Below are 56,190 nucleotides of genomic sequence, written 5' to 3' on the forward strand. Positions count from 1 at the left end.
GGGGTCGCTGGCCGAGGAGTCAAGCGACGGAGCGCCGGCCTTCGACCGCGGTGCGCGAACGGTCAGCACGCGTGCCTTCTGCCTGGCGAGCCCGACATCGACCCGCTCGAAGTGCCTGCCGAACACTTCGTTCATGGCCCGTGTCATGTGCTTCTGCATGCCACCAGCAAAGACGGTTACACCCGGATCGGCGTCCGCGGCGAGCATTCCGGCCACTTCGTCGAGAGCGTCGAGGCTCTTCGGCAGGCGTAGCAGCACAACGCGTGCCCTGCGGATGAGTCGGGCATCGAGCGGGTGCGACACGTAAGCATCCTCGAGGCCGAACCGCACCGCGTTGGCGTCGAGAGCGCGCTCGGCGACGACCGGATCCTGGTGCACCCGGATGCCATCACCCTCCGCGCCCCGCTCCCCGCCGCCTCGGGAGAGCAGCTGGGCCGCGGCCAGCGTCAGGCTGCCGAAGGCATCCCCGATCACGACGACGTCCGCGGGCCGGGAGCGAGCGAGTTCGTCTGCGGCGGTGTCGAGAATCAGCCGATCCGCGGCATCCGAGGCGAAGAGGTTGTTGGCCTCATGATCGGGCCAGCGGCGCAGTCGCTCCCATTCGAACTCGGCCATCCGTTCAGCCTAGGTCGGGCTGCACCACAGAGCCCCCGTGGGTACCTCGCCCTACGCCTGCTGCTGCAGCGCGGCCACCCGGTACTTCGCTCCCCGGTGGTCGTCGGGAACGCGGTCGCCCGCGCCGTGCAGCTTGTGGCGCAGCGTTCCCTCTGCATACTCCGTCGGATACGCACCGCGCTCCTGCAGCACCGGGATCACATGCTCGACGATGTCCTCGAACGTGCCAGGCGTGATGACGTAGGCAAGGTTGAAACCGTCGACGTCGGTTTCATCGACCCAGTCCTGCAGGAGATCCGCGATGGTCTCGCCTGAGCCCACGACGAACGGGCCGAGGCCGCCGATCGCGCCGTGCCTCGCGATGTCGCCCACGGTCCACTCGCGACCGTCCGCGTTGTTCTGCTGGAAGCTCGCGACCACCGACTGGATAGCGTTCGACTTCACGTTGCCGATGGGCTCGTCGAGCGCGTACTGCGACAGGTCGATGCCCATCCAGCCGGACATGAAGACGAGCGCGCCCTCCTCGCTCGCATAGCTGAGGTACTCCTCGTACTTCGCCTGTGCCTTCTCGTCGGTCTCGTCGGTGATGACCGTGAGCAGCGTGTAGATCTTGGCGGCGTAACGGTCGCGGCCGGCGGCCTCGAGGGCATCCCTGATCTTCTTCACCGTGGATGACACGATCTGCTTGGTCGGGCCGGCGATGAAGATCGCCTCGGCGTTCTCCGCCGCGAAGCGCACGCCCCGAGAGGATGCGCCCGCCTGGTAGATCACGGGCGTGCGCTGGGGCGACGGCTCCGCGATGTGGATGCCCGGAACGCTGTAGTGCTTGCCCTTGTGCCCGATCGCGTGCACCTTCGCGGGATCCGTGAATATGCCGTTCTCGACATCCTTCACGACCGCGTCGTCTTCCCACGATCCTTCCCACAGCTTGTAGAGCACCTCGAGGTACTCGTCGGCGTGGTCGTACCGGTCGTCGTGCTCCAGCTGATCGTCATGCCCCATGTTGCGGGCGGCCGACGGCAGGTATCCCGTCACGACGTTCCAGCCGATGCGGCCCTTGGTCAGATGGTCGAGCGTCGACATGCGGCGCGCGAACGGATACGGATGCTCGTAAGCGGTGCCCGCGGTGACCCCGAAGCCGAGGTGCTGCGTGACGTATGCCATAGCGGGAATGACCAGCAGCGGGTCGTTGACGGGCACCTGTGCGCCATTGCGGATCGCGGCCTCGTTCGTTCCGCCGTACACGTCGTAGGTGCCGAGCACGTCTGCGATGAAGATGCCGTCGAACCGGCCGCGCTCGAGCAGCTTCGCCAGCTCGGTCCAGTATTCGAGTTCTTTGTAGTGGTCGGCGCGATCTTCCGGGTGCTTCCACAGTCCGGACGTCTGGTGTGCGACGCAGTTCATGTCGAAGGCGTTGAAGCGGATCTGTCGTGGCATCCGTCCATGGTCGCGGACGACGATGTGCTCACCGTCCAGGGCTGCAACATTGCGTCATATGACGTCGGCGGGCCCGTCGGGCCTGCCTGCGGAGGTGCTCGGATGCTTACCGGGCGATCGCGTCGAGCTTCCCCTGCAGCTCCTTGTCGGTGGGCTCGACGAAGTGCGTGCCGTCGGGAAAGACGACGACGGGGATGTTCGTGCGTCCGCTGATCGCGTGCGCCTTGTCGGCCTGCTCCGGGTCAGCCTCGAGGTCGATGTACTCGTAGTCGGCGCCGACCCGGTCGAGCAGAGCCTTCGACCGGCGGCAGTCGCCGCACCAGGCGGCGCCGTACATGGTGACGCGATCGACGGGGGCTTCGGTGAGGTTCTGCGGCATGCTTCCAGCGTAGATCGGCTGCCTCAGCGATGAGTGAGAGCCGCCATCACGCCAGCCGCGCCCTGGCGAGCCCCGCCTCGACAGCAGAGGCGACGACGACCTGACCCGCCGCGGTGGGATGAACGTCGCCGCCCTGCATCAGGTCCGGTCTGCCCGCGAGTGGATTGCCGATGTCGAGGTAGGTGCCGCCGACGGCCGAGACCGCGGAGTCCAGGTCCGTGCCCATCTGATCGAGCTGCGCGGGCAGCCCGTGCTCGTTCCACACGGCGCTCACTCCGACGATCTCAGCGTGCGGCAGCGCACTATGCAGTTCTTCGGCGGCCTCGACCATGGCGACCTTCACCTCGGCCTCGGAAACACCGAGGTCGTTGCTGCTCGCCGAGAGCACGACGACGCCCGGATGCAGCGCGATAGCTTCGCGCACCTGCTCGAGGAATGTGGTGCCGTCGTCGCCCGCGCGTGCGAATCCGTCGCCGTCGGCGGCCAGATTAGTCAACGACCAGCCGTTGTCTTCGGCGATGAGCACCGGCCAGGCCTCATCGGCCTGCAGCCCGTGCCCGTCCATGATCGAGTCCCCGATCGCGACCGCGGTCGAGCGCCCGGTTGGTGCAGCAGCCGCCGGAGCGCCAGCCGAGAGGTAGCCGCCGACGGTCAACGCCACGGTCGCCAGCCCAAGCGCGGGAACGATCATCCGCTTCAGGTTCATAACGGTGAGGTTACGAATCGCAGTGAAGTGGGCCCATTGATTCGGCTATCCGGTTCCTATGACGCGCGCCGTGCGGCCGCCGCAGGCATCCGCTCCTAGACGAGCCGGTGCTTCTCCAGCCGCTCCTCCACCGCCGAGGCGATGACCAGCTGGCCGTCCACATTCGGATGCACGTCGTCGGACTGCATGTAGCCCGGCTTGCCGAGCAAGGGCTTACCGATCTGGATGTAGACGCCGCCGACCGACTTCACCGCCGCTTCCATGTCGTCATCGATCTCGTCGAGTTGCGCGGGCCGCTCGTTCTCGTTCCACACCGGGCTCACGGCGACGATCTTGGCCTTGGGGAGATCGTGCCGAAGAGTGTGCATCGCGGCGATCATCGATTCCTGCACATCGGATTCCGATACGCCCAGGTCGTTGCTACTGCCCGAGATGATGACCACGGACGGGTCGAACTCGACCGCTTCGGCGACCTGGTCGGCGAAGATCGATCCGTCGTCGCCGTGCGTGACGAATCCTGCCCCGTCGGTGGCAAGGTTCGCCAGATGCCACCCGTTGTATCCGGCGAGTACTGCAGGCCACGCCTGACCGGGCTCGAGCCCATGGCCGTCCATGATGGAGTCTCCGATCGCGACGACCGTGGTCGCGTTCCCGCTGGCAACCGGAACCACCGGCTGCGTGTGCACGCCGGCGGCCGCGAACACCGCGATGGCGACCGCGATGCCGCCAAGCACCAAGGCGGCCGCACATGCCGCGAGGGCGGTGGCGGCTGCGGGCATCGGTTTCATGAGCGGGAGGCTACGAGGCAAACTTCTCGGCGCGCTGGATGGCTACGGTCACCGCGGTCACCGATCGAGCGGCCGCCACACGACGACCTGGTTGCTGCGCCGCACGCGCGTGCCTGCCCGCAGCGAGACGACCTCGCCCTCCGATCCGGCGGCGAACACCCGGCGCCCCGGGCGGTTGAGCATCTCGTCGGCGAGCGCCGCCTCGAGTTCGCGCACGCGTTCGCTCAGATGAGTCACCTGGTTTTCGAGCTCGAGCACGCGGCGGATGCCTTCCAGGCTCACGCCCTCCGACCCGAGACGGGCGACCTCGCGCAGCTGCACTACGTCTCGCATGGAGTAGCGTCGCGACCGCCCCGCCGTGCGCCGGGGGCTGACAAGCCCGAGCCGGTCGTACTGCCTCAGCGTCTGCGGATGCATGCCGGCGAGCTCGGCGGCCGCGGTGATCGCGAAGACCGGCGTCGTCTCATCCAGTTCGACCATCATCACGCAACTCCCTCTCCAGCTCTTCTACCCCTTCACGGGCTCGGAGCCGGCATCAGCGCGCCGCGGCCCTTGCCTTCGCGAGCAACTCTTCGCGCGGATTCTCGTTCGGCAGGGTGCCCTCGAACGCCTTCAGGGCATCCTCGCTCTGCTTGCTCAGGTGCGAAGGAACCACCACCTGCACCACCGCGAGCAGGTCGCCGGTCGCCTTCTTCGTGGCGACGCCGCGGCCCTTCACACGAAGCACGCGCCCGCTCGGGGTACCCGGTGCCACCTTGAGCCTCACGATCTCGCCGTTCAGGGTCGGCACCTCGATGGTTGCGCCGAGCGTCGCCTCGGCGAAAGTGACAGGCACGTTGACGCGCAGGTTCACCCCGTCGCGTTCGAACACCGGATGCTTGCGCACCGTCACCGTGAGATACAGGTCTCCGCGCTCACCGCCGTCGGGCGACGGGCGCCCCTTGCCCGGAACGCGGATGCGCTGCTTGTCGCTCACACCTGCCGGGATGCGCACTTTCACCGTCTCGCCATCCACGGTCAGGTGCACCGTCTCACCGGTGACCGCGGTCTGGAAGTCGATCGTGGTGGACGCCGAGACATCCTGTCCCCGGGTCGGGCCGCCGTAGCCCCGGAAGCCGCCGCTGGTCTGGCCGAATCGGCCACTGCCGAACAGGCCGCCGAGCAGATCGTCGTACTCGCCCTGCTGGAACGTGTAGGACTGCCCGCGGTTGCCCTGTCCGAACATGCTGCCGAAGACATCCTCGAAGCCGCCTGCCCCTGCGCCGCCGCCGGGCGCCGTGAACCGGGCGCCCGATCCCATGGCGCGTATCTGGTCGTACTCCTTGCGCTGCTCCTCGTCGGAGAGCACCGAGTACGCCTCGCTGATCTCCTTGAACTTCGCCTCGGCCTGGGCGTCACCCGGGTTGGAGTCTGGGTGGTACTGGCGGGCGAGCTTGCGATACACCTTCTTCAGCTCGGCCTGCGAGGCGTCTTTGGAGACGCCGAGCACCTTGTAGAAGTCCTTGTCGAACCAGTCCTGACTTGCCACCCGGCACCTCCTTCCACAATTCTGTTGTCTTCGCTCGCGTGTCCGCGCCACGTTGCCGCAACTGCGCCACACAATCCGGCGCAATTGCCACGAAGTGGCGCGGACACGCTGAGGTTCGGTCTACTACTCCGGAACCGCCACGACCACCTTGGCCGCGCGCACCAGCGTCGAACCGAGCGTGTAGCCCACCTCGACAACCTCGACGACGGTCGCCTCCGTCACCTCTGGCGACGTCTTCTGGAAGATCGCCTCGTGCACGTTGTGGTCGAACGGCTCGCCTGGGGCACCGAACGGCTGGAGTCCGAGCTTCTCGGATGCCGCGCGCAGCTTGCCCGCGATGGTCGCGAACGCGGTGTCGGCCTCGAGGTCGCCGTGCTTCTCGGCCCGGTCGAGGTCGTCGAGCACCGGCAGGATGGCCTTCGCCGTGTCGGCGACCGCGCGCTCGCGCTCGGCCTCACGGTTGGCTTCAGTGCGCTTGCGGTAGTTCGCGTACTCCGCTGTCACCCGCTGGAGGTCGGCGAGCCGCTCGGCCGCCAAGTCCTCTGCGCTGGACTGACCGGAGAGGAAGTCGAGGTCGGCGTCGGAGAGGGATGTCTCGACATCCGGTCCCTCGTAACCCTCGCCGGTATCCACGACCTGCTCGTGCTCGAGGCCGGCTTCGCTCCCTGAGCCGGCGGAGCGAGTCGAAGGGTCGGACCCTTCGACTCCGTGCTCCGCACTCCCCTCGGGGACCTGTGGCGCATCGCCATCCGGCCGACGAACCTCGCCCGTTTCGGGGTCGATCCGTCGCTTGTCGCGGATGACCGGCTCCTCCGGCTCTTTCGATTCGTCGTTCTGTGCCATGACTACTTAGCCTGCCCTGAGCTCTTCTCGTCCTCGTCGTCGACGACCTCGGCATCCACCACGTCCTCCTCCGGGTTCGGCACCTCGCCGTTACCCGGGTCGGCCACGTTCGGGTCGCCCTGCTGCCCCTGCGACTGCGCCGACTGGTAGATCGCCTCGCCCAGCTTCTGTTGGCTCGAGGTGAGCTTGTCGTACGCCGTCTTCACGGCCTCGTCGTCCTCGCCCGCCAGAGCGGACTTCAACGCGTCCACGTCGCCCTGAACGTCGGTCTTGACGTCGGCGGGCAGCTTGTCCTCGTTGTCCTTGATGAGCTTCTCGATCGAGTAGACGAGCTGCTCGGCCTGGTTGCGCGTCTCGGCGGACTCGCGGCGCTTCTTGTCTTCGGCGGCGTGCTCCTCCGCCTCGCGAACCATGCGCTCGATGTCGTCCTTCGGCAGGCTCGAGCCGCCGGTGATCGTCATCGACTGCTCCTTGCCAGTGCCCTTGTCCTTGGCGGACACGTGCACGATGCCGTTCGCGTCGATGTCGAACGTGACCTCGATCTGCGGAATGCCGCGCGGAGCCGGCGCGATGCCGGTCAGCTCGAACGTGCCCAGGGGCTTGTTGTCGCGCGTGAACTCGCGCTCACCCTGGAAGACCTGGATCGCCACGGACGGCTGGTTGTCGTCGGCCGTGGTGAAGGTCTCGCTCCGCTTGGTCGGAATGGCCGTGTTGCGCTCGATGAGCTTGGTCATGATGCCGCCCTTGGTCTCGATGCCGAGGCTCAGCGGAGTGACGTCGATGAGCAGCACGTCCTTGCGCTCACCCTTCAGCACACCGGCCTGCAGGGCGGCGCCCACGGCGACGACCTCATCGGGGTTCACGCCCTTGTTGGGCTCCTGGCCGCCGGTCTCCTGCTTCACGAGCTGGGAGACCGCAGGCATACGGGTCGAACCACCGACCAGCACGACATGCGCGATGTCGGAGACCTTGATGCCGGCCTCCTTGATGACGTCCTGGAACGGCTTCTTCGTGCGGTCGAGCAGGTCGCTCGTCATCTGCTCGAACTGGGCACGCGACAGCGTCTCGTCGAGGTTCGCCGGTCCGTTCTCGGTCAGCGAGAGATACGGGAGCTGGATGCTCGTGCTCATCGAGCTCGACAGCTCCTTCTTCGCCTGCTCGGCCGCCTCCTTGAGGCGCTGCAGCGCGATCTTGTCGTTCGAGACATCCACACCCGTGGTGTCCTTGAACTTCTTGATCAGCCACTCGACGACCCGCTGGTCCCAGTCGTCGCCACCGAGCCGGTTGTCACCGGCGGTCGCGCGCACCTGAATGGTGGAGAAGTCGTCGTCCTTGCCCACCTCGAGCAGCGACACGTCGAACGTTCCGCCACCGAGGTCGAAGACCAGGATGAGCTCGTCTTCCTTGCCCTTGTCGAGGCCGTACGCGAGCGCGGCTGCGGTCGGCTCGTTGATGATGCGCAGCACGTTGAGGCCCGCGATCTCACCGGCCTCCTTCGTGGCCTGACGCTCGGCGTCGTTGAAGTATGCGGGAACCGTGATGACGGCATCCGTCACGGAGTCGCCCAGGTACTGCTCCGCGTCGCGCTTGAGCTTCTGCAGGATGCGCGCCGAGATCTCCTGAGGCGTGTACTGCTTGCCGTCGATCTCCTTCTTCCAGTCGGTGCCCATGTGGCGCTTGACCGAGGTGATCGTGCGGTCGACGTTCGTGACGGCCTGGCGCTTTGCGGTCTCACCGACCAGCACCTCGCCGTCCTTTGTGAATGCCACCACCGACGGGGTGGTGCGGAATCCCTCCGCGTTGGCGATGACGACCGGCTCGCCGCCCTCGAGGACGGAGACGACGGAGTTCGTCGTTCCCAGGTCGATACCTACTGCACGTGACATGTGTTCTGTTTCCCTTCCTCGGGCGCACCTCACGTGCACCCTGATGGCCCGGCGCCTTCTGCGCCCGCGGCCGAAGCCAGTGGAGCGAAACCCCTCGAATCGCTCCTGCACCGCACGCTCGGCGGCGAAATCGAAGCGACCCGAGAGTTGAGTCTCGCAGGCTCAACTTATGCCAGCGCTGGATGCCCTGTCAAGCGGCGACCCGTAAAGTTGAGCTCACTCATATCAACTTCGGAGGATCGAGTGCTATTCCCTCCGTCGGCGTCTGCGAGCCTGGGCAAGCGCTACGTCAAACGCTGGACGGGGTGCTCGGCGTGTGCGGATCTGATCGCGCCGCGACGTAAAAACACACGAGATAGCAGCACATCGCCAGTGCCCACAGGGTCGACATGATCATCGAGCTGACGTCGAGGCCATAGATGACGAAGCTCGCGCCGTTGAACCCGGCCCCGAGCACCGCGAGTGCGCCGACGACGGATGCTGTGGCATACAGGGCGCTACGTGGCCTGAGCATCCAGAGCAGGTTCACGAGAGCTCCGGCCGCCAGCACGAGCCCGAGCACCGCGTGAGCCACGAGCCACGGCTCACCGTGCGGAATCAACCACGCGAGCGAAGCCACCACACCGGAGAAGTAGTCTGACGCCTGCGCACCTGGATGATGAGCCGGTACGGTCACGAACAAGTTCGCAATCATGCCCAACACGAACTGCGCCACGAGTGCCAGGCACACTACGAGGTTGACCGCGAGCAACCGCATGGAACCATTGTCGCCGCTCAGTAGGTGACGCCGCCTGGAAGGACGACGGGCGGCCGCGGTGTTCGATTGAAGTCGAAGTCGGCCGCGATGTTCCCGAGTTCGGGGTTCTTCTCTCGAACATCTGGTCGCGGGTCCGGTCTGCCATCGGTCGCGGGGTCGAGGCGTTGCCCGTGCAGAAAGTCGTCTTCGATGAACTTGACGTAGGCATCGTGGCTGAGGGTCTGGTGGTCGATGTATCCGGTTCGGGCGTAGGGGCTGATCACGATTCCCGGTACGCGCAGGCCGTAGCCGTTCTGGTCCACTACCGGAGGATTCACGTGATCGTAGAAGCCGCCCCAGTCATCCCAGGAGAGGAAGATCGCCGTGCTCGACCAGTCCGGACTCTTCATGACGGCATTCACCAATCCGGTCACGTACGCCTGGCCTGTACTGACCTTCGCCGGGGGATGCTCGCTCACCTGACCGCTCGGATCGATCCAGGTCACCGCGGGCAGCGTTCCAGCCTTGGCGGCCGAGTAGAACTTCGTCAGTGACTGGATGTTCCCCAGCTGCCCGTCCTGCTTCACGGTGTCGAAGTAGGGGAGCGGGTTCCAGATCCCGGGCGTCTTGGCGTTCTGCTTGACCGGCGCGCACGTCATGGCCGAGTCATCCTCGCAGTCCGGTTCGGTGCCGTTGAACACGTAGTAGCCCCACGAGACCTTCTGCTTATGCAGAAGATAGGTGAGATCGGTCCACGCGTAATCAGGTGGTGCGAGGGCGTTGGATGCCGCGATCAGTTTCTGCTTGAGTGCGTCGGGCAGCGTCGCCTTGTCCACCGCTGCCTGGCACGCTGACAGCGAGTCGGCGGCCGAGCAGTGCTGCTGGATCAGTGCGTGCAGCTGTGCCGCGACATCGGGGGTGATGCCGATCTTCGTCAACTGAGTCTGGCAGGCAGGCTTCGCCATGCCCCCACGACATGCACCGATCAGGTTCTTCTTCACGGCGCCACCGAAGTCTGGAGGGTTGCCGGGGTTCTGCAGTTCGTTGACGCAGCTCTGCGGGTCGCCGGCCTTGCTGCATTTGGCCGACCACTCGGACACCATGTACAGGTGCGAGGGCAGACTCCACGACGCGTTCGACTCGAAGAGGTGGTCGTCGAGGACGAAGTCCTTCGCGTAGGACCAGTAGTTCGGGATGTCCGCACCCGTCTTGTAACCCATGACGTCCGTCTGTGTCCCGCCTGCGCATGACGGCGCGTTCGGGGCGCATTTCGTCTTGGCCTGCTCTGCTTGACCGACGAAGCCGTCCATCTTGCCGGCGTCGACGTCGGCCGTCGCGTTGGTCGCCCCGTGTGGTCCGCCCGAGTTCACATCCGCCGGGTCGTGGTACGGCTTGTCGCACGAGTTCCTGGCAGGGTCCGGAACACAGACGCTGGGCGATCCGTTCGCCATAGGGATGCCGTCGGCGCCGGGAAATGTTCCGAAGTAGCTGTCGAACGACCGGTTCTCCTGCATGATCACCACGATGTGCTTGATCTTCGAGATACCCGATTCGATACCCGTCCCCGGTGCACCGGATGCGGGCGCACCGGCTGCCTGCCCTGCACCGAGCGCGCGCACTGCGGCCAGATCCGAACGCACTCCGAAGACCACCCCTAAGGTGACCGTCAGCACGACCAGCGCGGTCACGACAACAGCCGCCGTGACCGCCAGGACACGGCGCGACCGCGTCCACTTCTTCAACGACGATCGCCGCGACCGAGACGGATTGGGCATGCGCCAACGATGCTCCGGCCACGACATCCCTGGATCAGAGTTGTGTAACGGATCTGTCAAGACTCCCTGAACCTGCTCATGCGCAGGGTGCTCCGTGCGGGCCGCGTGTAGGCATCCGCTCGCGGGGTCGGCCGGGGATACGGTGTTGCGATGAGATGGCGCCGTCTGCTCGCATTCGCCATCGACTGGTGCTGCATGCTCGGCTGGGTTGCGGTCGTTGCAGCAGTGGGCATCCCGCTGTACTCGACGGGGATGCTCGACGTCACCGGCGTGCTGGCCCAGAACCTCGTCGGACTCACTGTGGTGGTGCCGATCGTCGTGGCAGCGGCCTGGTGCGAGTCGCGTTCCCGCGCGGCAACCCCGGGCAAACGCGCGTTCAGGCTCACCGTCGTACATGGCGATGATGTCGGCCGGGGGCGGCCGACCTTCGCGCGAGCCCTACTACGGAACGTCCTCAAGCTCGGGATTCCCTGGGCGATCGCCCACGCTGCCGTGTTCGCTCTCGTCGACACGTCGGCATCCGGACCGATTCCCGGGTGGGCGCTGTGGCTCTTGGCGGCAGCCTACGTTCTGCCCCTGCTTTGGCTGATCTCGCTTTTCACTCCGACCGGGCGCACCGCATACGACCGACTGAGTTCGACGCGGGTGGGTCTCACCCTCGCTCGCGCTCACCAGGGATCTCCTGACCGACAGCCCCTAGCCTGACCGGATGCGCAAACTCGACTGGGGTCATCGCAACATCCGCGATCTCGGCGGGCTGCCTACTCCGCTGTCGCCAACGGGAGCCACGCTTGCCGGCCGTGTCGCCCGTGGCCCCCGGCGCGAACTACTCACCCACGACGGATGGGCGGCGGCCTCCGCATGGGGGCTGCGGTCGATCGTCGACCTCCGCAACGACGATGAGCTCGGCAGACGGCCCGGTGATCCCGTCGCGGAGCCGCCCGTGCACGTCTCCATCGTGCTCAGTCCCACGGAAGACCAGGAGCATCCGGAGTTCCGGTCGGTCTGCATGCCCATCCTCGATTCCCCGGAGTACTGGCAGCACAACGTGCGCATCCTCCCCGGGCTGGTGCGCGACGCCCTTCTGGCAATCGCGTCGTCCGCTCCAGGTGTACTCGTGCACTGCTCGGCCGGCCGCGACCGTACGGGCATGATCAGTTCCCTGCTGCTCGCGAATGCGGGCGTCGACGCCGACGACGTTGTCGCCGACTACGCGGAATCCGTGCGCGCAATGGCGGGAACCGCGGCCCACGGTGGGCCGACGCTCGACCGTCAGGCGTCCTGGACACCTGCGCAGGTGGACACGTGGCTGAGCGACGTCGAGCCGCATGTCCGCGACCTGGTGGCCGACGTCGACGTCGTGTTCGCGCGACTCGAGCTCGAGCCGGATGCCCGTGAGCGGCTTCGAGCCCTGCTCACCGAGCCGGAACTCGGCTAGGCCCACCGCACGCGCGTCGGCACCTCGGGCAGGCCGACGCAAGCAGCCGTTTTCAGGACATGGGCGCGCCCGTCGACACAGTGTGGTCGCCGCCCCGACTGTCCTGAATTGCGGTTGCCGGCCCTCCGGGCCACTTCGCGGATTGCGGGCACACCGGCGCGCTGAGCCCTCCACCGAGCAGGATTCGCCCGCCACAATCCACAGGGCTCACGATCCGCAGGGCGCACGATCCGCAGGGGCTCACGCCACGCGCAGCCTCCTGCGCGCCACTACGCCGCCGAGCACGAGGGCAAGACCCGCGACGCCCCACAGAAGGGCGATCACTCCCGCCTGAACGGCGAGGCCCACGTCGCCGGAGATAGCCGCGCGAAGCACGCCGAGCGCTGGCGAGGTCGGCAGCGCGGCGGCGATTCCGAGCATCGCAGGCGGCACGGAGGATGCAACGCCCACGGCGAGCGCGACCACCGCGATCAGCAGACCGATGGCGCGGCCGGCCGCGCCCAGCGCAGCAGCGAGTCCCTGGTTGACGACGGCGAAGACCGCCCCGAGCACGAGTGACGCGACGACATAACCGGCCCAGACCCCCGGCGCAAGGCCGAGGCCGATCAACACGACGGCCGAGAGCAGCGCCCCTTGACCGGCACCGAGCGCAGCGGTGACACCGGCCGTCTGGAGGGACAAGCGCAACGACGACGCGTTGGTCAGCAGCCGCGACTCCGGAACGGGCTTGCGCACCAAGGTGAGAACGAGCGCGCCGAGCCACAGTGCGAGCACCGTGAAGAGCGGCGCAGCCTGAACGCCGGACGGTGCCGACCGCGGATCGATCACCACGGGCTGCGATGCCGCCTCGGACAGCACCTGAATGTCGGAGTCGGAGTACGACGGAATCTTCGGTACGGCCTGGGCCAACCCGGTAGCGAGCTGGTCGGCGCCCGTGCTCTCCTGCTCTGCACCGCCCACGAGACTGGATGCGCCGCCGGCCAGGGACGACGCGCCTGAGGATGCCTGCCCGATTCCGTCAACGAGCTGCGGCATCCCTGCTGCGAGTTGATCGGCACCGGTCGCCACCTGGTCGGCACCGGATGCCAGCTGAGCGGCCGCCGACGCGGCTCCCTGCAGCTTGGTGAGCGCCGCCGTGACCTGATCGCAGAGCACGCCCGGGTGCTGGCAGATCTGCGTGACGACATCCGCCAGCGATGAGACGGCGTTGTCGAGCGCGCCGGAGAGGGCGTCGTTTCCCGAACTCACCTGGGCAGCACCCGCTGCGAGCTGCGCGGCCTGGCTCGGAAGGCTCGCCGAAGCCGAGGCGAGGGAATCGAGGCCGGACGCGAGCGAGTCGGCGCCCGACGAGACTTGCTGGGCTCCCGAAGACACGGAGTCCGCCCCGCTGGCCACCTGGTCGGCGCCCGTGGATGCCTGTGCGATCTGATCGTGCACCGAATTGAAGCCCTGGTACACGCCCTGCAGGTACTGGTCGATGATCTGCCGGTTCAGCTGGGCCGCCGCGTTCGCCGTGACCGCCTGCACGAGCGCCGGATCCAGTAGGGCAGCCGCCGGGCTCGTCTCGACCTGCACGAGAGTCTGTACAGCGCTCTGCGCGGTGCCCGACAAGGTTCCGATCGACGTGGAGAACGACGAAGGGATGGTCAACACGGCCGCGTAGTGCCCGTCTGCCAGTCCGTCGGCCGCATCCTGATCGTTCGTCAGCACCCAGTCGAAGTTGGAGCCCACGCGGGTCGGCTGCGTCGGAGTACTCGTCGATGGCGCGGTTCCGGCGATGAGGCCTGCCGCGAACTGGCGGCCGAGTGGACTGGTGGTGCCGTTGATGGTGATGGGCACGTCGTCGTTGACGATCGCAGCGCTGACTCTGTCGAGGTGCAGCGCGGGCGTCGCGAGCCCCCACATGAGCAGCAGTCCCATTACGAGAGGCAGCACGACCACCGCAACGAGCAAGGCGATGCCTGGCCGTTCGGAACCCGACCTCGCAGACAACGGATTCGAGGTCATGTCACTCAACTCCCGCCGCGATTGGTTCGATGGCCGGGGCGAGCACCTGGCCGCCGACTGCCACCTCGTATGTTTCGGCCGGTCCGACGATGTCCCACACATCCGCGTCCGGCGCGCAGGAGGCGACCAACGTGACGGTACGGCCGCGGACATCCGTGCCGCTACCAAGGCCGCCCGCAGCCTCGCGTCCGGCCGTGAGTTCGTCCGCGACCGCCGCACGCTCGTGCGCATCGCCCAGGGTGTCGAGGTCGCACAGGCCGATCACTTCGACACCGGAAGCGAGCGCCCTGCGCACATCGCGCGCCGGCGAGTCCGACCCGCCCGTGCGAATCAGGCAGGACAGCCTGCGAACCGCCGCCGTTCGCGTCGGCAGCACCAGCCCCGCGACCTTGAGCGTGCCGGATGCCAGGGGGTAGCGCCCGCAGACGGCCGCGACGAACGCGGCGCTCGCCTCTCGGTCGCTCGAGCGCACGAGCAGCACTCCGCCTCGAGGCACCAGCACGTCCACTCCTTCGACGAGATCCAGACCGCCCCGGGTGAGCGTCACCCCCTCTGCCGCGATCGCCATGGGCTCCCCCTCTGGCCAGCCTGCGAGTGAGAGCTCGAGCGCGATCCCCTCGCCTTCCGCGTCGAAGCGCGGCAGCACGCGCTCCACGCCGCGCGGCATCCACCACGCGTGCCTGCCGAACAGTGTGAGCACGGCGGGAATGAGCGTCATGCGCACGATGAACGCGTCGATGGCCACGCCGACGGCGAGCCCGAGAGCGATCGGCTGGATGGATGCGTCGCCCTCCGGCACGAAGGCCGCGAACACCGCGAACATGATGATCGCCGCGGCCGTGACCACGCGCGCCGAGCCGAGGAAACCCTCTCGGATCGCCTGGTGCGCATCGCCGTGGTGCACGTAGTCCTCGCGCATGCGGCTCACGAGGAAGACCTCGTAGTCCATGGCCAGGCCGAACAGGACTCCCATCAGGATGATGGGCATGAAGCTGATGACGGAGCCGAGGGATGCCACGCCGAGCGGCCCTGCGAGCATTCCGTTCTCGAAGACAAGGCTCGTGACCCCGAACGCCGCGCCGATGGAGAGGAGGTACCCGAGCGCCGCCGTGACGGGCACGACGACGGAGCGGAACACCATGGCCAGCAGCACGAGCGACAGCCCGACGACGAGGATTCCGAACGGCAGCAGGGCTTGCGCCAATCGCGCAGACACGTCGATGCCGGCCGCCGTGTAGCCGGTGACGGAGAGGTCGACCCCATACTCCTTCTGAAACTCGTCGTGCATGCCCCGAAGGCGGGCCACCAGGTTCTGGGTGGCTTCGGAATCCGGGGAACCGTTCGGAATGACCTGCACGATTCCGGTGTCTCCGGCCTGGTTCGGCGTCGACAGCGGAACGGCGACGACGCCCGGCACCTTCGCGATGCTCGCGCCGAGGTCGTTCATGAGGCCGACCGGATCCTTGCTCTGGATGATCGACCCCGTCACGATGAGCGGTCCGTTGTAGCCGGGCCCGAAATGCTCGGCGACGAGATCGTAGGTGACCCGCCCTGGCTCGCCGGCGGGCAGCGAGCCCGCGTCGGGAAGCGCCAGCCGTAGGTGCGCGGCCGGCACGCTGAGCGCTCCGAGCGCCGCGATGACGAGCACGACGGTCACGATCGGCCACTTGGTGGCGGCCCGCACCCAGCCGAAGAAGAAGCCGCGGTGATGGGGTGGAGCGGTCTGGTCTGGCGGCGGCGCGTCAGGCGGTGATGGATTCGGCTCGGGTGCTGCCTTGTCCGTATCGGATGGGGCGGCATCGTGGGGCGGCGCGTCCTCGTCGCTCGCGACGCCGACCGCTTGGTGTAGCGAGGCATCCGTCTCGACGGCACTCTCCTCCACGGCGGGGTGCTCGGCGCTCTTCGTCACGGCCGGGCGCACGGCACCTGGCCGGTACTTGCGCCGCACGATCCGCCAGCCGACGAAACCGAGCAGAGCCGGCGTCAGCGTCATCGACACGAGCACAGCCAGAGCGACCGCGCCGGCCGAGGCGACCCCCATGGTGGTCAGGAACGGTATGCCTGCGACGCTCAGGCCCAGCAGCGCGATCATCACGGTGACGGCGGCGAACACGACGGCCGAGCCGGCCGTGGCGATGGCGCGCGCCGCAGACTCCTCAGGGTCGATGCCGCTGCGCACCTGATCCTGATGTCGGGAGGTGATGAACAGGGCGTAGTCGATCCCCACCGCTAGTCCGAGCATGAGCGCGAGCAGCGGCGTCGTCGACGTGATCGTCGTCACCGACGTCATCGCCAGGATGATCGAGAGCGCGACTCCCACCCCGAGCAGGGCGGTGACGAGGGGCATCGCGGCAGCGAGCAGCGACACGAACGTGAAGGCGAGAACGACGAAAGCGACGGCGATTCCGAGCAGCTCCGTCACGCTGATACCAGCAGGGCTCTGCGCGAAGAGCTGTCCGCCCATCGATGTCTGAGAGCCCTTGGGCAACTGATTCTGCAGGTGGTGCGCCTCCGCCTGGAGGGCATCGGCTGTGGAGGGCAGCACCGCGCTCTGCGCGACGGCCAACTGCACGGGCACGATGACGGCGGAGGCATCCGAGCTGATGTTGGCGCTCGATGACGACGAGTACGGGGAGGTGGCAGAGGTGACCTGAGGGAGGCGCGAGAGCCGGGTCACGCTCTGCTCGACCGCCGACTGGAACGCGGGATCGCGCACGGTGTCACCCTTCGGTGCCGCGGCGATGAGCTGCGCAGACGCGCCGCTCACCTGAGGGAACGTACGCGCGAGCGCGTCGAGCGCCTGCTGCGATTCGGTGCCCGGGATGGCGTACGTGTTCTGCGTGCCGGTTCCCAGCAGCGCGGCGCCGGCGATGGCCAGTGCGATCAGCACCAGCCAGACCGACAGCACGAGCGCCCGGGCGCGAAACGCCCACCGTCCGACGCCGTAGAGAAAGGACGACATGTTTCGCCCCCTGCCAGCGACAGCGGGCCTGCGATACGGGGCCGACGGCCCGGGCCGGAGGCCCTTCGGCGCACCTTAGTCCGTTATGGCGCCCGCCGCTGGCCCCCGAATAGGCGGCCCGGTGTCACAGCAACCCGCGACTCGGGTACCTCGTGGTGGCGGTCGCGGCGTTCGCGAGCGACTCGGTTCCGGCATCCAGATAGCCGAACGTGGTCACGTGGTTGCTGAACTTCTTCGCCAGTTCACTCATGTCGGTGACGCGGGCGTACGCGGCCGAGGTGGGGTCGTTGTTCCAGTTCGAATGCTTGATGGGCTCGTGGTTCGTGACGGGCAGCTTTCCGCCAGAGCCCTCGACGTGCAGGATCGTGGCGCCGAACGACGGCGCTCGCGGATCCCTGCGCGTCAGTCGTCCCCACTGCGCCTGCGTATCGCCGGACGCCTCACCCGCATACACGTGCTCCGTGTGCAGGGAGCGGGCATTCCTGATGTTCTCCTCGATGCCGGCCGAACCGAGCATCACGAAGGCGAAGACGCCAAGGGGAGCGGATGCCAGCGCGTTCGCCGCCGTCGTGGTGCCGTATGAGTGCGCGATGACGCTGAGGTCGACGCCGATCGCGCCATCACGGCTCGCGGTGAAACCCCGCAGCGCCGCCACCAGTCGCGGAGCGCCCCTAGCGGCATACCCTCCCAGGGCGGCGTCGATGCCCGGAGGCGGCGTGACGTATCCGATCCAGGCCACCACCGACCGGCTCGCCGGCGCGCCGGCCTTGCCCTGTTCGTCGTACACGTTCTGGGCGGCCTGTGCCCACAGCTGCATGTCGTCCGAATACGTGCCCATGCCAGGCACATCGAACGTCATCTGCATGGCCGTGTCTGGGTTGCCGACCGCGACGGCGGCCAGCGGCCTAGGCGCGGGCGTGAGTTCGACGAGGTAGCGACGTGCGGAGAGGCCGCTGCGCAGCGACGCCTTGACGGCCTTGAGCGCGCGCAACCGGAACTGCGCAGTGGCATCCTGCGGCTTGGCGGCGACGCGTTTCACGGTGGATGCCATCGCGCGCTTCAGGTAGATGCGGTTCGCGCGGTCGCGGTCGGTGTAGTCGACGCCCTCGAGATTGCCGATCAGCTGCGGCGCGTTCCGTAGTGCCGCGTCGCGCTCTTTCTGCGTGGCGTGATTCCACAGGTCGTCCACGTAGCGGCTGTCGGAGTTCGCGAGGTCGACCGCGGTCGACGGATGCTTGAGCAGATACGCCTCCGCCTGTTTCGGCGGCATGCTCCACAGCTTCTGCAGCCCGTCGTCCACCAGCTGCTTGCCGGCCGGAGGCGCCATCAAGATGCCAGCGACCGCGACGGCGGCCATGACAACGAGACCGATCGCGCGGCCGATCATGTGCCGAGTCTAGATCCGGACAAAAAACCTTACAGTGTCAGATTTCTGCTGTACCATCGTCTCCACGAGAACGAAGGGGTGCCCGGATGAGCCTTGCCGACCATCCGCACCACCCCGCGCTACTCGGCGCCCGGTTCCGATCCACACTGCGCAGCCCCACCCGCCGTGCCAGGCAGGATGCGCTCGAGCAGCTTGAGCGATCGGCCGACGTCGACCGCGTCTGGTTCGAGCAGCCACTGCACCTGCAGGCCGTCGGAGGCGGCGATGACGAGCGCAGCGGCATCCGTCGCGTCGATGTCGGGTGCGATGCGGCCCTCCGCCTGTCCCCTTCGGATCAGTTCGCCGAGCACGCCGCGAAGCTTGTCGAAGCGCTCGCGAATGAAGGCCTCGGAGACCGGATGCCCGTGCTGCACCGCGTCGGTCGAGAGCGTCGCGTACAGGCGAACCAGCCCGGGTATCGAGCGGTTGCGATCGGCGCTCGCCGCAATCGCCTCTACGGCGCCGACCAACCCGCCGTCCCCAGGCGCCTGGTCTACGGTGCTCTCCTCATGCGCGCGGTAGACCTCGACCAGCAACTCGTCGCGGGATGCGAAGTAGTGCCGCAGCGTCGCATGCGAAACCCCGATCTCCTCGCCGAGGGTGCGCAGCGACGTGCCGTCAACACCGTGGTCGGCGAACGAGGCGATCGCACTCTCGATGATCTGCATGCGGCGAGCAACACCCTTGGGGTACGGGCGCCGCTCACGGGCATCCTTCGGCCCGCGGTCGTCGCTCATCCTGACATCGTAGGCCGCGGCATCCCGGCCGCCCGCCGTCTCCAGCCCGCTTGACTTCCAGCCACCACGAAAGGACTCGCGTGACCGACAACACCGCGCCATCGCAGCGCATCGACGGGCTCCTCGCCCGCATGACGACCAAGGAGAAGGTCGGACAGCTGATCCAGTACTTCTACTTCGTGCTCCCTGCGGGAGCCGGGGAGAACGTCGACCCGTTCATCTCTCGCCAGCCCCAGGCCGTCGAGGCAGCGCTCGCCGACGGCGCCGTCGGCTCGCTGCTGTTCGTCACCGATCCCGAGCAGACCAACCGACTGCAGAGGCTCGCGATCGAGGGCAATGCGCAGGGCATCCCCGTGCTCTTCGGGTTCGACGTGATCCACGGCCTGCGAACCATCTTCCCCGTCCCGATCGCGCTCGCGGCCACCTGGGATGCCGACACGATCGAACGTGCGCAGGCCGTTGCGGCGAAGGAGGCGCGCGCCGTGGGCATCCACTGGGCGTTCGCGCCCATGGTCGACATCGCACGCGACCCGCGGTGGGGACGCATCATCGAGGGCGCAGGCGAAGACCCGGTGCTCGGCTCCATGGTCGCCGCGGCGCAGGTGCGCGGGTTCCAGGGCGACGAGCTCGGCGCGCCCGAGCACATCGTCGCCGGCCCCAAGCACTTCGCCGGCTACGGCGCCGCGATCGGTGGACGCGACTACGACGAGGTCGACCTCTCCGACCAAGAGTTCTGGAACACCTATCTCCCGCCCTTCAAGGCCGCCATCGATGCAGGCGCCGGCAACATCATGTCGGCGTACATGGACCTCAACGGGGTTCCCGCCTCTGGCAACCACTGGCTGCTGACCGAGGTGCTGCGCGACGCACTCGGTTTCGAAGGATTCGTCGTCACCGACGCCAACGCCGCCAAAGACCTGCAGACGCATCACTTCGCCGCCGACCAGACGGATGCCGCCGTGCGCGCGCTGGGCGCGGGCGTCGACATGGAGATGGGCATCTTCCAGCCGGCGTTCGAACACCTCGTCGCAGCGGTCGACGACGGCCTCGTCGACGTGGAACGCATCGACCAGGCGGTGCGGCGCATCCTCGCGGTGAAGGAACGGCTCGGCCTGTTCGAGCAGCCGTACGTCGACGTGGCGGATGCCCGTCGCGTGCTCGCCGATCCGGCTCACCGTGACGAAGCCCAGCGTGCGGCCGAGCGCTCGGCGGTGCTGCTGCGCAACGAGGGAGGCATCCTCCCCCTGAACGCGGATGCCGTGAACAGCGTCGCCGTGATCGGCCCACTTGCCGCATCCAGGCGCGACACCATCGGCCCGTGGGTGTTCGACTTCGATCTCGATGAGACCGTGACGATTGTGGACGGCATCCGCGACCGGCTGGCGGGCACGGCATCCGTGACGTTCGAGCAGGGCGTCGCCGAGCCGAAGCGCGTGTTCCCCTCGATGTTCGAGATGTTCGGCGATGGCAGCCCATCGGCGCCCGCAGATTTCGATGCGGACGCCGCGTTCGAACGCGCCGTGCGAGCCGCCACGGATGCCGACGTGGCCGTCGTCGTGCTCGGCGAGCAGCAGGACATGATCGGTGAGAACGCGTCGCGCTCCGACCTCTCGCTGCCAGGCGAGCAGCAGCGCCTGCTGGAGGCCGTTGTTGCAACGGGCACGCCCGTGGTGCTCGTGCTGATGAACGGGCGTCCGCTCGACGTGCGGTGGGCGGCCGAGCACGTGCCGGGCATCCTCGACGTGTGGTACCCAGGTACACGCGGCGGCTCGGCGGTGGCGCGTCTGCTCTTCGGCGACGTATCGCCGGCGGGCAAGCTGCCCTTCACCTGGCCACGCTCGGTCGGGCAGGTGCCGATCCACCATGCGGTCACGCGTTCGCACGCCCCGCAAGACCAGGGCAAGCGCTACTGGGATGAGGAGAGCACGCCGCTGTTCCCGTTCGGCCATGGACTCTCGTACACATCGTTCAGGTACGGCGACGTGCGGGTGAGCTCCGAACGAGTTGCGCTCGACGGCACCGTGACAGTCTCGGTCGACGTGACCAACGACGGCGAGCGCGACGGAGCCGAGGTGGTGCAGCTGTATCTGCACCAGCGCTCGGGCACATCGTCTCGTCCGCTGCGTCAGCTCGCAACGTTCCAGCGGGTGGAGATCAGGGCGAGTGCCACCGAGACCGTCGCCTTCGAGGTGGGGCCTGAGCAGCGCCGCTACTGGAGCGCGGCGACCCGCGACTGGACGCTTGATGCCACCGACTTCGACGTCTGGGTCGGCGGTGACGCGAACGCCGAGGCGCACGCCGAGTTCACCGCGACAACGGATGCCTGACCCCGCAAACCGCCGCAACCTGCCAGGCTGAAGACCCGGGCTGCGACCAGTACGGGCCTTGCCAGCGGTACCGGCTTTGCGAGCGGTTCCGGCCTTTAGAGCAGGACCGGCCTTCCGACGACATTTCCGCAGACTTCCAGAAAAGGAGCACAACGTGTCCAACCCCTCCGTTCAGCTGTACTCGGTGCGCGACGCCATCGACGAGGACCTCGACGGTGCCGTCGCTCGCGTCGCCGAGATCGGCTTCCGCCAGGTCGAGCCATACGCGTTCCACCTGCGTACCGCCGACTACAAGCGAGCGTTCGCCGCGACGGGTGTGACCGCGCCGTCCGGCCACGCCCCCGTCATCGACTCCGATGAGCCGGCCGCCATCCTGGACGCCGCTGCCGAGCTCGGCATGACGACCGTGATCGACCCGTTCATCCCGACCGACAGGTGGCAGACATCCGATGACGTGCACCGCATCGCGGAGCGTGTCAACGAGCTGTCCGAGCTGGCGAAGGCGCGCGGCCTGGAGTTCGGCTACCACAACCACCAGTGGGAGTTCACGAACCGCGTCGAGGGCCGCGTGGCCTACGACCTGTTCGTCGAGCTCCTCGCACCGGATGTCGTTCTCGAGGTCGACACGTTCTGGGCGACCGTCGGCGGCGCAGACACGCCCGCCGTGCTGCGTTCGCTCGGCGACCGCGTGCGTGCGCTCCACATCAAGGACGGCCGCATCACCGGCGACATCGCAACGGTGCTGCCCAGCAGCGAGAGCGCGCTGGTCGTGCCCGAGGCGCTGAAGGCCGCCTTCGAGAACCAGACGCCGGCCGGACAGGGCGACATCGACGTGCTCGCCATCCTGCAGGCTTCACCCAACGCCCTGCGGGTCGTCGAGTTCGACGCCTACCGCGGCGACGTTTTCGAGGGGATCGCGGAGTCGCTCGCCTGGCTCGCCCAGAACGACGCCTGAGCGGCCTTCCCGAAACAGGCAGGAAGGCGCATACCGCTCGAGAACAGGCAGAATCGGCCTGGTCTCGAGCGGTATGCCTGTTTTCGGATGGGCTTCGGGGGCGAGGTTCGCGGCACGTCACCTCAGCGTTCACCTCGGCAGCTAGGGTGAGCGCATGACCGACGTGTCCGGTGCTCGCAGCGACGCGGCATCCTCTGTCGTGGCCCCCGACGGCGCTCCTATCGTGCCGACCAGCACGAGCTTTGGCCGCGTGCTCGCCTGGGGCGCCTGGGACTGGGGGTCGTCGGCCTTCAACGCAGTCGCAACCACATTCGTGTTCACCGTGTATCTCACGAGCAAGTCGTTCGGCGACACGAACGTACTCTCCGGCCAGCTCAGCACCGCCATCACCATCTCGGGGCTCGTCGTGCTCGTGCTCGCCCCGGTGCTCGGACAGCGGACAGACACCAGCGGACGCCGCAAGCTCTGGCTCGGCATCAACAGCGCCGTCGTCGCCGTGTGCCTCGCGCTCATGTTCTTCGTGCGGGCGCAGCCGTCGTTCGCACTGTTCGGCATGGCGCTCGTGGCCATCGGCACGATCTTCTTCGAGATCGCCGCCGTGAACTACAACGGGATGCTGCGCCAGGTCTCCACTCCGAAGAACATCGGCAAGGTGAGCGGCCTTGGCTGGGGCATGGGTTACGTCGGCGGCATCGTGCTGCTGCTCATCGTGTACTTCGGCTTCATCAAGCCGGACGTCGGTCTCTTCGGCGTCACGAGTGCCGGCGGTCTCGACGTTCGCGTCTCGATGCTCATCGCCGCACTGTGGTTCGCCGTGTTCGCCATCCCTGTGCTCATCGCCGTGCCGGAGAACCGGGCACTCGAACAGTTCGGCCGTCCGCGTGTTGGCTTCTTCCGCTCCTACGGCGTGCTCGGGCGCGACATCGGCCGGCTATGGAAGACGAACCGGCACACCCTCTACTTCCTGATCGCGAGCGCCATCTTCCGCGACGGTCTGACGGGTGTGTTCACGTTCGGTGGGATTCTCGCGGCCGGCACGTTCGGCTTCTCGGCAGGAGAAGTGATCATCTTCGCCATCGCGGCCAACGTGGTGGCGGGCGTATCGACCATCGCCATCGGCGCGCTCGACGACAAGCTCGGGCCGAAGCCTGTGATCGTGACCTCCCTCATTGGACTGGTCATCTGCGGCTCGCTCGTCTATGTGCTGCACGATGGCGGCCAGATCGTGTTCTGGACGCTCGGCCTCGCACTCTGCCTGTTCGTCGGGCCGGCGCAGTCCGCGAGCCGGACGTTCCTCGGACGCCTCATCCCGCCGGGTCGCGAGGGCGAGATCTATGGCCTGTACGCGACGACGGGACGTGCGGCCACGTTCCTCGCCCCCGCGATGTTCACGCTGTTCGTCGTGATCGGCGGCAAGCAGTGCTGGGGCATCCTCGGCATCGTCATCGTGCTGGCGCTCGGGCTCGCGCTGCTGCTGCCGGTCAGGTCGAGACAGGACCAGCTGAGCTGACGCGTGCTTCGCGCCGCCCTTGCCAGCGGCAGTCAGCCCACCGGCATCCAGGCGCCGCCGGCGCGCAGCGAGTCGCGAGCGGCAAGCGCAGTGCGCACGGCGAGCACGGCATCCTCGACGGGCGCGATGGGCGATGGGCGCCCGGATGCCACACACTCCAGAAAGTGCGCAGCCTGCCTCGCGTACGGGTCGGCGAAGGACGAGACCTTCTCACTGAGGATGCCTCGCGTCGCCGCTTCGCTGTCGGTGCCGCGCAGCGTGAACTCGTCCACCGGCCGGTCGCCACCGATGTGCCTGGTAGCCACCATCCCGGCATCGCCGGTGACCTGGAGAGCGGTCGCGAACGACGTGGACGCGGGCATCCGAGCATGGCTCAGCACCTGAGCGAGGCCACCGTTCTCGTAGCGCACGGTCGTCTCGATGGGGCCGAGCCCCTGAGCGCCGAGCGCCGAAGCTCCGAGACCCGACGCGTGCTCTTCAGCGGAGACGTAGGCATCCGCTGCGACCGCCCGCACCCCGATCGGATGTCCGAGCAGCAGGTTCGCCTGGTCGAGGTCGTGGATGCCGAGGTCGACGGCCGGCCCTCCCGACTGCTCCTCGTCGAACCACCACTGCGTGCCTGGCGGCGCGATCATCCGCTCGGCGCGCACGTGCAACGGATGCCCCACCCGTCCCGCCGCGACCACCTCGCGCACGCGCAGATACGCGTCGAAGAACCGCACGACGTGCGCCACCATCAGCACGCGCCCGCTTGCCTGCGCTGCCCGCGCGATGGCATCCGCATCGTCCACCGAGAGCGCCATGGGCTTCTCCAGCAGCACGTGCTTTCCAGCTCGCAAGGATGCCTCCGCGAACGCCCTGTGCGTCGGCGTGGGCGTGCAGATGGTCACGATCTGCACCGACGGATCGGCCAGCGCGACATCGAGGTCGGTGACCGTGCGCGCATCAGGTGCGTCCTGCAGCGTGGCGTCTGGAGTGCGGCCGACGAGGTACGAGACCTCGGCGCCCACCTGCCGCCATGCAGAGGTGTGCGCCGCACCGATGGTTCCCGGGCCGATGATCGCGATGGTCATGCTGGAATCCTCGCAGCCACAGCCGCGGGTTGACCACGGCGCCCCACCGCTGGTTGAGAACGCTGCCCCACCGCGGCTTGAGAGGGGCCACGGCGGCGGTGCTACTCAACCAGGGGCGTCACTCTCAGTCCAGGCGCTCGCCTTCGAGGTGCTCCACAAGCCGCCAGGTGGCACCCTCGTCGTCACTCACCCAGCCCTCGAACGTGTAGCTGTGCTCGGACACCCCGTTGAAGTTCCACCGGATCGGACGCTCATCGTTCTGCGTCCCGTCCTGTCGGATTCCGTCGCGCCAGCCTTGCGCAACGAGGTTCGCGTACTGGTTGTTCGCCGGGGAGAAGTAGCTGACCCGCACGATTCCCGCGGCTGGGTCGTACACGCGCACGGCGACCGCGATCGTCTGCTGCTGGTCGCCCGACCCGATGACCTCGAGGTCTTCGATGGCGCGGCCGTCCACGACCCACGACACGAGCCAGGTGAAGTCGCGGTCCTCCCACTCGCCGGTCTCCTGGTCGAGCCGTCGTCCGCGCACGCGCCACGCGCCCACGAGCTGCCCGAACCGCGTCATGCGCTTTGGATGCTCGGGGGAGGGGCCCGAACTGATCAAGGCATCCGCGAACGTGCGGTCTGCTGCGGCGCTGCGTTCCTCGTCCATCAGCTCGCCTTCCTCCTGCGCTTGGCGCGTGTGCTGTTGTGGATGCCGGATCTCCCGAACGCGGCCTACCTGATCGAAGGTGCCTGGGCATCCTCCACGGACTCGCCCTCGGGCGCGCCGCTGACGTCGGTCCGGTGGAAGTTCAGGTACGAACGGGATGCCGTGGGCCCGCGCTGGCCCTGGTATCTGGAACTGTATGCGGCGGAGCCGTATGGCTTCTCCGCGGGCGACGACAACTCGAAGAAGCACATCTGACCGATCTTCATGCCGGGCCAGAGCTTGATCGGCAGGGTTGCGACGTTACTGAGCTCGAGCGTCACGTGACCGGTGAAGCCGGGGTCGATGAATCCCGCCGTAGAGTGCGTGAGCAGGCCGAGACGTCCGAGTGAGCTCTTGCCCTCGAGGCGGGCCGCAATGCCGTCCGGCAGCGTGACGCGCTCGTAGGTGGAGCCCAGTGCGAACTCGCCGGGGTGCAGGATGAATGGCTGGTCGCCGTCCACCTCGACGAGATGTGTGAGCTCCGGTTGATCTTGTGCCGGATCGATGAACGCGTACTTGTGGTTGTCGAACAGCCGGAAGAACCTGTCGAGGCGCACGTCGATGCTCGACGGCTGGATCATCGCCGGATCGTAAGGCTCCAACGCGATGCGCCCGGCGTCCAGTTCGGCCCTGATGTCGCGGTCGGAGAGCAGCACGTGGCCAGACTATCCGGTTGCCATCGTCGTGCTGCCGGCGGCGCTCGAGGCACCGCGGCGGCGCGATTCGATTCTCTAGAAGATAGTTTCGACACAGCGGCGCACCGCTAGCTGAATGAGTAGCGGGCCTGGCAGACCCATTGTTTCCTTCTCGGTCGATTCTGGTACTGCAACTACGGCCATAACAACCTCTCCGTGCTTCTTGAACTCGCTTCGGTCGCGGTCTATAATAGAAGATATGTTCGACTCTAACGCTCTCGCGGCCCGTTCTGCAACCCTGCAGCGCGCCGCGGAACGTGACGTCAGGAACACCCATCAACATCCCGCGGCCCCGTCCGGCCCGACATCCCGGTCCGTGCCCGTGGCCCAGTCCGACCCGACATCCGGGTCCGTCTCGGCGGCCGAGTCCGTCCCCGCAGCATCGGATGCACCCGCCGCCGACACTTGGGACGCCGCAACCTGGGACGTCACGACCTGGGACACCAACGCCTGGGACATCGATACCTGCGACGCCGAAGCGTATGCGCCGGCGAGCCCACGCTCGATCACGGCCCAGGAGCTGATCGACCTCGTTTTCGACGACGCAGTCGCGAATCAGACGCTTGCGAATCAGACCATTGCCCATCAGATCTTCGCCGTGCACGAAGCGTTCGAGATCGCCAGGCAGTATCCGCGTCTCTACGTTCCTGTCGGTGCCCCCGCCGGCTCTCCCGACGTGGACGAGATCGACTTCGCGGTCCGCTCCGTTGCCTTCGACCTGGCACAGCGTCTGGCGGTCAGTGAGAACGTGGTTCGCGATTACGACCGTCAAGCCGCAGTTCTCGCCACTCGGCTGCCGAAGCTGCGTGAACTGTTCCTGTCTGGGCGCATCTCGCAGCAGCACGTGCGGGCGGCGGTGGATTGTGCTGAGTTCCTGCCCGACGAGGCCACGACGGTCGAGTACGACGAGCGGATCGCGAAGATCGCCGAGGGCCTGCGTTGCGGCGAGTTCGCCCGCCGGTGCCGGCTGCTGCGCGACCGCATGTGCGCCGACACGATGCAGGAACGCCACGACCGGGCGCGCGACCAGCGCCGAGTCTCGGTCGAGACGGCCGACGATGGCATGGCGTGGCTCAACGCTTATCTCCCGGTGATGGATGCCGCCGGCATCGAAGCCCGACTGCAGGCCGCGGCACGCGCACAACGACTTCACCCGGGCGAGCATCGCACCCTTGCTCAGCTTCGCGCCGACGCACTCGTCGGGCTCCTGCTCGGGGACGCCGCGGATGCCGCCCACTCGGCAGCTGGGTCGGACGCGGCTCCGCGCATCCCGGCTCTCGGAAGCGCCGGGATCACCGTGCAGCCGTTCCTCCTGATCGACGCCGATGGCAGGTTCGCCGAGCTGCTCGGGTACGGCCCGGTCGACCCCCGCTCGGCCGCGATGGCGCTCCGCGACGCACCATCGTTCCGTCGGGTGTTCGCCGACCCTGTGGATCCCGCGAAGCTCACGCTCGACCGGAGACGGTACCGACCGTCGCCCGACCAGCTTCGGTGGCTCAAGATCCGCTACGGGCTCGACGACTCCGCAGCACCGTTCCTGTGTCCAGGGGCAGAGATCGACCATGTGATCGAGTTTCAGCACGGCGGCGACACCGATGTCGACAACCTCGTGCCCCTCAAGCCGCGGTTGCACCGGCTGAAATCGGTCACGCGTATCCGTCTCGATCCGAAGCCCGATGGCGGCATCCGCGTGCGCACCCCGACCGGGTACGACTCCGATCCGCCGCCGTTCTAGTCGGGCTTCGGCGTGCCACGCCGACGTGGCCGGCGCAGATTCCGCCCTCAGGATGCCGTCGGTTACCATGGTGCATGCCGCCACCGGCGGTCGCGCGGATGTAGTTCAATGGCAGAACCTCAGCTTCCCAAGCTGATAGCGCGGGTTCGATTCCCGTCATCCGCTCCAATGGATCTGGCGCTGCCCGTAAGGGTGGCGCCAGATCCATTTTCGGCAGTTGGGTCGGGAATCGATCAGCAGGCGAAGCCTGCGGCCGCCAGACGCCCGCCGCGCCCCGAGCGCTACCGCTTCGCCTTCCGCGCACCTCGCCGGGGCCCGCGCTCCCGGGGCACCCCGAGCATGCGGTCGAACACTGCCGAAAGCGGCCCCGTGAGCCCGAGCAGAAACAGCGTGAAGTACGACAGCACGGGCACGGCGATCGAGAGCCCGAGGGCGACCAGGAACAACGTTGTCATCGCGAGGTACACAGCCATGCCACGCAGCAACGAGTAGGGCTCGGCCTGGTGGAGCTCCGGATGCCTGTTCAGGAACAGCTCCTGGAAGAACGCCAGCAGGCTGGTCAGCGCCATGGTGCCCATGTACGACGCCTTCACGACTGGGTCGTCGCTATCCATGATGTTCGTCATCGCCGTGGCCACCGGCAGCCACACGATCGTGAGCAACCAGGCCATGTTGAGCCACAGCAGCGGCACGCTGACCTGCACAACCCGGGCGAACATGCGGTGGTGGTTGATCCAGAACATCGCGATGATGACGAAGCTGATCAGAAAGCTCAGCAGCAGGAGCCAGTTCTCGGAGAACCAGGTGGACGCGGGCACCTGCCGGGAGACCCGCGCGAGACCCGTGATGGCATCCAGTAGCGGCAGGATCAACAGCGTCATCGCTATCGCGACCACCGCGTCGATGAAGGCCTTCGCGCGGTCCGCGCTGAAGAACGCCTCGACCTCGACAGAACCGTCAGTTCGCCGTTCGCTCACCCGACGATGGTATGGGTTGGCTGAGCAGTGGCTCCATTAGGCTCGCGTCGTGGGGGCGCTGGCGCCGCCACGGCGTGAACAGGGGAGACGATGACCGACACGGCCGGCGCGACCATCGGCCTCACCTCGGCCGAGGTCGCCGAGCGGGTGACGGACGGGCGCACGAACGCGTATACGGATGCCACCAGCCGCTCCGCGTGGAGCATCATCCGCTCCAACGTGTTCACACTGTTCAACGGCATCATCGTCGCCTGCTTCGCGGTGCTCCTCGCGCTCGGTCGCTGGCAGGATGCATTGTTCGGCCTGAGCGCGATCGCCAACACGATCATCGGTTCCGTCCAGGAGTTCCGGGCCAAAGCGGCCCTCGACAAGCTCGCCCTGATGCATGCACCGCACGCTCGCGTGCTCCGAGACGGCGACGTGCGCGAGGTGACGGTCGCCGACGTGGTGATGGACGACATCCTCGTGCTGCGCGCAGGCGACCAGATCGCGGCAGACGGCGTGGTGCTGCAGTCATCCCGGCTTCAAGTGGACGAGTCGATGCTGACCGGCGAATCAGATGCCGTCGACAAGCAGCCAGACGACGAGGTGCTCAGCGGCTCGATCGTCGTCGGCGGTGAGGGTACCGTTAGCGTCACCCGAGTGGGCGCAGACTCCTTCGCCAACAAGCTGGCCAGCGAGGCGAAGCGGTTCTCGCTCGTGTCGAGCGAACTGCGCCGCTCGGTGAACAAGGTTCTGAAGTTCCAGGCGTGGATCATCGGCCCGATCGCGCTGCTCGTGCTCAACGCGCAGATGTTCGCGTTCGGCGGCTGGCCAGAAGCCATCGCGAGCGGGCAGTGGCGGCAGGCGGCGGTGAACGCTATCGCCTCCGTCATCGCCATGATCCCGCTCGGTCTCGTGCTCATGACGAGCATCGCGTTCGCTGTCGGAGCCGTGAAGCTCGCGTCCCGCCAGGTGCTCGTGCAGGAGCTGGCTGCTGTGGAGGGACTGGCCCGGGTCGACGTGATCTGCCTCGACAAGACGGGCACGCTCACCGAAGGCGAGATCGTGTTCGACGACGCGCATCAGCTCGGCGAATCCGCACCGGCCGGCTGGCAGGAGGTGCTCGCCTGGTACGGAGCCGAGCCCGAGGCGAACGCGACCGCGCGATGCCTGACCGCCGCCTACCCCGCAACCAGAACGCTCGAGCCGGACGCCCGCATCCCCTTCTCCTCCGCGCGCAAGTGGAGCGCGGTGTCGTTCTCCTCGCACGCCCACGGCACCTGGGTACTCGGCGGCCCCGAGATGGTGTTCGAAGGCGGGGCGCACGCAAGCCTGCATGAGCGCTCTGCCGGGCTCGCGGCATCCGGGCGCCGAACACTCGTGCTCGGTCACGCGCCCGAGGTGCTCACGGCGGAGCAGCTCGATGAGGAAGCCCTTCCCGGAGCGCTTTCCCCGATAGCGCTGCTCACGTTCCGGGAGAGCGTGCGGTCGGACGCCCTCGAAACGCTCGGGTACTTCGCTTCCCAGGGCGTCGACGTCAAGATCATCTCCGGCGACAACCCGCAGACCGTCGCGGCCATCGCGCGTGAGGTCGGGCTGGATGCCCCGAGCGGCTTCGACGCCCGCGAGCTGCCTGAGGAGCAGGATGCCCTCGCTGCCGCTCTCGAGCAGCACACCGTATTCGGGCGCGTCAGCCCGACCCAGAAGAAGGGCATCGTCAAGGCGCTGCAGGCGGCGGGCCATACCGTGGCCATGACCGGAGACGGCGTCAACGACGCCTTGGCCATCAAGGAGGCCGACATCGGCATCGCGATGGAATCCGGCTCGGCCGCCACAAAGGCGGTCGCCCGCATCGTGCTGCTCGACGGCAAGTTCGAACACCTTCCCGGTGTCGTGGCCGAGGGGCGGCAGGTGATCGCCAACATCGAACGCGTTTCGATGCTGTTCCTCACGAAGACCTCGTACGCCACGGTGCTCGCCGTCGTGTTCGGCCTCTCGGTGATGCAGTTCCCGTTCCTGCCTCGCCAGCTCTCCGTCATCGACGGGCTCACGATCGGTCTCCCCGCGTTCTTCCTCGCCCTCATGCCCAATGTGCGGCGCTACATCCCGGGCTTCCTGCGCCGATCGCTGAGCTTCGCCATTCCGGCCGGTGTGATCGTCGGCCTCGTCCTGTGGTGGTACTCCTGGGCAGCGCGCGGGGCCGGCATCGAGCAGGACGAGCTGCGCACCGGAGCCACGCTCATCCTCACGATCGTCGGCCTATGGGTGCTCGTCGTGCTCTCCCGGCCCATCGACGGCTGGAAGATCGTCATCATCGGGGCCATGATGGTCGGCCTGATCCTGGTGTACGCGGTGCCGATCGCGCGCACCTTCCTCGGGCTCGTGGATCCGTCGCTCTTCGACACGCTTCTCGTGATCGGTCTGTCGATCGTCTCGATAGCAGGCATCGAAGCCGTGCGGTTCATCCATCGCCGGTACGTGCGCCGGCACGGTGGCAGCGGCGACTACTGAGACCGGTTTGGCGGGCAGCTAGATGCCGGTGTGGCGGCGGGCTGCATCCCGCTCGCTGATCCGCGTGAAGTACCTCCCGCTTCGCCCAACCCACAGAACCACCGCGATGAGCACGGCAACGGCCATGAGCGCGACCTCGAACCAGTACGACGACGCGTCGATCACGAGCGCGACAAGGGCCAGCACGAACTCGACGCCGACCGCAATGGTGGTGAGCACACGCGCGTAGTGCTTGCCCCTGGTGAGAGCCGACGCCAGTGCGATGACGAACAGGCCGAGCAGGATGACGACGGCGCCGATGAGCGTCACGCCGAACGACCCGCCGAACATCCCGTTGTCGACCACGTAGCGCAGCAGGACGAACAGGATACCCACCCCGATGGCGAGGAAACCGGCGACGTAGGTGAGCACCACTACGACGATGAGCTCGGCGGGCGGCCGATGCCGTCGTGGCGACTCAGACCGGTGCACGTGCGCCGGCTCCTTCGCGGGCGTTCCCGTGGTCATGCTCACACCTTAGGTTCCGGGCTCTGGAATGCGGCCGGGAGTGTTCGTGCAACGCGGCCGGCGACCCTCGATCGGGCCGTCATGCTCGTGCCGCCTGGGTTGAGGCGGGCCGGCACACCGTGTATTCGGCCGAATGGGCGGCGTGCCGGCCGGTTTCCGCCGGTGGAATGGGCGGGCGGACCCCGTCAGGTTTCGGGTGGGGTCCAGGATGCGCACGCTCGGGATGGGCGAACACGAAGGTCGTGGCAGCTGTGTGCGTGGCCGGGGTCCCTGGGCGCGGTTGCGGCCCCCGCAGCATCCGCGCCCATGGCATCCCCGTATGAGTTCAGCGCGGAGACCAGCCCCCCGGCACCATGCCTTCCACGCTCAAGACCCATGCGAATATCTTGCCGTGCCCAGGGGCGCCCTCACTAGAGCGCACGCGGGTGAAAGCCGTCGTAATGCTCGTCTGCGCCGCCCCAGTTCGGGTGACCACCGGCCGGTCTACTCGCCGATCTCCGACTGCGAGCCCGTGCCGCGCACGTCCCACAGGTGATGCACCGGGTCGTGAATGTAGTACTTGGCAAGCGTCTCGATCGTGAAGACGCTGCCGTCGCTGCGGCGGCCGGTGCGGCCGAGAGCGGCATCGGGCACGCGCTCGAAGGCATCCGCCAGGGCATCGGCAGCTTCTCGCAACTCGATCGCGACGACCGTTGGGTCCTGCTCGGCGTAGCGCTCCTCGACGGCGGTGGCATCCTGATCCCAGTTCTCGAATGCCGGATCGTCCTCGTCGAGCATGAGTCGCAGCCGACGAGTGAAGATGCGGAAGACGTCACGGGTGTGCGCCGCGTACTCGAGGGCGGACCACGTCGCGTCGTCTGGGCGGTCACGCACGTCCGCGCGCTCGAGCACTGGCATCCAGTCACGTGCGTTCTGCCTCGTGAGCGCGGGGATGTCGCGGAATGCGACGCTGCTCGCGTCGAACCCGCAGTCGGGGCAACGGCGCTCGAGCACCCAGGTCCAGTTCTTGGTGTCGGGAACGATCGGCATGTCTCGACCCTATTCCGTGCCTCACTGGGCCGGCCGGTCTGCACGGCAGGCTCGAACCAGCGGGCTCGAATGAGCGGGCTCGAACCAGCGGGCTCGGATCAGTCGGGCGGAAGGGGCTGGTACGACGGCGGTGCTGGGGTGGGCTGAGGCGTCGCAGCGGGCGCGGGAGGCGATCCAGCTGGTCGGCACACCGCGAGCTGGTCGAGTGCCGCCTTGGCGTTGTCTGCGCTCCATGGCAGCGTGATCTTCGGCGCGTTCTGACCCGCAGCCGGCTTGAAGCCCGCGGCGATGGCGCTGAGCTGCATGGCGAGCGACTGGGCGTACGGGGCGCCGGAGGTCGAGTTGTTGAGCATCACGACCACCGTGAGTCCCGATGTCGGGTCGCTCAGCATCGCGGTGGTGAAGCCGGGAACGGCACCGCTGTGTCCGCGCATCGGGCCGAGCTGGATGCCGCCCATCCCGTACTGCTCCCATGCCGCGACGTCGGCGCCGAGCGGCACGGTCGTCCAGGCCGCCTTCTTCGCTGCGCCCTGGAGCAGGGATGCCGTCGCGAACGACTGCGCGAAGGTCTTGAGGTCGCCGAGGGTGGAGACGACACCCTTCGCGGTCCAGGTGGAACTCGGCGCGAGTGCGGTGTCGTCGACCACGCTTCCGCACTTGGGCTGGCCGGTCACGTCGTCCAGCACGGTGGCGTAGCCGTGCAGCGCCGACGCTTGCAGGCCGTCCGAGTTCGGCAGGGTCGATGACGACATGCCGAGGGGTCCGAACACCTCGTCGCGGTACAGAGTCGCCCAGTCCTTGCCCGTCGCCTGTTGCAGCGCCATCCCGAGCAGGACGAACCCGGCGTTGGAGTACGACCAGCGCTGGCCCGGCGTCCCCGCGCGCGGCTCGCCGAGCCCGTTCGACACGAGCTCGAGCGGAACGTACGTGCGAAGCGGGTTGTCGATGAACTGCGGCGCCAGCGCGCCCGAGTAGTCCCCGAGCCCCGACGTGTTCTGACACAACTGCCCGAGGGTAAGACCGTCGACGCCGACGAGTCTCGGAAGGTACTTCGTCACCGGGTCGTTGAGCGAGACCTGCCCCTTCTGCACGAGCGAAAGCAGCACCGTGCAGGTCATCGGCTTGGTGACCGAGCCGATGCGCCACGGCATGTCGGGCGTCACCGGCTCCTTGCCCTTGGGAGTCGTCGTGCCGAGGCCGGCCGTGTAGCTGCCGGCCCACGGCGCCCAAACGCCAACGATCGCCCCGGACGCGCCGGCAAGCTGCATCGCATCGGTCACGGCGGTCTTTATCGCGCCCGTCTCGTCGCCGGGCAGCGTTGCGGATGCCTGCGACGGCACCGGGTCGGATGCCCCCGGCTGCGTGCACCCGGAGAGCACGAGGGATGCGGTCAGCAGCGCCGCCGCACCGCCCATGAGCAGCGCGAACGGTCGATTCCGCCCCCATCGCCGTGCCATAGCTGCTCCCTGTGGTCCCCCCGGTCCTGCATTCAAGCGTAAGCGGGCGCGCGGCGATTCCGGGCAGCGAGCGGTAACGAGACGACAACAGAGCGAGCAGAATCATCCGATCGGATGACACGGGAGCGCCCTGTGGTCAGACCACAGTGACCCATGCACGTCAACTGCAGCTACTCGCTGCGCATGAAGCGGTCCACGTCCGGGTCGACCATCACGTCACTCGGCCGAAGCGGTCGGCTCAGGTAGAGCCCTTCGAGAGAGGTGAGCCGGCTCAGCGCCACGTACGTCTGCCCGGGACTGAAGGCGCGAGCGCCCAGGTCGACGATCGCGCTGTCATAGGTCTTGCCCTGCGACTTGTGGATCGTGACCGCCCACGCGAGCCGCAGCGGGAACTGCGTGAACTCGGCGGCGACATCCTTCGTGAGCTTCTTGGTCAGCGGATTGTAGGTGTACCTGTAGCGCTCCCACGCGGCGGGCTCCACTTCGTGTATCTCGCCGTCGACGTCGACCCACACGTTGGTGTCGATACGGGCGACGGAGCCGATGGTGCCGTTGACCCAGCGGGGTGGATCGCCGCCCTGTCCGGTGTCGTTTCGCAGGAACATCACCTGAGCCCCCACCTTGAGCTCGAGCGTCTCGTCGGCCGGGTAGTTGCGTTGCCCGAAATCGCCGGACACCTCCGCCTTGGCCGTGAGCACCCGCCCCGGCAGTCGACGGAGGGCCGTCGCGTTGATGCGGTTGACGGTGTCGTTGCGCGTCGCGAGCGTGATGGTGCCGTCGTCCGGCTGCGGCCTGGCGCCCATCGCGTTCAACCGATCGGCGATCTCCTTCGTGACACGGCCGTGCCGCACGGCGTTGAGCATGAGCTTGAAGTCCAGTTCGTGCTGCCGGTGGATCTCGCTCAGCTCGAAGCGGCGCAGTGACGTCTCGTCCCACACCTTCGCATCGAAGAACCACATCGACCGGTAGTGATCGGCGAAGTAGGCGCGCTCGTCGGCATCCCCGGGCACGGGGGCGAGCTGGTACGGGTCGCCGAAGAGCACGATCTGCACACCGCCGAACGGCTCGAGCTTGCGCTGGCGGGCCTGGCGGAGTGCGCGGTCGATGGCATCCATCAGGTCCGCGTTGACCATCGAGACCTCGTCGATGACGAGGGTGTCGATGCTGTTGAGCAGCTTGGTGAGCTCTCGAGGCTGGTCGAGTTCGTGGTCGGCGATGACCCCGATGGGCAGCCGGAGCAGCGAGTGGATGGTCTGCCCGCCGACGTTGAGCGCGGCGACACCGGTCGGGGCGCTGATCACGAGCTGCTTCTCGGTGTTCCACGCGAGGTGGTTGAGCAGCGTGGACTTGCCCGTTCCCGCGCGCCCGGTCACGAACACGTGGTCACGCGTGTGCTCTATGGCGTCGAAGACCGCTGCCTGCTCGGTCGTCAACGTCACAGTGTTCAACGCTGGGGCTCCTTCGCGACATCCGTCTGCGCTCGGTCGTGCGCACCGGCGTTCCGGTCGTCGTCATCGGATGCCATGCGCTGCAGCATCGCATTGTATGCCGTGAGTTCGGCGTCGCCGCTGCGGTCCGCCTGCCTGTCGCGTCGCCTGCTCTCCTTGGCGTCACTGCGGCTCCACTGCATGGCCACGGTGATGGCAAGCACCACGGTGGGGATCTCGCCGATGCTCCAGGCGATGCCCCCTGCCAGCTGCTGGTCGCCGAGCGGCGTCGGACCCCACGTGCGCCCCATGGCACCGAACCAATCGGCGAGGAAGAGCCCGTCGGTGGTGAGGATCGACAGGCCGAAGAAGGCGTGGAACGCCATGGTGCCCAAGAGCAGCACGAGGCGGAGCGGATAGGGGAACCTGTACGGCACCGGGTCGATGCCGATCAGGGACTGCACGAACAGATAGCCGGTGATCAAGAAGTGGATGATCATCCACTCGTGCCCGATGTGGTCCGTCGTGGCCCAGCTGAACAGCGGTGAGTAGTAGAACACCCAGAGCGAACCGGCGAAGAGCACCGCGGCTGTCACGGGATGCGTGAGGAAGCCGGCGAGCTTCGAGTGCACGACCAGAAGGATCCATTCACGGCCGCCGCGCGAGCCGTCGCTGCGCTTCTTGATGGCGCGCAACGCGAGCGTGACGGGAGCTCCGGGGACCAGCAGGACGGGCACGGCCATGGTGAGCAGCATGTGCGCGAGCATGTGGCTGGAGAAGAGGTACTTCTCGTAGACGTTGATCCCGCCGTTGGTCACCCAGAGGAGCGCGAGGATGCCCGCCACCCACGCGATCGTGCGCAGCGCCGGCCACTTGTCGCCTCGCCGGTGCAACCGAACGACGCCGGCGAGATAGAAGAAGAGCGCGAAGCAGCATGCGATCAGCCAGAGCGGATCGACGTTGATGCCGAGGAGATAGCGAGCCAACGTCAGCGGCGCGGGCAACGGTTCTCCCGTGAGCACCTCGGCGGGCGTCGGCTGCGAGATCGGCACTTGGGCGACGGGCGTCGCCGTGCGTGCGAGGGCCGCGGCGACGCCGGAGGCGATGCCCATGAAGGCGAGCTCGGCCGCGACGATCCACCAGAACGGGCCGCGCCCGGGAACCCGTCTCAACCGGTCGATCATGAAGCGGCGCCAGATCATGCCGAAGAGTCCGAGCGCGACAAGCGCGACAACTTTGACGAGCACGAGGACGCCGTACGGCGTGAGCAGATTCTGCAGTGTTCCGATGCGGAGATCGGCGTTGATGATGCCGGAGAACGCGACGACAACGAACGAGACGATGGCGAGCGTGGAGAACCGCTGGAGCACCGTGACGAGGCGGTCGCCGTCGAGCGTCTTGCGGATGAGCACGATGGTGAGCAGGCCGCCTATCCAGATGGCGGCGAAGACGAGGTGCAGCCCGAGCGACGTGATCGCCTGGTCGTGTCCGGCGGTTCCGGCGGCGTGGCCGCTCAGTGCCATCGGGATGAGCGTGCACAGGGCGACGGCCGTGACCAGTGCGACAGCCGTATGGTTGCGCACTGCGAAGCAGAGCACGGTCGTCACCGCCGCGATGAGGGTGATGGCCAGCCACACCTGACCGACCGCGATCTGCGTCGCGAACTGGCTGATTCCGTCGCTGAACTGCTGGTCGAACGACAGTGCTGAACCGGTCACGTCGAGGTAGGTGAGCACTCCGGTGACCGCGCTCACGACCGTCATGACAGCGGCCGACGCCGCGGCGACATCCAGCGCCCTGTCGTATTCGGGCTTCTCCGGGCTGAGGACGAAGCACGCCATGACGAGCGAGCCGATCATGGCCGCGGCGCTCAGGTTCACGAAGAGATTGGCGACGGGAAGGCCCCAGCGTACGAGCGGACCGGGATCGAGCAGTGCAGGAGCGGATGCCCCTCCGCCGTACGCGAGCGCCGCCAGCACCGCGAGCAGAGCGAAGACGACGAGGGCCGCCGGGCCCGCAACGCGCTGCGCTCTTCTCACCGTTCAAGCGTAGGCGCTGCGACCTTGGCGGCAGTCGACACCTGCCGCCGCTGTGCAGCGGCTCAGTCGTCGTGCGCCTGTGGTGGGAAGGCGGGGTGCGCCGGGCACGAGCGCAGGCATGCGAAAGGGGATGCCGGCGAACCGGCATCCCCTATATTTCGGCGGTGCTGAGACTACTTCACAGCAGCCTTGAGCTTGCTGCCGGCGGTCAGCTTGACGCGGTGGCCGGCCGGGATGTTGATCTCGGCGCCCGTCTGCGGGTTGCGGCCGGTGCGAGCTGCGGTCTCGGTGCGCTCAGCGGCGAGCCAACCGGGGATCGTCACCTTGCCGCCGCCGGAGACGGTCTCGGCGATGGTCGCGAAGAAACCATCGACCACAGCCCCCACGGCGGCCTGGCTCTGACCGGTCGACGCGGCGACCGCCGCAATGAGCTCGGTCTTGTTCAGCGACTTGTCAGCCATTGAGTGTCCTCCTCGGACGTTCTGCTGCACAGCAGCGTTTGTTGTTGAAGTTCACGGCCAGAGCCGCACGTGTGGTTCGTCTGAACCGCCCTCACGGTACCAAGAACCCGCGTAATTCCGCGGATTTCCGGGGATTCTGAGGCGAGAACCGCGTGTTTCGAGGCATCCGACCGGGTCCGGCACGGGTTATGCACAGAAATTGCAGGGTTATCCACAGGACGGCGCTGCGTCCCGAGCGGCCGGCCCCGGAGTCGACGGCCGGCCCCGGGCTCAGCGGCCCGCCGCGCGGCAATCCACACCCGCGCCGAACAGGCATGATCGCGCTCTCCCCCCGGGAACAGGCAGATTGTGCCTGTTCCCGAGAGACCTGCCTGTTTTCGGGGGTGCCGGACGCGCGACCCGGATGCGTGAAAGGGGCGCCGTCCCGAAGGACGACGCCCCTTGTCGAAGCCGACTAGGCCGCGAAGGTGCTCACCAAGACGACTTGGTGATACCGGGCAGCTCGCCGCGGTGCGCCATGTCGCGGAAGCGAACACGGGAGATGCCGAACTTGGTCAGCACGCCGCGCGGGCGACCGTCGACGGCGTCACGGCTGCGCAGACGCACCGGCGATGCGTTGCGCGGCAGCTTCTGCAGCCCGACGCGCGCGGCCTCGCGCTCCTCGTCGCTCGCGTTGGGGTTGATGAGGGCCTTCTTCAGTTCCGCACGCTTCTCGGCGTAACGGTCGACGACGATCTGGCGCTGCTTGTTGCGCGCGATCTTGCTCTTCTTAGCCATGCTTACCGCTCCTCGCGGAATTCGACGTGCTTGCGCACGATGGGGTCGTACTTCTTGAGCACCAGACGGTCGGGGTCGTTGCGGCGGTTCTTCTTCGTCACGTAGGTGTAACCGGTGCCTGCCGTCGAACGAAGCTTGATGATCGGGCGGATGTCCTGCTGCTTGGCCATCAGATCTTCTCCCCACGGGCCAGGATGTCCTTGACCACGGACTCGATTCCGCGGGCGTCGATCACCTTGATGCCTTTGGCGCTGACGTTCAGAGTGACGTTACGGCGCAGCGAGGGCACGTAGTACGTCTTCTTCTGGATGTTCGGGTCGAAACGACGCTTGGTGCGCCGGTGCGAGTGCGAGATGTTGTGTCCGAAACCGGGCACAGCTCCCGTCACCTGGCAGACAGCTGCCATGATTCCTCCATCAATACCGAAGGGCGGATGCCCTTCCCAAGATCTCTTGTCGGCACGCACAACCGTTCCCCGATTTCGCGAGGAGGGGATTGTGTGAGCGAACTGCGCAGAGGAGCCTGCACAGACAAACGACAAGTCTACGCGACGCGCCGCTACTGCCCAAATCGCCGACCGATCACTCGGATTTCTGCGCCGCCAGTCGCGTGCAGTTCTCGCAGAGTCCGAAGACGTCGACGACGTGCCTGGCGTCGGTGAATCCGTGCACGGATGCCACGCGTTGCGCCCACTGCTCGACATCGTCGGCGCCGATCTCCACGGTAAGGCCGCATCGCCGGCAGATCAGGTGGTGATGGTGCCCGGTCGTGGAGCATGCGCGGTACAGAGCCTCACCGTCCGGTGACTGCAGGGAGTCGGCATCCCCCTCGCTCGCGAGGTCGGCCAGCGCGCGATAGACGGTCGCCAGCCCGATGGGCGAACCGTGGTCACGCAGCTCGGAGTGCAGGCTCTGAGCGCTGACGAACCCTTCGTTCGAGGTCAGCGCCTCGCGCACGGCCTCGCGCTGCCAGGTGTTCCGCTTCATCCGATCACCTCGGCGGGGTGAGGTGCGCGCTCTGGCGCCGCAGGCATCCTTCGTCCGTTGACGCCCCGGCGCTTGCGTGACCACGCGATCAGACGGCACACGACGTAGATGAGGAAGGAGATGGTCGTGACGTACGGGCTGATCGGGACCGAGCTGCCGAGCGCCAGCATGATGCCGCCCACCATGGACACCACGCCGAACACGACGCTCAGCAGCGGGACCACGAGCGGCGACGACGACACCTTCAAGGCGGAGGCGGCCGGCGTGACGAGGATCGACAGCACGAGCAGCGCGCCGACGATCTGCACCGAGACCGCCACGGCGAGTCCGAGCAGCAGCATGAAGACGATCGAGAGTGCGGACGTCGGAACGCCGCGCGCGGCCGCCACGTCGGCGTCGAGGCTCGCGAACGTGAGCGGGCGCCACACGACGGCCAGTCCCGCGACGACGACGATCGAGATCGTGAGCAGCGCGCCGATCTGCGGGCTGTCGATGGCCACGATCTGCCCGGTGAGCAGTCCGAACTTGTTGGCGGAGCGCCCCGGGTAGAGCGCAAGGCAGAGGATGCCCAGCCCCAGCCCGAAGGGCATCAGCACGGCCGTGATCGAATTGCGTTCCCTCGCCCGGGAGCCGAGAAGCCCGATCAGAAGTGCGGCGATCAGCGACCCGACGAGCGAGCCCTGCACCACCCCGACTCCGAGCAGAAGACCTGCGGATGCCCCGGCGAACGACAGCTCGCTGATGCCGTGCACCGCGAACGCCATGTCGCGCGACATGACGAAGACGCCGATGAGCCCGCCCACTACGCCCAGCAGTGCGCCTGCGAGCACCGAGTTGCGCAGCAGCACGAGCAGCTGCCCGTAGTCGGTGAAGTTGAAGATCTGGCCCCACCAGCCGGCGTCCATGTGTATCACAGGCCGGCCCTCCCGTACTGCGCCTCGTGGTGGTGGTCGTCATGCACGTCGTGCAGCGGGTCGTGCTGTTCGTCGTGATGCGCGTGAGGTCCGTCCGGGTGCCCGCCGGGGGCATCCGATGTTCCGACCACGACGATGCGACCCCGCGTACGGATGACGTCGACCGGCGAGCCGTACAGCTCGCTGAGCACCTCGCTGCGCAGCACCTGGTCGGGCGTGCCGATGCGGAACTTGCCGCCAGCGAGGTAGAGCACGCGATCGACCAGGTCGAGCACGGGGTTCACGTCGTGCGTGACGAAGAGCACCCCGAGCTGTCGCTCGCGCCTGTGCCGGTCGATGAGCTCGCTCACTGCGCGCTGATGGGTGAGATCGAGCGAGAGGAGCGGCTCGTCGCACAGCAGCAGCCGCGGATCGCCCGCGAGCGCCTGCCCGACGCGGAGTCGCTGCTGCTCTCCTCCGGACAGCGTCGCGATCGGCACCTTCGCGTAGGCCGACGCGCCGACGGCATCCAGCAGGGCGTCGATGCGCTGCTTGCGGCGCTTCGAAGGCCACGGAACACCCCAGCGGTGCCCATCGACGCCGAGGCCCACGAGGTCGCGGGCGCGCAACGGTGTCCCGTCATCTGCGAGGCGCTGCTGCGGGATGTAGCCGATGCGGCGGTTGCCACGGTGCACGGGCTCGCCGAGGAAGTCGATTGAACCGGTCAGCAGCCGCTGCTGGCCGAGGATGACCTTCAGCAGGCTGGTCTTGCCCGATCCGTTCGCGCCGAGCACGGCGATGAACTCGCCGGCGTGCACATCGAGGTCGAGCCCCGACCAGAGCGTGCGGTCGCCGAAGCCCAACGTGGCGTCGTGCATGCTGAGCACGGTCTCGAGGGATGCCGCGACCGGCACCTCGTCAACTCGCTCAGCAACCTCTGTGCCGCTCACGATCCCGCCTTCTGCAGTGCTGTGCCCACTTCGTCCAGCGTGCCGCTCATCCAGCTGAGGTAGGTCTTTCCCGACGGCAGGGTCTCGGTGACCGGAACCACTGGCACCCCGTCCGACCTCGCGGCGTCCAGCACCTTCTTGGTCTGCGCGCCGGTCGTCTGCTCGTTGTACGCGAGCAACGCTACCGAGTGCGACGAGAACAGGGCGAGGGTCTGCTCGAGAACCGACGGCGCGACATCCGTGTCGTTCTCGATCGCCTCACTGAACTTCTGCGGCGTCTTGTTCACCAGCCCGATGGCATTCAGCATGTACAGCGGCACCGGTTCGGTCACGGCCGCACCTTTGCCCGCGTACTTCGTCTTCAGGTCGGCCTCCGTGCCGCGCAGCTGATCGACGGATGCCGCGAACCGCTTCTCGTTGGCGTCGAACGTCGTCGCGTCGCCGGGCCTCGCCTTGCTGTACGCGGCTGTGAGCTGCTTCGCGACCTTCTCGACCGTGGGGAAGTCGTACCAGAGGTGCTCGTTGAACTCACCGCTCGACGGATGCTGGTCGTATCCGGAGATGGTCGTCGCATTCACGACGACGGCCTTGCTGTGCACCGAGCGGAGCATCTGGCTGACGAAGTCGTCGTATCCGCCGCCATTCACGATCACGATCTGCGCCTTCGACACCGCCAGCTGGTTCTGACCGCTCGCCTGGTACTCGTGCGGATCCTTGTTCGGGTCGTCGATGATCGAGGTCACGTCGACGCGATCGCCGCCGACCTGCTTGGCGATGTCGCCCCACACGTCGGTGGCGGCGACGACGTCGATGCGACCCGTGGCGCGCGGAGTCCCTGCGCCATCGGCCGGCGAGGCGGAGCATCCGGCGAGCGTGGCGACGGCGAGCGCCACCACGGCGAGGGCCGGAACGATCAAGGCGGAACGCTTCATGTAAGTGAACCTGTCTAAGTCGCGGTTGACGGGTGAACGGATGTCCGCACTACCCGGGCGGTCGGCCGCACGACTGCACCGACCACTTATTGATAATGATACTCAAGAACAACAACGGCTGTGACACCCGCCCTCCGACGACACCGCCGGGCGAAACTGGCCGCCGGCGCCGGCGCGAAAATCGGAGATTTGCGTCGCCACGCCGGAGGTGGGTCACGCCGGGCCGCGTGTCGCCGCGAATCTCCGATTTTCGGCCGGACGTGGCCGGGCCACCGGCCATGCGCAAGGATCGGACTCATGACCGGCCGACTCATGCTGCTCGACACCGCTTCGCTGTACTTCCGCGCGTTCTACGGCGTGCCAGACAGCGTGAAGGCGCCGGACGGGATGCCGGTGAACGGCATCCGCGGGCTGCTCGACATCATCGCCAAGCTCGTCACCGAATTCGAGCCGACCGCTCTCGTCGCCTGTTGGGACGACGACTGGCGGCCGCGCTGGCGCGTCGACCTCATCCCGTCGTACAAGGAGCACAGGGTCGCCAGGCACGTGCCTGGCGGCGTGGACGTCGAGGAGACGCCGGAGGGGCTCGTGCCGCAGATACCCGTCATCCGTCGGCTGCTCGGCGAGCTGGGCATCCCCGTCGTGGGTGCGGATCAGGCGGAGGCCGACGACGTGATCGGATGCCTCGCCCGCCGGTCTGCAGCACCCGTCGACGTGATCACGGGCGACCGCGACCTCTTCCAGCTCGTGGACGACGCACACAACGTGCGCATCGTCTACACGGCACGGGGTATGAGCAAGCTCGAGGTCGTGACGGATACCGTCGTCGAGTCGAAGTATGGAATCTCACCCGGCCAGTACGCCGCGTTCGCCGCCATGCGCGGCGATCCTTCGGACGGGCTGCCCGGTGTCGCGGGCATCGGCGAGAAGTCCGCTGCCGGTCTGCTGCGCGAGTTCGGCGACCTGGACGGCATCCTCCAAGCGGCAAACGACCCGGCCACCCCGCTCGGCGCGGGTGTGCGGGCCAAGCTCACCGCCGCCGCCGAGTACCTGGAGCGCGCCGTGCCGATCATCGCCGTCGGCGAGCGGCTGGACCTGCCCGAGGTGGACGGAACGCTTCGCGCGCTCGATGACGCGCGCCTGGCATCCGTGCACGAACTCGGCGACCGCTACGGCCTGGGCGGCGCGCTCGACCGCGCGCTCAAGGCGCTGGCGGCGGCATCGTCGGCCGGGTAGGGCCGCCGTCCAGTCTCGCTGGGCGGACCTCCCAAGGATCAGTCCAGAAGGAGCGCCGGCTCCTCGATGATCGCAGCTACGTCGGCGAGGAAGCGGCTGGCGACGTCACCGTCGACGACCCGGTGATCGAAGGATGCCCCGAGCGTGGTGACGAAGCGCGGGCGCACCTCGCCGTCCACCACCCACGGCTTCTGCTTGATCGTGCCGAGCGCGACGATGGCGACCTCGCCGGGGTTGAGGATGGGCGTTCCCGTGTCCATGCCGAAGACGCCGATGTTGGTGACGGTGATGGTGCCGCCGGCCATCTCGGCGGGTTGCGTCTTGCCGTCACGAGCCGTGAGAGTGAGCTGCTCGAGTGCACCGGCCAGTTCGAGCAGACTCATCGACTGCACGTCCTTCACGTTCGGCACGATGAGGCCACGTGGCGTCGCCGCCGCGACCCCGAGGTTCACGAAGTGGTGCACGATGATCTCCTCATCGGTCCACGTCGAATTCACCGTCGGATTGCGCCGAACGGCCCAGATCATGGCCTTGGCCATGATGAGCAGGGGCGACACCTTCACGCCTGCGAAGTCGGGTGACTTCTTCAGCCGCTGCACGAACTCCATCGTGCGTGTCGCGTCCACGTCGACGAACAGGCTCACGTGCGGCGCGGTGAACGCGCTCGTGGTCATCGCCGTGGCGATCGCCTTGCGAACGCCCTTGACCGGGATGCGGTCCTCGCGGGCATCCGGCCACTCCGGCGTCTGGATGTTGCGGAACACGCTGGCCTGGCTCGCCTGCCTGATCACGTCGTCGCGGGTGATCTCGCCGCCGATGCCGGTGCCTGCGACCAGCGACAGGTCGACGCCGAGGTCTTTCGCGAGCTTGCGGATGGGCGGCTTCGCGACGATGGAGCCGGCGCGCGCGGCCGGCATCAGGTCGGCCGCGGCCGGCACGTGGCGGCCCTGGGCGGCGGACGCCTGCTCCCGCTGGCTGCGCCGCCTGCTCGCGCCGTGGCCCGCCGAGCCGTAGCCGACGAGCACGGCACCGGGCTTAGGCTCGTCGCCGTCGCGCTCGATGAGCGTGGCCGCCTCCGCACTGTCGGGCGTCTCGGTCGAGCCGGCACCCGCCGCACCCGGCTGGGTCGCGGCTTGCCCGCTCACGGATGCGCGGGCATCCGCTGACACCTGCAGCTCCGCGTCGTCCACCTCGATCACGTTGTCCAGGCCCTCGGCCGTCGTGACGGGGCCGCCGGACGTGCCGGCGCCCACGATGATGATCGGGGTTCCGACCTCGACGGTCTGCCCCTCCTGCACGAGCAGCCGGTCGACGACGCCTTCGAACGGCGAGGGCAACTCGACGAGCGACTTGGCGGTCTCGATCTCGCACAGCACGTCATTCACGTGCACCGCGTCGCCCGGACCCACCTTCCACGACACGATCTCCGCCTCGGTCAGGCCCTCGCCGACGTCCGGCAGCAGAAACTCGGACTCACTCATGGCACTCCTTGCTGGCGGTTCTTCGAGGCTGAGGTGGTGGGAAGGGGAAAGTGGCGACGTGGGCCGCTGCGGCCGACGGATGCCGTCAGTAGGCGAGCGCGCGGTCCACGGCCTCGAGCACGCGGTCGGCGTCTGGCAGATAGGCGTCTTCGAGCTTGGCCGGCGGGAACGGCGTGTCGAAGCCGGACACCCGCAACACGGGGGCCTGCAGTGAGTAGAACGCCTTCTCGGCCACCGTCGCGGCGACCTCGCTGCCGATGCTCGCGAATCCTGGCGCTTCTTGCGCGACCACCAGGCGGCCCGTCTTGCGCACGGAGCCGAGAAGCGGGCCGAAATCGATGGGCGAAAGCGAGCGCAGGTCGACGACCTCGACGCTGGTGCCCTCGTCCGAGGCGATCTCGGCAGCGCGCAGCAGCACGCTGACCATGGCGCCGTGGCCGACCAACGTGACGTCGCTCCCGGTGCGCACCACCCGGCTCGCGTGCAGCGGGGCGGCGCTCGCGGAGAAGTCGACCTCACCCTTCGGCCAGTAGCGGCTCTTCGGCTCGAGGAAGATGATCGGGTCGTCAGAGGCGATCGCCTCCTGGATCATCCAGTACGCGTCGTTCGGAGTCGAGGGGCTCACGACCCGCAGCCCCGGCGTGTGGGCGAAGTAGGCTTCCGGGCTCTCCTGGTGGTGCTCGACCGCACCGATGTGGCCGCCGTACGGGATGCGGATGACCACGGGCATCCGGAGTGCGCCCTCGTGCCTTGCGGTGATCTTCGCCAGCTGCGTGGTGATCTGGTCGAAGGCCGGGAACACGAATCCGTCGAACTGGATCTCGCACACCGGCCGGTACCCGCGCATGGCGAGGCCGATCGCGGTGCCGACGATGCCGGATTCCGCCAGCGGGGTGTCGATCACCCGATGTGCGCCGAACTCCCGCTGCAACCCTTCGGTGATGCGGAAGACACCGCCGAGCGGGCCGATGTCCTCGCCCATGAGCAGCACCTTGGCGTCGTCGGCGAGCGCCTGCCGCATTCCCGCGTTCAGCGCCTTGGCCATCGGCAGACTCTCGACCCCGGTGTGGAACCGAGTGCGAGCGGATGCCTGCGAAGCCTGCTCCGCGATCGTCGCGTCGGTCATCGGCTCGCCTCCGCGCTCACGCTCGGGGTCCCATCAGACGGCGCTCCTGGACCCGCCGCGAACGACTTCTCGTACCGCTCGAACCACGCCTGCTGCTCCACGATGCCTGCGTGCGGCTCCGAGTACACCCACTCGAACACCGCCTCAGCGCTTGGTCCGGTGAGCTCGAGGGTGCGGCGACGCACGTCTGCCGCGTTGTCGGCGGCCTCCTCGTCGACCGAGTCGAACCACTCGTCGCCGACGCCGCGGCTCGCGAGGAAGGCGCGCATGCGCACGATGGGGTCGCGGCCGCGCCAGTGCTCGTCTTCGTCGGACGAGCGGTAGCGCGTCGGGTCGTCGCTCGTGGTGTGCGCACCCATGCGATACGTGACGGCCTCGATGAGGCTCGGCCCATGCCCGCCGCGCGCATCGTCGAGCTGTTTGGCCGTGACGATGTAGCTGGCCAGTACGTCATTGCCGTCGACCTGCACACCCGGGATGCCGAAGCCGCTCGAGCGCAGGTAGAGCGGGGTGCGCGACTGCGTCTTCACCGGCACCGAGATGGCCCACTGGTTGTTCTGCAGGAAGAAGACCTGGGGCGTCCGGTAGCTGGCCGCGAAGACGAACGCCTCGCTCACGTCTCCTTCGGAGCTCGCGCCGTCGCCGAAGTAGACCATGACGGCCTGATCGGATGCCGGATCGCCCGTCCCAGAGGCTCCGTCGAACTTCACGCCCATGGCGAAGCCCGTCGCGTGAAGCGTCTGGGTGCCGAGCACGAGCGTGTAGACCCGCATGTTGCCGTTCTTCGGGTCGGTCGGATCCCATCCGCTGTTGGTCACACCTCGCATGACCCGGATGATGTCCACCGGGTCGACGCCGCGAATGGTTGCCACGACGTGCTCCCGATACGACGGGAAGATGGTGTCCTGCGGCTTCGCCGCGTACGCGGAGCCGACCTGCGCAGCCTCCTGGCCGCTGCTCGGCGGCCACAGGGCGAGCTGCCCCTGCCGTTGCAGGTTGGTGGCCTCCACGTCGAACCTGCGCACCACGACCATGTCGCGGTAGAAGCGCCTGAAGTCGTCGTCGGTGAGCGCGTCGAGGTAGGGCAGAAACTCGGCGGCGGCATCCGTCGGCTCAAAACGACCGTCTTCGGTCAGTACTTGCACGCTCGCCGCGGAGAGCCCGGTCGACGACGCGAATCGGTCGTTCGTGGCAGACATCCTGACTAACCTAACCGCTCGATGGGAGGGCTCTTCGGTAGATGATCGACAAGCTCCTGCGCGATCTTTAGCACCCGGTCGACAGATTCCTCCTCGCCGACGCTGACCCGGATGCCGTCGGGCGCGAACCCGCGAACGGCCACTCCGGCTTCGAAGAATCGGTCGACGCAGAACGCCGTCTGCTCGCCTGTGGCCAGCCAGACGAAGTTGCCCTGGGCCTCGGGCACGTTCCAGCCCTGGCTCAGCAGCCCATCCCGCAAGCGGGCACGCCGTTCGGCGATGGCTGCGACCCGTGCGAGCAGCTCGTCCTCGCGATCGAGCGACGCCAGCGCTGCCGCCTGGGCGGTGTCGGTCACGCTCATCGGGATGGCGGTCGACCTTGCTGCGTTGAGCAGTCGCTCCGGCCCGACCGCGTAGCCGATGCGCAGGCCTGCGAGACCGTAGGCCTTCGAGAAGGTGCGCAGCACGACGAGATTGGGGTACCTGCCGACGAGAGTGCGACCGTCGACGTGGTCTGGATCGTCGACGAATTCCACATACGCCTCGTCGAGCAGCACCAGGCGATCGGGCGGCACCGATGCCATGAAGCGCTCGAACTCCTCCGAGCTCACGACCGGTCCCGTCGGGTTGTTCGGCGTGCAGACGATGACGACGCGCGTTCGGTCGGTGATGGCCGCCAGCATGCCGTCGAGGTCGTGCCTGGCATCGGGCAGCAGAGGAACGGTGACACTAGATGCCCCGGAGACGGTCACGAGCCCCGGGTAGGCCTCAAATGACCGCCACGCGTAGACCACCTCATCGCCCGGGCCCGCTGCGGCGTTGATGAACTGCGACAGCAGCGCGACGGATCCGGCACCGAGATGCACCTCCGCCGTGCCGACGCCGAACCGATCTGCGATGCGGTTGCGTAGGGCGAGCGCGGCGCCGTCCGGGTAGCGGTTAAGGGTCGCCGCGCGTGCGAGGGCATCCAGCACGCCCGGGAGCGGGTCGAACGGGTTCTCGTTGCTCGAGAGCTTGAAGCCGTCTGCGGACGGAACGCGTCCCTGGGCATATGCCGCCAGCTTCGCGATCTCGGGTCGCAGCCGCACGTGCTCGACGTTCTGTGGATCCACAGAGCTAACTTACCTTCGGCCATATTCCACGGGCCTGAGAGGCTGCCATGCCTTCGCGCTGAGCCGAGCCGTCGCAACGCCCTTCCCCTGGAGGGGTACGCACTGGAACACTGTGTGGATGAGGTTTCTGCTGAAACTGATCATCAACGCGTTCGCCCTCTGGGTCACGACCCTGATCGTCACGGGAGTGACGGTGAAGTCGTACGACCAGAACGACGGGCAGTGGCCCTTGATCTTGACGTACCTGCTGCTCGCACTGATCTTCGGGATCGTGAACGGCATCGTCGGGACGGTCATCCGCATCGTCGCCTTCCCGCTGTACGTGCTCACGCTCGGGCTGGTGTCGCTCATCGTGAACGGGCTCTTGCTGCTCATCGTCTCGTGGATCAGCGATGCGATGGGCTTCGGCCTGCACGTCAACGGGTTCTGGGAAGGCGTGTGGGCTGCGCTGATCCTCGCGATCATCAGCTGGCTGCTCGGCCTCATCTTCCGTCCCGTGCTCAGGCGCTAACGGGGCCGGGGTTTCGATACGCGCGCCTTCGGCGTGCTACTCAACCCGCTGTGTTGTTGTTCAATGCGACTGCACGCGGGTGCCCCGGTAGAGCTCGGCGTCGCCTCGGCCGCCGTCCGGGAGGGCTGCGAGCGCAGCGGCGAGCCGAGGGTCGCTCGTCGCATCCATCGTGCGCGCTGTGATGGCGTACTCCTTCATGAGGTGCGCGTCGATGGGTGACGAGCCCTGTGGCACCTCCCCGCTGAAGGTCTGACGTGTGACGACGATGCGGTCGCCGCCGTTCCGGTCCGCGGCGAGCGGGATGCCCCCGAGAGCCGGCACCAGGTCATCCGTGTGCTCAACCGCCACGTCGACGGTCGTCGAGGGCACATCGATGCCGGCGGTGGGTGAACCGAACGTGACAAGCGCCGGCGTCGAGTATTCGCCCGAGACGGCAATGCTCGTCGCGACGATGCCGCCCTGCGAGTAGCCCACCGGGATCACGGTGTCGCCCGGCCGGATGCCCGCCTGCTGCATGGCCTGTTCCGTCGCTCTGAGCGATGCCGGATCGAGCTTCGCGATGCCGACGAGATCGCTCGTCATGTCGAACGGCTCTTCACCGGATGCAGGACTCGGGTCGACCGTTCCGCCCACGTACACGATGTATGCCGGATCGCCGTCGGCCCCCGCGTACCGCTCGATGCGCACCTGTGGCGAATCGGGGGCTGACGGCGGGATGCGCTTCGCCAGGTCTGCAAAGCCTGACGGCGGGGGCGCCGTGGTCGCCGCGGTGCGCTCGACGCTCACGGGCGTCTCGTGGAGGAGTCCGGCTGCCCTGCCGGCGCCGACGACAATCGAGGTGCCGCCGCGGAGCCCGAACGCCCGCGTCCCACGGTCGTCGACGAGCGCCGCCAACGGCAGGGGAATCCCGGCTGCACCCAGCATGGCGTCGTCCGCCCCGGACACCGCGAACCTGATGAGCGAGACCACCCGTGGATCGCGCAACACACTCGCCTTGGAGCCGGCCAGGTCGCTCACGCCCTTCAGGAACTCCTGCGGCGAGCCGGTGGCGAGCGTGCCGATCCCGAGCACGGTCGCAGCGGTGGCGAGAAGCTGCGGCAGCGCGAACATTCCGGCGACCGCGGCCAGCGGCGCCAGCTGTCCGAGCGCCCAGCCGCTGAGGGTGCTGAGATCCATGATGCGGGCATCCGCGTCACGGTCCGCCCCGCTGTACTTCGCGGCAGCCTCGGCGAGATCGCCCGCTAGCCGCCTCGCCCGGGACGAGGAGTCGCGGATGCCGGCGGCAGCGACATGCGCGAGCCGCGCGGCATCCTGAGCGGAGTGCAGCGCATCCTGCGCAGCCTGCGCCCCGCGGCCGACGCCGAAGCCGGGCGCTCCGGCAAGGGCGAGCGCCGGACGCAGGGCGTGTGCCAGGTCGTCGAGCCTGTTCGCGATGACCGCGAGCGTCGCGCCGGCTTCGAGCAGAGCGTCCGACGCCACCCAGGTGCCGCCGCCCGAGATTGTGATGTCGTCGGACATGCCCGTCACGACCCTCCCACCACCGCCGGTATCCGCTCCGCCGCAGCCGCCGCCCTTGTGAGCTCGTCCGCCGATCGCTCGAGGGCACTGAGCGCGTGGCCGATGGCGGCGCTCAACTCGTCGAGGCCTGCCTCGAATCGCCGCTGCGCCGGGGACCTCCACTCCACGCTGGCGGCATCCGGCAGCTGTGCCAGCACGGCGGCCAGCCCGGAACGCACCTCGTCGACGGCCGCCTGCGCCGCTCGCACTGCCAACCGATCCAGATGATCACCTCCTCTTCCACCAGCAGCGTTGCCGACCGAGGAGAGTGCCGGCAGCGGCGGCCCCGGAAATGGGGAGAGCCCCGGCACGGCGGCGCCTGGGGAGGGGCGGTCGTCGGCTTGACCGCAACCACGAGCGCTCCCGGGCTGCAGCAGAATGGAGTCATGAGCTTCGCGCCGTTCGGCATCTGCTTCGTCTGCAGCGGAAACATCTGCCGTTCGCCGATCGCCGAAGTGGTGCTGCGCAAACTCACCGAGGAGGCCGGGCTCGCCGACCGGGTGCGGATCTCGTCGGCCGGCACGGGCGACTGGCATGTCGGCGAGCAGGCCGACCCTCGTGCCGTCGAGGTGCTGCAGGCCCACGGCTATGACGGGTCCGCGCACCGCGCCAGACAGTTCGACCCGGCCTGGTTCGCGGACCTCGACCTGGTCGTGGCTCTGGACCGCAGCCACGAGCGGATCCTGAAGAACTGGGCGACCAATGACGTCGACCGCAGCAAGGTTCAGCTGCTGCGCAGCTTCGAATCGCCGCGGGCGCAGTCCCTGGATGTTCCCGACCCCTACTACTCAGACCACACCCTCTTCGCCGCCGTGCTCGGAATGATCGAGCGCGCAGACCGGGCGCTGCTCGGCCAACTGGCGCCCGCGCTGCGCAGCCAGGCGCGGGCATCCTCACGGGGACGCGACGGAGCGGCCGAAGACGACACCGCGCAGGCGGATCTGCCGCCACAAGCACAAGGAAAGCCATGACCTCCCTTCCCCCTCAGCCGCTCAGCCCGCTCGACGGCCGGTATCGGCCGGCAGTCACCGAGCTCGGCGACTTCCTCTCCGAGGCCGGGCTGAACCGCGCTCGCGTGCAGGTGGAGGTGGAATGGCTGCTGTATCTCACCTCGCACCGCATGTTCGGGAGCGAGCCGCTCGGCGAGGAGCAGGCATCCGCTCTGCGCGGGCTCGTCACGGACTTCGGACAGGACGAGATCGACCGGTTGGCCACGCTCGAGGCGACGACCAGGCACGACGTGAAGGCCGTCGAATACCTCGTGCGCGAGAAGCTGCACGAGCTCGGCCTGGATGCCATCGCCGAGCTCACGCACTTCGCCTGCACGAGCGAAGACATCAACAACCTCTCCTATGCGCTCACGGTCTCGGACGCGGTTCGCCGGGTGTGGCTGCCCAAGTTCCGGGCAGTCGTTGAGGCTCTGCGGTCGCGGGCGATCGAGTTGCGGGATGCCTCGATGCTCGCCCACACGCACGGTCAGCCTGCGACGCCCACGACGATGGGCAAGGAACTCGCCGTGTTCGTGTACCGGCTCGAGCGCATCGGTGCACAGGTGGAGGGCAGCGAATACCTCGGCAAGTTCAGCGGCGCCACCGGCACGTTCTCGGCGCACCTCGCTGCCGACCCGGCCGCGGACTGGCCCGCGATCTCGAAGGAGTTCGTCGAGTCGCTTGGCCTGACCTGGAACCCGCTCACCACCCAGATCGAGTCGCACGACTGGCAGGCCGAGCTCTACGGCCGCATCGCTCACGCGAACCGGGTGCTTCACAACCTCGCGACGGATGTCTGGACCTACATCTCGCTCGGCTACTTCAGGCAGATTCCACAGGCCGGCGCCACGGGGTCGTCGACAATGCCGCACAAGATCAACCCGATCAGGTTCGAGAATGCGGAGGCGAACCTCGAGCTCTCGTGCGCTGTGCTCGACTCGCTCGCGTCCACGCTCGTGACCAGCCGGCTGCAGCGCGACCTCACCGACTCCACCACGCAGAGGAACATCGGCGTCGGGTTGGGGCACTCACTGCTCGCGCTCGACAACATCCAGCGCGGACTCACCGAGATCGCGATCGACGAGGATGCCCTCGCGCGCGACCTCGACGCGAACTGGGAGGTGCTGGGCGAGGCCATCCAGACCGTCATCCGGGGCGAGGTGGCTGCCGGCCGGTCGTCGATCAGCGACCCCTACGCTCTGCTGAAGGACCTCACGAGGGGCAAACGCGTGGACAGGGAAGGGCTTGCGGCGTTCATCGACACCCTGGACATCGGCGAGGATGCCAAGGCGCGCTTGCTCGAGCTGACGCCGGCTGGTTACACGGGGCTGGCATCCGAATTGGTCGAGTACCTCGGGCGATAGCGCGGGGCACGCATCCCGAGCGGCGCGACGACTAGAGCCGGCCGATACGCGCGCAGGTGCGCCGCGCAGCGCAGTCGTGCAGCTGAGCGGTGCAGCTCAGCCGTGCGGCTCAGTCGGGCGGCTGAGTCCTGCAGCTCAGTCGTGCGGGTTGCGCGGGGGACGGCGGCCGTCGGGGCCGGTCGTGCCGGAATCCGTGCCGTCCGGAAGCTGCGGTTGCTCACCGTTCAGCTCGGCGAGATCGCGTCGTTCCTCGTCGTCGGGCTTGAACCCGAGCGCGAACATCGCGAGCACGACGAGCGTGACGATGAACGCGATGCCGAAGAAGACGATCGCGAGCACGGGTTCGCGGGTGGCCATCAGCACGATGAGGCCGACGAACAGCGCGAGCACGGCCGCGATGCCCAGGAATTCAACCGGCTTCATGCGGTCGCGCAGGCTTGGCGTGCGGTCCGCGGGGGTCTTGTCGTCGGTCACTGGTGTTTCTCCGGAGCGTTCTCGTCTGTCGTGGCGGCTGGCGTTGCATTCCGCCCGCCGAGGCCGCGCTTGTCTGCATCCGGGGTGCGGATGCCGCCCGGAGCGTCGCCCTCGTGACCGTGCGCGAGTCCGAACTTGAGTGTGAAGGCGCCGATTCCCACGTAGACGCCGACGATGACGGCGTACGCACCGAACAGACCCACGGCCAACACGGAGTCCGGCGGGATGACGAGGAACACCAGCGCGAGCACCGCGGTCAGCGTGCCCACCAGGATCCAATCGCGGGAGGATTCGGAGCGGCCGCGCGTCCGCACTCCGCAGTACAGCTCGGCAAACCCGGTCAGGGCCGCCCACACGCTCACGCCGTAGAGCAGTGCGCCGAGGCCTGCCCCATTGAGGGCGAGTGCCGCCGCACCCACAACGACGCCGAGCGCGCCCTGTGCGACGAAGAGCCACTTGGTGAAGGCATCCTCGAGCAGCAGCGCGCCTGCGCCGATCACAATGCCTTCGAGCAGCGCGAAGCTTCCGAACACGATCATGCCGATGTGCGCGGAGTGGTCGGGGTCGAACGTCACGAAGCCGCCCGCGACGAGTGCGACGATCGCACGCACGAGAGCGACGACCCAGAAGCGATCCGGGCTCACGCGCGGAGACGCGGCTGTGCTCACGTGACTTCTTTCGTGCAGATGGGTGGCGGCATCCGGAATGCGTCGCACGGTGTTGCTGCCGTCAGCGCGCGCGGTACGCCGCGATCGGATGCCCGGGCCTCGTCGATTCTACCCGCCGTAGAGTACGCGCGGGCTGGGAGCGTCGCCCAGCGATCCGATCGCGACCGTGCCGTCGACCTCGTCGTCATGCACGATCGAGGCTGCGAAGCCGGATGCCTCCAGGATGCCTGCGGTCGCGGATGCCTGCCTCCTACTGGTCTCGATGAGCACGTGGCCCCGAGGTGCGAGCCACTCGCGCGCCTCGGACACCACGCGGCGCTGCAGCGCGAGTCCGTCGTCACCGCCGTCGAGTGCCGCGTTCGCCTCGTGCTCGCGCGCCTCGGGCGGCATGAGTCGGATCTCGTCGGTCGGCACGTACGGCGCGTTCGCGACGATCACGTCGATGCTGCCGGCCAGCTGCTCGGGCAGCGGGCTGTAGAGGTCGCCCGTGTAGACCTTGGGCTCCACGCGAGCGTGTCGTGCGACGTCTTCATCCTCGGCGCGCGCCCCGAGCAAGAGGGCGACGTCGGCGAGGGTGCGGCGCGCGCATTCGGCGGCAGCCGGGTCGATGTCAGCGGCGTACACCGCCGCATCCGGACGCTCGGCCAGGACGGCGGCACCGATCGCACCCGCACCGCAGCACAGGTCGAGCACGACGGGTGCCGTCTGAGCAACACGGAGCGCCTCCCGCACCAGCACGCTGGTGCGTTGCCGGGGGACGAAGACCCCGGGAGCGACGGTGACTCGCAGGCCGCGGAACTCCGCCCAGCCCAGGATGTACTCGAGCGGTTCGCCTGCGACCCGCCGGCTGACGAAGTCGTCAGTCTGGGCGGCATCGACCGCCTCGTCGACGATCAGCCTCGCCTCGTCCTCGGCGAAGACGCACCCGGCCGCGCGGAGGCGTCGGACGATGGCGTCGAACTCGGCGGACTGGTGCGGTGTCGTCATGTGGCGAGGGTAGCCGTGCACGCCGGCACCTGGGCGCCGCTCGTGATGGCGGCGAGGCGGGCGGCGGCATCCGTTCCGGGAGCGGGCGTGTAGATGATCACGTGCAGGTCCGGGTGGTCGGACGGCACGAACTGGTGATGCTCCAACGTGAGCATGCCCGCAGCGGGATGCCGGAACACCCGCTCGCGCGACGCGAACCCCTCGATGTCGTGGGCGGCCCACGCCGAACGGAACTCCGGGCTCGCCTCCTCGAGACGCGCGACGAGGTCGAGGTAGGAGGGGTCGCCGAGGCGCGGGCCGGCATCCGCA

At 67.8% G+C, this 56,190-nt stretch carries 53 protein-coding genes and 1 tRNA gene (2 of these 54 running past the window's edge); 12 read left to right on the forward strand and 42 right to left on the reverse strand.

Annotation, left to right across the window (positions count from 1 at the left end):
• The 11 genes from ACO2Q7_RS09880 to ACO2Q7_RS09930 all read right to left on the reverse strand — a co-directional run.
• Positions 1-615 carry the start of a class I SAM-dependent methyltransferase gene (locus tag ACO2Q7_RS09880; protein WP_423355441.1) on the reverse strand. Its footprint begins 642 nt before the window's first position, so only the first 615 of its 1,257 coding nucleotides appear in the window; the start codon lies at positions 613-615; the stop codon falls past the left edge of the window.
• A gap of 51 nt (positions 616-666) precedes the next feature.
• Positions 667-2,052 (reverse strand): LLM class flavin-dependent oxidoreductase, encoded by a 1,386-nt coding sequence (locus ACO2Q7_RS09885; protein WP_423355442.1) that lies wholly within the window; start codon positions 2,050-2,052, stop codon positions 667-669.
• A 106-nt stretch (positions 2,053-2,158) separates the two neighbouring features.
• Positions 2,159-2,431, reverse strand: coding sequence for a glutaredoxin family protein (locus ACO2Q7_RS09890; protein WP_423355443.1), 273 nt, complete (start codon positions 2,429-2,431; stop codon positions 2,159-2,161).
• Between the two features lie 46 nt (positions 2,432-2,477).
• Positions 2,478-3,137 carry an SGNH/GDSL hydrolase family protein gene (locus tag ACO2Q7_RS09895; protein ID WP_423355444.1) on the reverse strand — a complete coding sequence of 220 codons (660 nt, stop codon included), beginning with the start codon at positions 3,135-3,137 and terminating at the stop codon, positions 2,478-2,480.
• Positions 3,138-3,232: 95 nt separating this feature from the next.
• Positions 3,233-3,925 carry an SGNH/GDSL hydrolase family protein gene (locus ACO2Q7_RS09900; RefSeq protein WP_423355445.1) on the reverse strand — a complete coding sequence of 231 codons (693 nt, stop codon included), beginning with the start codon at positions 3,923-3,925 and terminating at the stop codon, positions 3,233-3,235.
• A 57-nt stretch (positions 3,926-3,982) separates the two neighbouring features.
• A complete protein-coding gene (locus tag ACO2Q7_RS09905; RefSeq protein ID WP_423355998.1) occupies positions 3,983-4,405 on the reverse strand; it encodes a heat shock protein transcriptional repressor HspR in 423 nt (140 codons plus the stop codon).
• A gap of 55 nt (positions 4,406-4,460) precedes the next feature.
• Positions 4,461-5,453: a DnaJ C-terminal domain-containing protein gene (locus ACO2Q7_RS09910; RefSeq protein WP_423355446.1), complete on the reverse strand. Its 993-nt coding sequence runs from the start codon at positions 5,451-5,453 to the stop codon at positions 4,461-4,463.
• Between the two features lie 123 nt (positions 5,454-5,576).
• Positions 5,577-6,296, reverse strand: a complete 720-nt coding sequence (locus ACO2Q7_RS09915; protein WP_423355447.1) for a nucleotide exchange factor GrpE — start codon at positions 6,294-6,296, stop codon at positions 5,577-5,579.
• Between the two features lie 2 nt (positions 6,297-6,298).
• Entirely contained in the window at positions 6,299-8,182 is a 1,884-nt protein-coding gene (gene dnaK / locus ACO2Q7_RS09920; RefSeq protein ID WP_423355448.1) for a molecular chaperone DnaK, read from the reverse strand.
• A 289-nt stretch (positions 8,183-8,471) separates the two neighbouring features.
• On the reverse strand, positions 8,472-8,939 hold the full coding sequence (locus tag ACO2Q7_RS09925; RefSeq protein WP_423355449.1) for a hypothetical protein: 468 nt from the start codon (positions 8,937-8,939) through the stop codon (positions 8,472-8,474).
• A 17-nt stretch (positions 8,940-8,956) separates the two neighbouring features.
• Positions 8,957-10,693 (reverse strand): alkaline phosphatase family protein, encoded by a 1,737-nt coding sequence (locus ACO2Q7_RS09930; RefSeq protein WP_423355450.1) that lies wholly within the window; start codon positions 10,691-10,693, stop codon positions 8,957-8,959.
• 150 nt (positions 10,694-10,843) lie between these two features.
• On the opposite strand from ACO2Q7_RS09930, the gene ACO2Q7_RS09935 reads away from it, so the two are divergent.
• Both ACO2Q7_RS09935 and ACO2Q7_RS09940 read left to right on the forward strand, forming a co-directional pair.
• Entirely contained in the window at positions 10,844-11,398 is a 555-nt protein-coding gene (locus ACO2Q7_RS09935) for an RDD family protein (protein ID WP_423355451.1), read from the forward strand.
• A 4-nt stretch (positions 11,399-11,402) separates the two neighbouring features.
• On the forward strand, positions 11,403-12,131 hold the full coding sequence (locus ACO2Q7_RS09940; RefSeq protein WP_423355452.1) for a tyrosine-protein phosphatase: 729 nt from the start codon (positions 11,403-11,405) through the stop codon (positions 12,129-12,131).
• Between the two features lie 240 nt (positions 12,132-12,371).
• On the opposite strand, the gene ACO2Q7_RS09945 is transcribed toward ACO2Q7_RS09940, so the two are convergent.
• The 4 genes from ACO2Q7_RS09945 to ACO2Q7_RS09960 form a co-directional block, all read right to left on the reverse strand.
• The gene (locus ACO2Q7_RS09945) at positions 12,372-14,138 is read right to left on the reverse strand and encodes a YhgE/Pip domain-containing protein (protein ID WP_423355453.1); all 1,767 of its coding nucleotides are present in this window, start codon (positions 14,136-14,138) and stop codon (positions 12,372-12,374) included.
• A 1-nt stretch (position 14,139) separates the two neighbouring features.
• The gene (locus ACO2Q7_RS09950; protein ID WP_423355454.1) at positions 14,140-17,100 is read right to left on the reverse strand and encodes an MMPL family transporter; all 2,961 of its coding nucleotides are present in this window, start codon (positions 17,098-17,100) and stop codon (positions 14,140-14,142) included.
• 124 nt (positions 17,101-17,224) lie between these two features.
• The gene (locus tag ACO2Q7_RS09955) at positions 17,225-18,487 is read right to left on the reverse strand and encodes an alpha/beta hydrolase (protein WP_423355455.1); all 1,263 of its coding nucleotides are present in this window, start codon (positions 18,485-18,487) and stop codon (positions 17,225-17,227) included.
• Positions 18,488-18,606: 119 nt separating this feature from the next.
• Positions 18,607-19,263 (reverse strand): TetR/AcrR family transcriptional regulator, encoded by a 657-nt coding sequence (locus tag ACO2Q7_RS09960; protein ID WP_423355456.1) that lies wholly within the window; start codon positions 19,261-19,263, stop codon positions 18,607-18,609.
• An 80-nt stretch (positions 19,264-19,343) separates the two neighbouring features.
• On the opposite strand from ACO2Q7_RS09960, the gene ACO2Q7_RS09965 reads away from it, so the two are divergent.
• The 3 genes from ACO2Q7_RS09965 (at position 19,344) to ACO2Q7_RS09975 (ending at position 24,055) form a co-directional block, all read left to right on the forward strand.
• Positions 19,344-21,590, forward strand: coding sequence for a glycoside hydrolase family 3 N-terminal domain-containing protein (locus tag ACO2Q7_RS09965; protein WP_423355457.1), 2,247 nt, complete (start codon positions 19,344-19,346; stop codon positions 21,588-21,590).
• Between the two features lie 154 nt (positions 21,591-21,744).
• A complete protein-coding gene (locus ACO2Q7_RS09970; protein ID WP_423355458.1) occupies positions 21,745-22,545 on the forward strand; it encodes a sugar phosphate isomerase/epimerase family protein in 801 nt (266 codons plus the stop codon).
• Positions 22,546-22,699: 154 nt separating this feature from the next.
• Positions 22,700-24,055, forward strand: coding sequence for an MFS transporter (locus ACO2Q7_RS09975; RefSeq protein WP_423355459.1), 1,356 nt, complete (start codon positions 22,700-22,702; stop codon positions 24,053-24,055).
• Positions 24,056-24,087: 32 nt separating this feature from the next.
• Here ACO2Q7_RS09975 and ACO2Q7_RS09980 read toward each other — a convergent pair whose 3' ends face one another.
• The 3 genes from ACO2Q7_RS09980 to dcd all read right to left on the reverse strand — a co-directional run bounded on the left by ACO2Q7_RS09980 (position 24,088) and on the right by dcd (position 26,475).
• Positions 24,088-25,128, reverse strand: coding sequence for a Gfo/Idh/MocA family protein (locus tag ACO2Q7_RS09980; RefSeq protein ID WP_423355460.1), 1,041 nt, complete (start codon positions 25,126-25,128; stop codon positions 24,088-24,090).
• A gap of 124 nt (positions 25,129-25,252) precedes the next feature.
• Positions 25,253-25,780 carry a hypothetical protein gene (locus ACO2Q7_RS09985; RefSeq protein ID WP_423355461.1) on the reverse strand — a complete coding sequence of 176 codons (528 nt, stop codon included), beginning with the start codon at positions 25,778-25,780 and terminating at the stop codon, positions 25,253-25,255.
• A 65-nt stretch (positions 25,781-25,845) separates the two neighbouring features.
• Complete coding sequence (gene dcd, locus ACO2Q7_RS09990; protein WP_423355462.1) at positions 25,846-26,475, reverse strand: dCTP deaminase; 630 nt, start codon at positions 26,473-26,475, stop codon at positions 25,846-25,848.
• Between the two features lie 238 nt (positions 26,476-26,713).
• Between dcd and ACO2Q7_RS09995 the strand changes: the two genes are divergently transcribed.
• Positions 26,714-28,249: a DUF222 domain-containing protein gene (locus tag ACO2Q7_RS09995; RefSeq protein ID WP_423355463.1), complete on the forward strand. Its 1,536-nt coding sequence runs from the start codon at positions 26,714-26,716 to the stop codon at positions 28,247-28,249.
• Between the two features lie 94 nt (positions 28,250-28,343).
• Positions 28,344-28,417: transfer RNA gene (locus ACO2Q7_RS10000), tRNA-Gly, on the forward strand.
• 113 nt (positions 28,418-28,530) lie between these two features.
• On the opposite strand, the gene ACO2Q7_RS10005 is transcribed toward ACO2Q7_RS10000, so the two are convergent.
• Positions 28,531-29,226 (reverse strand): TMEM175 family protein, encoded by a 696-nt coding sequence (locus tag ACO2Q7_RS10005; protein ID WP_423355464.1) that lies wholly within the window; start codon positions 29,224-29,226, stop codon positions 28,531-28,533.
• 90 nt (positions 29,227-29,316) lie between these two features.
• Here ACO2Q7_RS10005 and ACO2Q7_RS10010 point away from each other — a divergent pair, with 90 nt between their 5' ends.
• Entirely contained in the window at positions 29,317-31,719 is a 2,403-nt protein-coding gene (locus ACO2Q7_RS10010; RefSeq protein ID WP_423355465.1) for a cation-translocating P-type ATPase, read from the forward strand.
• Positions 31,720-31,737: 18 nt separating this feature from the next.
• On the opposite strand, the gene ACO2Q7_RS10015 is transcribed toward ACO2Q7_RS10010, so the two are convergent.
• From ACO2Q7_RS10015 to ACO2Q7_RS10075, 13 genes are all read right to left on the reverse strand, one after another.
• Complete coding sequence (locus ACO2Q7_RS10015) at positions 31,738-32,226, reverse strand: hypothetical protein (RefSeq protein ID WP_423355466.1); 489 nt, start codon at positions 32,224-32,226, stop codon at positions 31,738-31,740.
• Between the two features lie 483 nt (positions 32,227-32,709).
• Entirely contained in the window at positions 32,710-33,255 is a 546-nt protein-coding gene (locus tag ACO2Q7_RS10020) for a DinB family protein (protein ID WP_423355467.1), read from the reverse strand.
• 98 nt (positions 33,256-33,353) lie between these two features.
• A complete protein-coding gene (locus tag ACO2Q7_RS10025; protein WP_423355468.1) occupies positions 33,354-34,712 on the reverse strand; it encodes a serine hydrolase domain-containing protein in 1,359 nt (452 codons plus the stop codon).
• Between the two features lie 170 nt (positions 34,713-34,882).
• Positions 34,883-36,160, reverse strand: a complete 1,278-nt coding sequence (locus ACO2Q7_RS10030) for an ATP-dependent DNA helicase (RefSeq protein WP_423355469.1) — start codon at positions 36,158-36,160, stop codon at positions 34,883-34,885.
• Entirely contained in the window at positions 36,157-38,178 is a 2,022-nt protein-coding gene (locus ACO2Q7_RS10035) for a cytochrome c oxidase assembly protein (protein WP_423355470.1), read from the reverse strand. The genes ACO2Q7_RS10030 and ACO2Q7_RS10035 overlap by 4 nt, the downstream gene beginning before the upstream one ends.
• A 173-nt stretch (positions 38,179-38,351) precedes the next feature.
• Positions 38,352-38,639, reverse strand: coding sequence for an HU family DNA-binding protein (locus ACO2Q7_RS10040; protein ID WP_423355471.1), 288 nt, complete (start codon positions 38,637-38,639; stop codon positions 38,352-38,354).
• A 471-nt stretch (positions 38,640-39,110) separates the two neighbouring features.
• Positions 39,111-39,416, reverse strand: a complete 306-nt coding sequence (rpsN, locus tag ACO2Q7_RS10045; protein WP_423355472.1) for a 30S ribosomal protein S14 — start codon at positions 39,414-39,416, stop codon at positions 39,111-39,113.
• 2 nt (positions 39,417-39,418) lie between these two features.
• On the reverse strand, positions 39,419-39,586 hold the full coding sequence (gene rpmG / locus ACO2Q7_RS10050; protein ID WP_146321261.1) for a 50S ribosomal protein L33: 168 nt from the start codon (positions 39,584-39,586) through the stop codon (positions 39,419-39,421).
• Entirely contained in the window at positions 39,586-39,822 is a 237-nt protein-coding gene (gene rpmB, locus ACO2Q7_RS10055; protein ID WP_022881957.1) for a 50S ribosomal protein L28, read from the reverse strand. Before rpmB ends, rpmG begins: the two co-directional genes overlap by 1 nt.
• 175 nt (positions 39,823-39,997) lie before the next feature.
• Positions 39,998-40,402 (reverse strand): Fur family transcriptional regulator, encoded by a 405-nt coding sequence (locus ACO2Q7_RS10060; protein WP_423355473.1) that lies wholly within the window; start codon positions 40,400-40,402, stop codon positions 39,998-40,000.
• Positions 40,399-41,316, reverse strand: coding sequence for a metal ABC transporter permease (locus tag ACO2Q7_RS10065; RefSeq protein ID WP_423355474.1), 918 nt, complete (start codon positions 41,314-41,316; stop codon positions 40,399-40,401). Before ACO2Q7_RS10065 ends, ACO2Q7_RS10060 begins: the two co-directional genes overlap by 4 nt.
• Entirely contained in the window at positions 41,313-42,173 is an 861-nt protein-coding gene (locus ACO2Q7_RS10070; RefSeq protein WP_423355999.1) for a metal ABC transporter ATP-binding protein, read from the reverse strand. The genes ACO2Q7_RS10065 and ACO2Q7_RS10070 overlap by 4 nt, the downstream gene beginning before the upstream one ends.
• 68 nt (positions 42,174-42,241) lie before the next feature.
• Positions 42,242-43,177 carry a metal ABC transporter solute-binding protein, Zn/Mn family gene (locus ACO2Q7_RS10075; protein WP_423355475.1) on the reverse strand — a complete coding sequence of 312 codons (936 nt, stop codon included), beginning with the start codon at positions 43,175-43,177 and terminating at the stop codon, positions 42,242-42,244.
• Between the two features lie 297 nt (positions 43,178-43,474).
• Between ACO2Q7_RS10075 and ACO2Q7_RS10080 the strand changes: the two genes are divergently transcribed.
• Complete coding sequence (locus tag ACO2Q7_RS10080) at positions 43,475-44,413, forward strand: 5'-3' exonuclease (protein ID WP_423355476.1); 939 nt, start codon at positions 43,475-43,477, stop codon at positions 44,411-44,413.
• 38 nt (positions 44,414-44,451) lie between these two features.
• On the opposite strand, the gene ACO2Q7_RS10085 is transcribed toward ACO2Q7_RS10080, so the two are convergent.
• The 4 genes from ACO2Q7_RS10085 to ACO2Q7_RS10100 all read right to left on the reverse strand — a co-directional run bounded on the left by ACO2Q7_RS10085 (position 44,452) and on the right by ACO2Q7_RS10100 (position 49,331).
• Positions 44,452-45,894: a dihydrolipoamide acetyltransferase family protein gene (locus tag ACO2Q7_RS10085; RefSeq protein ID WP_423355477.1), complete on the reverse strand. Its 1,443-nt coding sequence runs from the start codon at positions 45,892-45,894 to the stop codon at positions 44,452-44,454.
• 85 nt (positions 45,895-45,979) lie between these two features.
• The gene (locus tag ACO2Q7_RS10090) at positions 45,980-46,939 is read right to left on the reverse strand and encodes an alpha-ketoacid dehydrogenase subunit beta (protein ID WP_423356000.1); all 960 of its coding nucleotides are present in this window, start codon (positions 46,937-46,939) and stop codon (positions 45,980-45,982) included.
• Between the two features lie 77 nt (positions 46,940-47,016).
• Entirely contained in the window at positions 47,017-48,219 is a 1,203-nt protein-coding gene (gene pdhA / locus ACO2Q7_RS10095) for a pyruvate dehydrogenase (acetyl-transferring) E1 component subunit alpha (protein ID WP_423355478.1), read from the reverse strand.
• A gap of 5 nt (positions 48,220-48,224) precedes the next feature.
• Positions 48,225-49,331, reverse strand: coding sequence for a histidinol-phosphate transaminase (locus ACO2Q7_RS10100; RefSeq protein ID WP_423355479.1), 1,107 nt, complete (start codon positions 49,329-49,331; stop codon positions 48,225-48,227).
• A 118-nt stretch (positions 49,332-49,449) separates the two neighbouring features.
• Between ACO2Q7_RS10100 and ACO2Q7_RS10105 the strand changes: the two genes are divergently transcribed.
• On the forward strand, positions 49,450-49,842 hold the full coding sequence (locus tag ACO2Q7_RS10105; protein WP_423355480.1) for a phage holin family protein: 393 nt from the start codon (positions 49,450-49,452) through the stop codon (positions 49,840-49,842).
• Positions 49,843-49,902: 60 nt separating this feature from the next.
• On the opposite strand, the gene ACO2Q7_RS10110 is transcribed toward ACO2Q7_RS10105, so the two are convergent.
• Positions 49,903-51,360 carry a hypothetical protein gene (locus ACO2Q7_RS10110; protein ID WP_423355481.1) on the reverse strand — a complete coding sequence of 486 codons (1,458 nt, stop codon included), beginning with the start codon at positions 51,358-51,360 and terminating at the stop codon, positions 49,903-49,905.
• Between the two features lie 5 nt (positions 51,361-51,365).
• Positions 51,366-51,614: a hypothetical protein gene (locus ACO2Q7_RS10115; protein WP_423355482.1), complete on the reverse strand. Its 249-nt coding sequence runs from the start codon at positions 51,612-51,614 to the stop codon at positions 51,366-51,368.
• A 171-nt stretch (positions 51,615-51,785) separates the two neighbouring features.
• On the opposite strand from ACO2Q7_RS10115, the gene ACO2Q7_RS10120 reads away from it, so the two are divergent.
• Together ACO2Q7_RS10120 and purB are read left to right on the forward strand one after the other, a co-directional pair.
• A complete protein-coding gene (locus ACO2Q7_RS10120; protein WP_423355483.1) occupies positions 51,786-52,370 on the forward strand; it encodes a low molecular weight protein-tyrosine-phosphatase in 585 nt (194 codons plus the stop codon).
• Positions 52,367-53,752, forward strand: coding sequence for an adenylosuccinate lyase (gene purB / locus ACO2Q7_RS10125; protein ID WP_423355484.1), 1,386 nt, complete (start codon positions 52,367-52,369; stop codon positions 53,750-53,752). The genes ACO2Q7_RS10120 and purB overlap by 4 nt, the downstream gene beginning before the upstream one ends.
• 135 nt (positions 53,753-53,887) lie before the next feature.
• On the opposite strand, the gene ACO2Q7_RS10130 is transcribed toward purB, so the two are convergent.
• The 4 genes from ACO2Q7_RS10130 to ACO2Q7_RS10145 form a co-directional block, all read right to left on the reverse strand.
• A complete protein-coding gene (locus ACO2Q7_RS10130; protein ID WP_423355485.1) occupies positions 53,888-54,226 on the reverse strand; it encodes a hypothetical protein in 339 nt (112 codons plus the stop codon).
• A complete protein-coding gene (locus ACO2Q7_RS10135) occupies positions 54,223-54,894 on the reverse strand; it encodes an HdeD family acid-resistance protein (protein ID WP_423355486.1) in 672 nt (223 codons plus the stop codon). The genes ACO2Q7_RS10130 and ACO2Q7_RS10135 overlap by 4 nt, the downstream gene beginning before the upstream one ends.
• Positions 54,895-55,002: 108 nt before the next feature.
• A complete protein-coding gene (locus tag ACO2Q7_RS10140; protein ID WP_423355487.1) occupies positions 55,003-55,881 on the reverse strand; it encodes a putative protein N(5)-glutamine methyltransferase in 879 nt (292 codons plus the stop codon).
• A protein-coding gene (locus ACO2Q7_RS10145; RefSeq protein ID WP_423356001.1) for a helix-turn-helix transcriptional regulator crosses the window boundary here: on the reverse strand, positions 55,878-56,190 show its 3' end. 554 nt of this gene lie beyond the right edge of the window; the window shows 313 of its 867 coding nt (coding positions 555-867); the start codon falls outside the window, past its right edge; the stop codon is at positions 55,878-55,880. The genes ACO2Q7_RS10140 and ACO2Q7_RS10145 overlap by 4 nt, the downstream gene beginning before the upstream one ends.

This window comes from Rathayibacter sp. KR2-224, assembly GCF_049446075.1.
Classification (GTDB): Bacteria; Actinomycetota; Actinomycetes; order Actinomycetales; family Microbacteriaceae; genus Humibacter.

What these genes read in the sequence shown, in the direction of transcription:
- dnaK (WP_423355448.1), bottom strand. Translation starts at nt 8,182, where the DNA reads ATGTCACGTGCAGTAGGTATCGACCTGGGAACGACGAACTCCGTCGTC.
- ACO2Q7_RS09960 (WP_423355456.1), bottom strand. Translation starts at nt 19,263, where the DNA reads ATGAGCGACGACCGCGGGCCGAAGGATGCCCGTGAGCGGCGCCCGTAC.
- ACO2Q7_RS09980 (WP_423355460.1), bottom strand. Translation starts at nt 25,128, where the DNA reads ATGACCATCGCGATCATCGGCCCGGGAACCATCGGTGCGGCGCACACC.
- ACO2Q7_RS10015 (WP_423355466.1), bottom strand. Translation starts at nt 32,226, where the DNA reads ATGACCACGGGAACGCCCGCGAAGGAGCCGGCGCACGTGCACCGGTCT.
- ACO2Q7_RS09905 (WP_423355998.1), bottom strand. Translation starts at nt 4,405, where the DNA reads ATGGTCGAACTGGATGAGACGACGCCGGTCTTCGCGATCACCGCGGCC.
- ACO2Q7_RS10075 (WP_423355475.1), bottom strand. Translation starts at nt 43,177, where the DNA reads ATGAAGCGTTCCGCCTTGATCGTTCCGGCCCTCGCCGTGGTGGCGCTC.
- ACO2Q7_RS10020 (WP_423355467.1), bottom strand. Translation starts at nt 33,255, where the DNA reads ATGCCGATCGTTCCCGACACCAAGAACTGGACCTGGGTGCTCGAGCGC.
- ACO2Q7_RS09895 (WP_423355444.1), bottom strand. Translation starts at nt 3,137, where the DNA reads ATGAACCTGAAGCGGATGATCGTTCCCGCGCTTGGGCTGGCGACCGTG.
- ACO2Q7_RS09900 (WP_423355445.1), bottom strand. Translation starts at nt 3,925, where the DNA reads ATGAAACCGATGCCCGCAGCCGCCACCGCCCTCGCGGCATGTGCGGCC.
- ACO2Q7_RS09955 (WP_423355455.1), bottom strand. Translation starts at nt 18,487, where the DNA reads ATGATCGGCCGCGCGATCGGTCTCGTTGTCATGGCCGCCGTCGCGGTC.
- ACO2Q7_RS09975 (WP_423355459.1), top strand. Translation starts at nt 22,700, where the DNA reads ATGACCGACGTGTCCGGTGCTCGCAGCGACGCGGCATCCTCTGTCGTG.
- ACO2Q7_RS10110 (WP_423355481.1), bottom strand. Translation starts at nt 51,360, where the DNA reads ATGTCCGACGACATCACAATCTCGGGCGGCGGCACCTGGGTGGCGTCG.
- ACO2Q7_RS09935 (WP_423355451.1), top strand. Translation starts at nt 10,844, where the DNA reads ATGAGATGGCGCCGTCTGCTCGCATTCGCCATCGACTGGTGCTGCATG.
- ACO2Q7_RS10080 (WP_423355476.1), top strand. Translation starts at nt 43,475, where the DNA reads ATGACCGGCCGACTCATGCTGCTCGACACCGCTTCGCTGTACTTCCGC.
- rpsN (WP_423355472.1), bottom strand. Translation starts at nt 39,416, where the DNA reads ATGGCTAAGAAGAGCAAGATCGCGCGCAACAAGCAGCGCCAGATCGTC.
- ACO2Q7_RS10040 (WP_423355471.1), bottom strand. Translation starts at nt 38,639, where the DNA reads ATGGCTGACAAGTCGCTGAACAAGACCGAGCTCATTGCGGCGGTCGCC.
- ACO2Q7_RS10090 (WP_423356000.1), bottom strand. Translation starts at nt 46,939, where the DNA reads ATGGCCAAGGCGCTGAACGCGGGAATGCGGCAGGCGCTCGCCGACGAC.
- ACO2Q7_RS10010 (WP_423355465.1), top strand. Translation starts at nt 29,317, where the DNA reads ATGACCGACACGGCCGGCGCGACCATCGGCCTCACCTCGGCCGAGGTC.
- ACO2Q7_RS09985 (WP_423355461.1), bottom strand. Translation starts at nt 25,780, where the DNA reads ATGGACGAGGAACGCAGCGCCGCAGCAGACCGCACGTTCGCGGATGCC.
- ACO2Q7_RS10070 (WP_423355999.1), bottom strand. Translation starts at nt 42,173, where the DNA reads ATGCACGACGCCACGTTGGGCTTCGGCGACCGCACGCTCTGGTCGGGG.
- ACO2Q7_RS09945 (WP_423355453.1), bottom strand. Translation starts at nt 14,138, where the DNA reads ATGACCTCGAATCCGTTGTCTGCGAGGTCGGGTTCCGAACGGCCAGGC.
- purB (WP_423355484.1), top strand. Translation starts at nt 52,367, where the DNA reads ATGACCTCCCTTCCCCCTCAGCCGCTCAGCCCGCTCGACGGCCGGTAT.
- ACO2Q7_RS09885 (WP_423355442.1), bottom strand. Translation starts at nt 2,052, where the DNA reads ATGCCACGACAGATCCGCTTCAACGCCTTCGACATGAACTGCGTCGCA.
- ACO2Q7_RS10120 (WP_423355483.1), top strand. Translation starts at nt 51,786, where the DNA reads ATGAGCTTCGCGCCGTTCGGCATCTGCTTCGTCTGCAGCGGAAACATC.
- ACO2Q7_RS09995 (WP_423355463.1), top strand. Translation starts at nt 26,714, where the DNA reads ATGTTCGACTCTAACGCTCTCGCGGCCCGTTCTGCAACCCTGCAGCGC.
- rpmB (WP_022881957.1), bottom strand. Translation starts at nt 39,822, where the DNA reads ATGGCAGCTGTCTGCCAGGTGACGGGAGCTGTGCCCGGTTTCGGACAC.
- ACO2Q7_RS10140 (WP_423355487.1), bottom strand. Translation starts at nt 55,881, where the DNA reads ATGACGACACCGCACCAGTCCGCCGAGTTCGACGCCATCGTCCGACGC.
- ACO2Q7_RS09930 (WP_423355450.1), bottom strand. Translation starts at nt 10,693, where the DNA reads ATGCCCAATCCGTCTCGGTCGCGGCGATCGTCGTTGAAGAAGTGGACG.
- ACO2Q7_RS10060 (WP_423355473.1), bottom strand. Translation starts at nt 40,402, where the DNA reads ATGAAGCGGAACACCTGGCAGCGCGAGGCCGTGCGCGAGGCGCTGACC.
- ACO2Q7_RS09940 (WP_423355452.1), top strand. Translation starts at nt 11,403, where the DNA reads ATGCGCAAACTCGACTGGGGTCATCGCAACATCCGCGATCTCGGCGGG.
- ACO2Q7_RS10085 (WP_423355477.1), bottom strand. Translation starts at nt 45,894, where the DNA reads ATGAGTGAGTCCGAGTTTCTGCTGCCGGACGTCGGCGAGGGCCTGACC.
- ACO2Q7_RS09950 (WP_423355454.1), bottom strand. Translation starts at nt 17,100, where the DNA reads ATGTCGTCCTTTCTCTACGGCGTCGGACGGTGGGCGTTTCGCGCCCGG.
- ACO2Q7_RS10105 (WP_423355480.1), top strand. Translation starts at nt 49,450, where the DNA reads ATGAGGTTTCTGCTGAAACTGATCATCAACGCGTTCGCCCTCTGGGTC.
- ACO2Q7_RS09915 (WP_423355447.1), bottom strand. Translation starts at nt 6,296, where the DNA reads ATGGCACAGAACGACGAATCGAAAGAGCCGGAGGAGCCGGTCATCCGC.
- pdhA (WP_423355478.1), bottom strand. Translation starts at nt 48,219, where the DNA reads ATGTCTGCCACGAACGACCGATTCGCGTCGTCGACCGGGCTCTCCGCG.
- ACO2Q7_RS10025 (WP_423355468.1), bottom strand. Translation starts at nt 34,712, where the DNA reads ATGGCACGGCGATGGGGGCGGAATCGACCGTTCGCGCTGCTCATGGGC.
- ACO2Q7_RS09925 (WP_423355449.1), bottom strand. Translation starts at nt 8,939, where the DNA reads ATGCGGTTGCTCGCGGTCAACCTCGTAGTGTGCCTGGCACTCGTGGCG.
- ACO2Q7_RS09890 (WP_423355443.1), bottom strand. Translation starts at nt 2,431, where the DNA reads ATGCCGCAGAACCTCACCGAAGCCCCCGTCGATCGCGTCACCATGTAC.
- rpmG (WP_146321261.1), bottom strand. Translation starts at nt 39,586, where the DNA reads ATGGCCAAGCAGCAGGACATCCGCCCGATCATCAAGCTTCGTTCGACG.